We start from the raw sequence: 57,671 nt of genomic DNA, 5'->3' as shown, positions 1-57,671 counted from the left end.
AGATTTCTATTAGAAAATAATTTGAAATTATCTATATTTTATAATTGTGATTGATTGACTAATTAACAAAATAGTCATATGATAGTATGTGTGGTTGCACACTATTTATTTTACTTAATTTTAACACTAAAATGAATACTTTAAAATTACATAGATCAGGAGGTGACTCATATGGACTTTATGTCAATCGCCTTCGCGATCGTTGCTTTAATAGTTGGAATTATAATCGGCTTTTTAATCAAAAAAGTGTCAGACAATAAACGTATTGAGGGTGCGAAAGCAAATGCTGAAGTCATTGTTGACGATGCAATTAAACAAGCTCAAAATCTTAAACGAGAAGCGCTATTCGAAGCGAAGGAAGAAAATCTAAAGTACCGTAATGAGATTGAGGCGGAATTAAAAGAGCGTCGCAATGAAGTCAGTAGATCCGAGAATCGTTTAATTCAAAAAGAAGAAAATTTAGATCAAAAAGGTAATAATTTAGACAAAAGAGAATTAAATATTGAATCTAAAGAAGATGATTTGAACAAACGACTACAAAGTGTTACTGATAAAGAAGCAAGAGTGAATGAAATAATTCAACAACAAAAAGATGAATTAGAACGTGTCGCAGCATTGTCTCGAGACGATGCAAGAGAGTTAATTATTGACGAAACAAAAGATGGTTTAGCTCAAGACATAGCAATAATGGTTCGTGATGCAGAGCAACAAGCTAAAGACGAAGCAGACCGTAATGCGAAAAATATTATACTACAAGCAATTCAAAGAACATCCACCGATATTGTCACTGACAATTCAGTGAGTGTTGTTCAATTACCTAACGACGATATGAAAGGTCGTATTATAGGTAGAGAAGGTAGAAATATTCGAACATTCGAAAGCTTAACTGGTATCGATTTAATTATTGATGATACACCAGATACTGTCGTATTAAGTGGATTTGATCCAATTCGACGCCAAATTGCAAAAATTGCTTTAGAAAAATTAATCCAAGATGGACGAATTCATCCTGCTCGAATTGAAGAAATGGTTGAAAGAGCTAGAAAAGAAGTCGATGAAAAAATTCGAGAAGTCGGTGAAGAAGCTACATTTGAATTAGGCATTCATTCACTGCATCCAGACTTGATTAAAATCATTGGTCGATTAGCTTATCGAACTAGTTATGGTCAAAACGTCCTAAAACATTCCATCGAAGTAGCTAAATTAACGAGCTATATGGCGGGTGAGTTAGGTGAAGACGTTGTCGTAGCTAAACGAGCTGGTTTATTACATGATTTAGGTAAAGCATTAGATAATGAAATCGAAGGTACACACGTTGAGATTGGGACAGAGATTGCAAAACGTTATAAAGAATCAGACGTTATTATTAACGCAATTGCTTCCCATCATGGAGATACTCAACCAACTTCAATGATATCAGTGTTAGTTGCTTTAGCAGATGCATTTTCTGCAGCAAGACCTGGTGCTAGAAGTGAATCACTTGAGAATTATATACGTCGACTTGAACAATTGGAAGAAATTTCAACAAGTTTTGATGGAGTCTCTCAAGCTTATGCAATTCAAGCTGGACGAGAAGTCAGAGTAGCAGTTAGACCAGACAAAATCAATGACGCACAAGCGGCTAAAGTGGCTCATGACATTCGAAAACGTGTTGAGTCTGAAATGAATTATCCAGGAAACATTAAAGTAACGGTAATTCGCGAAACAAGATCTGTCGAATATGCCAAATAATTGAGTTAAAACTACGAGCGTTAATGCTCGTGGTTTATTTTTTTGGGTATTAAAGTAATTTTAAAAAGCTAAATAAGATAAATATAATGCAACAATCAGATGAAGTCGGATCATTCTGTCGACTTTATTTTACATGAAAATATTGATATGATACTAGGTAAGATTAACTGGAAAGAGGACTTGCATGAAAATATTATTTATAGGCGACATTGTTGGAGTAAGTGGGCAAGAGGCAATAAAAAAATATTTAACTCAACTGAAACAAGAACACAAACCACAAGTTACGATAGCAAATGGTGAAAACATTGCAGACGGGCATGGAATTACAGAAACACTCTATAAATGGCTAATGTCATCAGGAGTAGATGCGATTACACTAGGAAATCACGCTTTTGATAACCGAAATATTTACGAATTTATTTCAGACGCAAAGTGTTTAGTGCGCCCAGTCAATATGCCAGAAGGAACTCCAGGTAAAGGTGTTCACTATGTTAGAGTGAATGATATGGAATTGGCTATTATTAATGTCATAGGGAATGTATTTATGAAGCCTTCACTTGATGCATTTAATTACTTGAAGCCGTTAATTGAATCGGTTAAGAAAAGAACAAACCATATTTTTATTGATTTTCATGGTGAAACAACGAGTGAAAAACAAGCGATGGGCTTTTTATTTGATGGGCAAATCTCTGCACTTGTAGGAACGCATACACATGTTCAAACAAATGATGGCAGAGTCCTGCCACAGGGAACCGCTTATATATCAGATGTCGGCATGACAGGTGCTTTAAATAGTGTGATTGGTTTCCGTAAAGAGGATTCCATTCGGCGTTTTACAAGCCAATTGCCAACGCGCTTAGAACAAGAAATTTCGAATGAAGCTGTTATTAGTGCAGTTGTCATCGATATCAATTCGTCAACAGGATTAGCAAAATCAATTAAAACAATATATCAGCAAATTAGATAGGAAGATATAAATGGCAAAAAAGACGAAACAAACGCCAATGATGGAACAATATTTAAAGATTAAAGAAAGTTATCCGGATGCGTTTTTATTTTATCGGTTAGGTGATTTTTATGAGTTATTTCATGAGGACGCAATCCAAGCATCGAAAATATTAGAAATCACTTTAACATCCAGAAATAAAAATGCTGATAATCCGATACCTATGTGTGGGGTTCCGTATCATTCTTCAACAGAGTATATAAAACGCTTAATTGAAGCCGGTTATAAAGTTGCGATTTGTGAACAAATGGAAGACCCTAAGCAAGCAAAAGGTATGGTCAAAAGAGAAGTCGTCAGAGTGGTGACACCCGGGACAATTCTTGAAGATGATGCGATACCAACAAAAGAGAACAATTATCTTGCATGTATCCATATCGGTGATAATGGCTATTATTTAAGCTACATTGATATCTCAACGGGGGAATTATATTTGACCAAAACGACTATTTGGAATCAATTAGTCAATGAAGTCAAAGGGATTAATCCTTCAGAGGTGATCATTGATTCCAAGATTGATAGCGAATTATTAGAGAAATTAAAACAACATTTAGGTAGTTTCTTTACTTTATTCGAAAGTAACCATGAAATAACACATTCATGGAAGATAGCTGAACCAACAAAGGATGAATTAATAAACTTAAATATGCTTTATGGCTATTTGGAAAGTATTTATATTACTAATTTAGAACATATAAAGGAAGTTGAACGTTACGAACTCAGTTCTTATATGCAAATGAACTATTATGCGAAGTCACAATTAGAATTGACTCGCTCATTGCGTTCACAAAAGAAAAAAGGTTCCTTACTCGACTTAATTGATAAAACTAAAACAGCCATGGGCGGCCGAAAATTACATCAATGGTTAGACAAACCCTTGCTAGATATGAATGATTTAACTGATCGACATCAAAAGGTTGAAAACTTAATGGGTTTTTATTTTGAGCGTGTAGACTTAATGGACAGTTTGAGCCAAATCTATGATTTAGAACGACTTATAACAAAGATTAGTTTAGGGAATGCAACTGCACGTGATTTAAATCAATTACGTAATTCATTGCAAGGCATTCCTAGAATCAATAAAATATTAGAAGTCATTAACAATCATTTAGCTCATGATGTCAATACTACGCCATTTAAATTATTAGATGAATATAAATCATTATTAGAATACGTCGATTCAGTATTAGTGGATGATCCTCCCATTTCAATCACTGAAGGAAATATTATAAAAGATAAGGTCAATGAACAATTAGATACATATAGAGATGCCTTGGAAAACGGACAAAAATGGCTCTCAGAGCTACAAAAAAGAGAGCGCGAACAGACAGGTCTTAAAACGTTAAAAGTGGGTTACAATAAAGTATTTGGCTATTATATTGAAATTAGCCGACTCCAAGCAGCAAACTTTAATGATGACCGCTATATTCGTAAACAAACGTTGACGAATGCTGAGCGATATATTACTGAAGAATTGAAAGAAATTGAAGCGACTATTCTCGGTGCCCAAGAGAAATCAACGTCTTTAGAGTATGATTTATTTATTGCACTGAGAGAACACGTAGCAAAATATGTGAGCGACTTACAAGAGCTAGCTCATGAAGTAGCTACATTAGACGTACTAGTCAACTTCGCTAATATTAGTGAGTCTGAAGACTATGTTCGTGCGGAATTAACCCATGAAGCTAAAAGAATTGAATTAGAAGATTCACGACACCCAGTTGTCGAAAGTTTAATTGGAAAAGCCAATTTTGTGCCTAATTCTTTATCCGCTGATGATGATCGATCTTTATTTTTACTAACTGGGCCAAACATGTCAGGCAAAAGTACATTTATGCGTCAAATTGCATTTTGTGTTATTTTAAATCAAATCGGCTGTTTTGTTCCGGCTAAACGTGCAAAACTACCAATCGTAGATAAAATCTTTACACGTATTGGAAGTTCAGATGACACGACAAGTGGTCAAAGTACATTCATGGTTGAGATGATGGAGACGAATGTGGCCTTGGAAGAAGCGACAGAGAATAGTTTACTTTTATTTGATGAGATAGGACGAGGAACAGCGACCTTCGATGGGATGGCCTTGGCTGAAGCAATTATTAAATACATTGCTAAAAACGTCAAAGCGTTGACTATCTTCTCAACTCACTATCATGAACTGACTGAATTGGATAAAACCATTGATGAAGTGAAAAATATTCATGTCGGTGCCCAAGAATACGATGGAAACTTGATATTCTTACATAAAGTTCTTGATGGACCGGCAGATAAAAGTTATGGGATTCATGTGGCTAAGTTAGCAGGTTTACCTGAAAGAGTCTTAGAGGAGAGTCAAGAAATTCTATTCGAACTCGAAACCAATGCGAAAAACTTACGTGAATCTGGAGCAGTTCAATTAGATTTATTTGCTGAACGAGAAGCTGAAGTCATTCAAGAAGTGGTACCAGATAATATTCAATCAATTGTGGATGATTTACGTTCACTTAATATTAATCAAATGACTCCCATCGAAGCAATGCAAAAACTTTACGAATGGAATCAAGAACTATAGTATATTGTTGGAGGTGATATAGTGGGAATTATTAAGCAAATGCCTGACTTTTTGGCGAATCAAATTGCTGCAGGGGAAGTCGTTGAACGACCAGCCTCGGTAGTAAAAGAATTAGTGGAGAATGCCATAGATGCTGAAAGTACACAAATTATTGTTGAATTAATCGAAGCAGGTATTCAAAAAATTAAAGTGACCGATAACGGTAAAGGGATTATTGCCGAAGACTTGCCAATGGCGTTTATGGCACATGCAACAAGTAAGATATATGAATCAACAGATTTATTCAATATCAATTCCTTAGGTTTCCGTGGAGAAGCTCTAGCAAGTATTGGTTCTGTAAGTAAGGTTCGTGTCGAGTCAATGACAGAAGATGACGATAGTAGACATTTTATTGAGATAGAAGGGTCTAAAATCATTGAAGAAGGATTGACTCAAGCAAAAATTGGTACAACGGTTGAAGTGAATAGTTTATTCTACAATACACCAGCCCGTCTTAAGCATTTAAAGACAATCAAGACAGAATTAAGTCATTCCTTGAAATTCATACAAAATATTGCTTTAGCCTATCCTGCTATTCGGTTTAAACTGACCCACAATGGTCAAGAGATTTTCGCCAGTCATGGAAACGGTAATCTCCAACAAGTGATTGCGAGTGTGTATCAACCTGCATTTGCAAGAGATTTAATTTCAATCCAAAGCGAATCGGATGATTTTTCAATCAATGGATTTATATCTAAACCGACCTTAACTCGTACGAGCAAACAATATATCCATTGGATTATTAATGGTCGTTCAGTGAAGAGTTATATGTTAGATGAAGTGTTAATTAAAGCGTATGGTAGACAATTGATGATTGGGCGTTATCCCATCGCTATTATTCGAATTCAACTCGACCCAAGACTGGTGGATGTGAATGTGCATCCAACGAAACAAACGTTACGTTTAAGTAAGGAAGATGAATTAAGTGAGTTAATTACACAAGCGGTGCACCAAACGTTAGATGTAGTCAATCCAATTCCTTCTTTAGAAGAAAGTGATTTGCCCAATGTTAATAGAAACAATACAAATTATAATCCAGTTCAGTTTAACTTTTCGCAAAAAGCACCGCCAACAAATATCGAACCGGACTGGGTTCAAAACACAGAATCCGAAGCGAAACCGATGGATTATAAAGAACAATTGCAACATGCGCTCAATAATAATGGCACAAATCGAAGTGGTTCCATTGGAGAACCAACTGATGTAATCTATCAGCGAAGTGAACCAACGAACGAAACAATTCAAACAAATGACTTCGATTCTTCAACAACAAACAAGCAACCTGTAGAAGAAAGCAAACGATATTCCTTAGACTTTTACAGTTTAAGATATGTCGGTCAAATTCATGGGACCTATTTAATCGCAGAAAATGAGACTGGATTTTATTTAATTGACCAACATGCGGCTCAAGAACGCATCCGTTATGAAGACTTAATGAACGAAGAGGTCGATGTTACTATCCAACAACAGCTACTTATGCCAATTATCATCAATTTTACGACAAGTGAAATGGAGATCATTAGCGAATTAGAAAATCAATTCGAGAAATTAGGTCTTTATTTGGAATTGATGGGGCCTACAAGCTATAAGTTGGAAAGTTATCCGGATTGGTTGTATTATGAAGAGGTCGAAGGATTAGTAACGGATTTAGTAGAACTTTTGAATAAGCAACCGAATCTGACAGTTCAAGAATTAAAAGAACGGTCAATTATTATGCAAAGTTGTCGGGGCGCGATTAAAGCGAATCATTATTTAGATGATAAACAAGCAATTGCTTTAATTCATGGACTAGATGGATTAGAAGATCCATACCATTGTCCACATGGCCGTCCTGTATTTGTCGAATTTGATCACAACACATTAGAAAAACTATTCAAACGAATCCAAGATACACACGAGAGAGGGGTATTTAGATGAGTAAAGCAGAAAAATCCAATGAAAATATTAAAAAATTAAATGAATTACAGTATAATGTGACACAAGAAAGTGCGACGGAGCGTCCGTTCACTGGAGAATACGATGATTTCTATGAAAAAGGTATATATGTCGATATTGTCAGTGGAAAACCGTTATTCTCAAGTTCAGATAAGTATGATGCGGGTTGTGGTTGGCCATCATTTTCACAGCCAATTGAAGAATCATTTGTTACTGAACATGATGATTTCAGCTTGAACCGTAAACGTACTGAAATCCGCAGTTCCGATGCCGATTCACACTTAGGTCATGTATTTCCAGATGGGATAGAGGAATTGGGTGGCCTGCGCTATTGCATTAACTCAGCGGCATTAAGATTTATTCCTGAAGAAGAGATGGCAGAAAAAGGATATAGCGAATATCTTAAATATGTAAAATAGGAGTGAGTATAATGGCTAAATTAGATTATCAAGAACAAATTAAAAATTTAAATGAAACTCAATATCAAGTAACACAAAACGAAGGAACAGAAAGACCTTTCACGGGAGAGTATGATGACTTTTATGAAAAAGGCATTTACGTAGATATCGTAAGTGGTGAACCTTTATTCTTAAGTAGTACTAAGTATGATGCGGGTTGCGGATGGCCATCTTTCTCACAACCAATCACGAAGACAAATATTGTCGAAAATACCGATTTAAGTCATGGGATGGTTAGAACTGAAGTGAGAAGTACCGATGCTGATTCACATCTAGGACATGTATTTAACGATGGACCACAAGATCAAGGTGGCTTACGTTATTGTATTAACTCAGCTTCATTAAAATTCATTCCTTTTGAGGAAATGGATGAAGCGGGCTACAGTGAATATAAAAGCCAAGTGGAGTAATTAGACTATGTATGAATTTATAGAAGGAATATTACACTCTGTTACGCCACAATATATTGTTATTAATGTGAATGGGATTGGCTATAAAATTATTACAGCCAATCCTTTTCGTTGGCAAGACTACTTAAGTCAAACCGTTCAATGTCAAGTTGAGTTAGTCACTCGAGAAGATTCGATGACTTTATACGGTTTTTACGATGCCAACGAAAAACAATTATTCCATAAATTAAATAAAGTATCCGGGATTGGACCTAAAAGTGCTTTATCTATCTTAGCTTTAGATGATCATGATGGGTTAATTCAAGCGATTGAATCGGGAGATAGCCAGTATTTAACGAAATTTCCAGGTGTGGGTAAAAAGACTGCCCAACAAATGGTACTAGACCTAAGAGGGCAATTAGACTTTGCCTCTGAAGTAGCTAAGAGTGACACATCACAAAGCACAAGTGCATCAGATGAGATTAATGAGAAAGTCATCGAAGCACTCGAAGGTCTTGGTTACTCGCAACGTGAAATTAAACGTGTTGAGAAAGCAATAAAGGCTGAGCAATTTAACTCAACCCAAGACGGCTTGAGTTATGCCTTCAAATTATTAATTAAAAACTAACAAGGAGGGCAGAGTATGAGTCATGAAGACCGTATTTTACAAAACGAACCGTTAAATGAAGCAGAAGAAATGCAAGAACAATTACTGCTTCGACCTAAATTACTTAAAGATTATATTGGTCAAGACAAATTAAAAAAAGAATTGTCAGTCTATTTACAAGCAGCTAAAATGCGTGAAGAAGCATTAGACCATATTTTAGTTTATGGCCCTCCAGGCTTAGGTAAAACAACATTAGCAATGATTATTGCAAATGAGTTAGAAGTTGGAATACAAACAACGAGTGGTCCAGCCATAGAAAGACCTGGGGATTTATTAGCGATATTGAATGAACTAAATCCAGGCGACGTTCTCTTTATCGACGAGATTCATCGTCTTCCTCGTATAATTGAAGAAGTATTGTATTCTGCGATGGAAGATTATTTTGTTGATATCGTCATTGGGCAAGGATCAGCAAGTCAGCCTATCCACTTTGAATTGCCACCGTTCACACTGATAGGGGCAACAACGAGAGCAGGAATGCTTTCACAACCTTTAAGAGACCGATTTGGGATTGTGTCTCATTTGGAATACTATAATACAGAGGATTTAAAAGCAATTGTTAATCGAACAGCAAATGTTTTCCAAATTGAGATTGATGACCATGGCGCGCAAGAAATTGCTTTAAGGAGCCGAGGAACTCCCCGAATTGCGAATCGATTGCTAAGACGTGTGCGAGATTTTGCACAAGTTAAAAGTAATGGAAGAATAACTCAATCAGTAACAGACGAATCTCTGCAAATTCTTGATATTGATGAGTGCGGTTTAGATGGCGTAGACCGAAAATTACTATCAACAATGATTGAATTGTATGATGGTGGTCCGGTTGGGCTAAGTACGATTGCGATAAACATCAGTGAAGATACAGAGACAGTCATTGATATGTATGAGCCTTACTTATTACAGAATGGCTTTATCCAAAGAACACCCAGAGGCCGAGTAGCAACTAAAAAGACATATGAACACTTAGGCTACCCATGGATGGAAACGAAAGAGGAATAAAATGTTAACGACAAAAGATTTTGATTATGAATTACCAGAGCATTTAATCGCTCAAACACCCCTAGAAGACCGAAGCGCTTCGCGTCTCTTAGTTCTTAATAGAGAAGACGATACCTTGGAAGACACAGATTTTAAACATATCCTAGATTATGTAAATCCTGGAGATGCTTTAGTAGTCAATGAAACGCGAGTAATTCCAGCACGCATCTTTGGTGTAAAACCAGATACCGGTGGACATCTAGAAGTATTACTATTAAATAATACTCAAGGTAATGAGTGGGAAGTGTTAGTTAAACACGCGCGTCGAGCCAAAGTAGGAACGGTCATCGAATTTGGTAAAGAAGCTCAACTTCGCGCAGTAGTTAAAGAAGAATTAGAGCATGGTGGGCGAATCATTGAATTTGAATACGAAGGTGTCTTTTTAGAAATATTGGAGACATTAGGTCAAATGCCGCTCCCACCATATATTAAAGAAAGACTCGAAGATCCAGAGCGTTATCAAACGGTTTATGCAAAAGAAAATGGTTCGGCAGCTGCACCAACAGCCGGTTTACATTTTACAAATGAGTTGTTTCAACAAGCAAAAGAAAAAGGAATTGAAATTATTCCACTAACACTGCATGTAGGTTTAGGAACATTTAGACCAGTGTCTGTTGAAAATCTAGAAGAACATGAAATGCATTCTGAGTTTTATAACTTAAGTGCTCAAAGTGCTGAGCGCATTAACAAAATTAAAGATAATGGCGGAAAAATTGTAGCAGTTGGAACAACTTCTGTTAGAACCCTAGAAACAATTGCAAATGATAATAACGGAGAAATTAAAGCAGGTTCAGGTTGGACATCAATCTTTATTACACCTGGTTATGAATTTAAAGCAGTGGATCATTTAATAACGAACTTCCACTTACCTCAATCAACGTTAGTGATGTTAGTTAGTGCATTCTATAACCGAGAAAGAATACTGCAAGCTTATAGACATGCTGTAGACAATGAGTATCGATTCTTTAGTTTTGGAGATGCAATGTTAATTTTGTAAGTAAATTTGAGCGCTTTGTTGGTCAAACCAACAAGGTGTTTTTTTCTCTCTCAAAGTTTGAAGATAGAGGGAATAGAAGCGATATGGTATGATATTAACGAGAATGATTAGGAGGTGAACCGATGTTATTAAATGTTCAAAGTGAGTATTCACTTTTGAGTAGTACGTTAAGAATCAATGATTATATTAAAGAAGCCAAACGATTAGGTTATGATGCGATTGGCTTAGCAGATAATCAAGTGCTTCACGGAGCGTTACAATTTTACACACAAGCGAGAAAGATGGGTTTGAAGCCTTTAATTGGTTTAAACATTACGCTAATTGGTGGAATCAGACAAGATGAGCGTTACCCATTTATGCTGTATACAAAGAGTGAAACAGGTTATCATCATCTAATAAAAATTTCAAGAATGGTCGAAAATAATCACATTGATGATTTAGAAGTTTGGGCTTATTTAGAACAACAAGCAACTGATTTAGTATATATATCATCGGGAAGATTGAGTGAGATGGAACAAGCCATTATTCATGAGGATGGCGAACATGGAAAGAAGATAGTAACTTATCTTAATCAAGTATTCGGAAATAATCATGTATTTATGGGAATGACAATCTATCCCTACAACAAATTCGAAATTGAGATGTTATCACATTTTGCGCAGGAAAATCATATCCAACAAGTGATAGCTCAATTAGTAAATTCATTAAAAGAAGACGAAGCTTTCAGTTTACAAATCCTCAAATCCATTAAAGACAATGAAACGATTGATCATTCATTACGTTATTCAAAAGGATCAAACTTTTTATTTCCAAAAGAAACACTTCGTTCAATGTATGTTAATAACGGATTAGAAGAAGTTTGGAATAATACAGAAAAACTTGTTGAAAAATTGAATGTGGCCATTGATTCAAGCCAATCCTATTTACCAAAGTATCAAGCGCCTGATGATTTAACGGCCTCAGAATATGTCAAAGAATTGACGTTCAATCAACTAGAGAAAATAGGCAAAAGTCAAGATGAAACATACATCCAGCAATTAAATCATGAATTGCAAGTCATTGATCGAATGGGCTTCAGTGACTACTTCTTAATTGTATGGGATATTATCAAATATTGTCATGAGAAAAATATTCGAATCGGACCGGGTAGGGGTTCGGCAGCGGGTTCACTGGTCAGTTATTTATTACAAATTACATTAGTTGATCCTATCGAATTTGATTTATTATTCGAACGTTTTTTAAACCCAGAACGCTACAATATGCCCGATATTGATATCGATATTCCAGATAATAAAAGAGAAGCAGTATTAAAATACATTCAAAAAAGATACGGACATGAACAAGTCGCTCAAATTGTAACTATGGGAACCTTTGGTGCGAAAGCTTCAATTCGAGATACTTTGCGTGTCGTTGGTGCGGAAAGTGATCAACTAAAACGTTGGTCGCAAGCAATACCATCTGATCAAAACCAATTAATGACTTTAGAGAGAGCAGTCAAACAATCCAAATTATTACAAGCAATTGTGTCAGAGAGCGAATTTAATCGAGACATTTTTAATGCGGCACAAACTATAGAAGGATTACCTCGTCATAATTCGACCCATGCGGCAGCAGTAGTAATTAATGATTTTCCGCTTGATTCGATTATTCCCGTCAAAGATCGTGAGAATGATTTGTTAATCACACAGTTTACAATGAACGATGTCGAACAAATGGGCTTATTAAAGATGGATTTTTTAGGATTAAGAAACTTAACAATTCTTGATAATATTATCCGAAATATTAAAGTAAATAAAAATATCGATCTCTTAGCACAAGATATACCAATGAATGATTATGAAACGATTAAACTGTTTCAGGAAGCCGATACAAATGGGGTATTTCAATTTGAATCAGACGGAATTAAAGATGTACTAAAACGATTGAAGCCAGAAAACTTTGAAGATATAGTCGCCGTTAATGCACTGTATCGACCAGGACCAATGAAACAAATTGATTCCTTTATTCGAAGAAAGCACGGCAAGGAAAAAATCGAGTACGTCAACGAAGTCTTAGAACCAATATTGAATACGACTTATGGAATTATTGTTTATCAAGAGCAGGTCATGCGAATTGTCGTTGATATGGCTGGATTTTCTCTGGGTGAAGCGGATATTTTACGGCGTGCGATGGGGAAAAAACAAGTAGACGTCATGGAAAAGGAAAGAGAGCATTTTGTGAATGGAGCCATCAATAAAGGTCATACAGAACAGGCTGCTAAAGTTGTCTACAATTATATATATGAATTTAGTAATTATGGGTTTAATCGAGCTCATGCCGTTGTTTACTCAACCCTGGCCTATCAATTAGCTTATTTGAAAGCTAATTATACAGAAGAATTTTATCAAGCGATATTAAACAATGGGCGCTCGCAATCGACTTCTTTTAATCATTATATCCAAGAGGCTAAACATAGATTACAGAAATTATTACCGTTGGATATTAATAAAAGTGGGGCAGGATTTAATGTTGATGAAGGTTTGCGCATTGGTTTCAACTCAGTCAATGGTGTTAGGGGAGAACTTATTGACCATATCCTGGAAGACCGGAGTCAAATGGGAGCATATAAAAATCTATTGAACTTTCTTCAGCGATTACCACTCAAGTTATTAAAAGTAGATATGATATCGCCATTAATTTATGCTGGCGCTTTTGATGGATTTGGTGCAAATCGGGCAACATTGGTACATAATTTACCTGCTATGATCCAATCCGTTGAATTCAGTGGCCAAAATATTAATTTATTTCAAGAAATGGAACCTAAAATTGAATGGAAAGAAGATTTTTCACTGATCGAACGGTTGAATCATGAGAAAGAAGCACTCGGATTTACAGTTTCAGGGCATCCGCTAGATGCGTATAAAGATATTATTAATAATGATCCTGATTTTATTAATATTTCTGATGCTGTAAACGCTCCATTAAAGAAAAAAGTAAAACTAATCGCACTGGTTCAGACTGTAAAAGTAATCCGAACAAAGAAAAATGAATTAATGGCTTTCTCAACAGTTGGAGATGAATTTTACACCATCGACCTTGTTGTTTTTCCAATGATTTTTCAAAAAAGTATGCAATTACTGAGAGAGGATAATATATTAATTATCGAAGGTACGGTAGGTGTTGACCGGCGCGACAACTTACAAATCGTCGTTGACGGATTAAAACCCGTCAGTAAATATAAAAATAATCAAAAAATGCCACCACCAACAAATACCATTCGTCGTTGTTTTATACAAATAGAAGATTTCACCCAAGATCATGCAAAAATTGAGAATGTGAAGCAATTGGCCTTGGACAACTTTGGACCAGCTGATATCATTTTAGTCGACCGAAATCGACAAACAATTCAATTGGATTCGCCTTATACAATTAGTTATAGTTATCGAGTTCAACAACAACTTAAAGAAATCTTTGGTCAGGAACGAGTAGTTTTTAAATAAATCATTTAATTACCGATATTAAAGCAAGAAAATGAAAATGAAAACGTTCCTTTCATAAAAAAGAATTGAAATTATATGACTTTATATATGAATAATGATAAAATAACGGCAGTGGTAAAAATCTTACCAATCTGTATTATTGAATTAGAGGTGGAAAATGGAAATCAAACGTATTGCCGTTTTAACTAGTGGTGGTGATGCTCCTGGTATGAACGCAGCTGTTCGTGCAGTCGTTGAGCAGGGGATTCATCATGGTTTAGAAGTTTATGGAGTATACTATGGTTATCGTGGTTTAGTAGAAGGAGATTTCCGACTACTAACACTCTCAGATGTGCATCATAACATTCGACGTGGTGGAACAATGTTATATTCAGCACGTTATCCTGAATTTAAAAACAAAGAGTATCAAGAAAAAGCAATTAGCCAATTAGAAAAATTTGGTATTGATGCTTTAGTTGTTATTGGTGGTGACGGATCATTTGCCGGAGCTTTAAGTTTATCTAAATTAGGTTTCCCAGCCGTAGGAATACCTGGAACAATTGATAATGATATCCCTGGAACAGAATACACTATCGGATTTGATTCAGCTGTCAGTGTCGCCTTAGACGCGATTGATAAAATTTCAGATACTGCTGCATCACATAATCGGACATTTGTTGTAGAAGTGATGGGAAGACACGCTGGAGATATCGCAATTTGGGCAGGGGTAGCTGCGGGTGCAGATGCAATTATTATCCCTGAAGAAGAATTTTTAATTGAAGATGTTGTTCGCCGTACAGAAGCAGGACGCTCAGCAGGTAAAGATTATTCTCTAGTTGTTCTAGCTGAAGGGGCGATGGATGTTGATAATTTCGTTGAACAATTCCAAGTATTAGCACCGGATCAAAGTGTTCGCGGTGTTACGTTATCACATATTCAACGTGGTGGAACACCTACTGCACGTGACCGTGTCTTTGCAACTTTAATGGGAGCTCGATCTGTTGACTTAATAATTGAAGGACAAAAAGCTATCTACTTAGGTGTTCGTGAAGAGCAATTAACTGTATTTGATATTGTAGAAACTTTAGAAAAAACTGAACACCATGTTAGACAAGATCTATTCCAATTAAATCAAGAATTAACTGATCGTGGAAATTAAATCTAATTAAAAGGAGAATATTATCAATGAATATTAAAAAAACTAAAATTGTTTGTACTTTAGGACCAGCAAGTGACGCTCAAGAAACAATGGAGCAATTAATTGAATCTGGAATGAACGTTGCTCGTTTTAACTTCTCACATGGTGATCATGAAGAGCAATTAGTTCGTTTCAACACTTTAAAAGCTGCTCGTGAAGCAACTAAACAAAACGTAGGTATCTTATTAGATACTAAAGGACCAGAAATCAGAACTCATTTAATGGCAACAGATATTGTTAAATTAGATAAAGGTAAAACTGTTCGAATTTCTATGGAAGAAGTTGCTGGTACCGAAGAAAGATTCTCTGTTACTTACGATCAATTAATTAACGACGTTAAAGTCGGCGGGCACATCTTATTAGATGATGGTTTAGTTGATTTATTAGTCACTGAAATCGATCACGAAAATGGTGATATCGTAACAGAAATCCAAAACAACGGTATTCTTAAATCTCGTAAAGGTGTGAACGTACCAAACGTATCACTTAATCTACCAGGTATCACTGAAAAAGATGAAAATGATATTCGTTTCGGAGTACGTGAAGGAGCTGACTTTATTGCAGCAAGTTTCGTACGTCGTGCATCAGACGTTATGGAAATTCGTCAAGTACTTGAAGAAGAAGGACGTCCTAATGTTAAAATTATTTCTAAGATTGAAAACCAAGAAGGTGTAGATAACTTAGATGAAATTTTAGAAATTTCTGATGGTATCATGGTTGCCCGTGGTGACTTAGGGGTGGAAATCCCAACGCCAGAAGTTCCAATTGTGCAAAAACACATTATCAAAAAATGTAATGAAGCTGGTAAAGTTGTAATTACTGCAACTCAAATGCTGGATTCAATGCAAAGTAATCCTCGTCCAACACGCGCCGAAGCCGGTGACGTTGCGAACGCAATCTTTGATGGTACAGACGCAGTTATGTTATCAGGTGAAACTGCCGCAGGTGATTACCCAGTTGAAGCTGTTAAAACAATGTCAAGTATTGCATTACGTACGGAAGAAGCATTAGTTGGTCAAGATGCGGTTACTCTTAAAGAATATGACAAACGTGACTTAACTGAAGCGATTGGTCAAGCTGTAGGACATACTGCTAGAAACTTAGCTATTAATACAATTGTAGCAGCGACAAGTTCTGGACATACTGCTCAAATGATTTCTAAATACCGTCCTCAAGCTAATATTATTGCAGCGACATTTGATAACGAAATTAGTCGTTCATTAACATTATCATGGGGAGTACAAGCTTTCGAAATCGAAGCACCAGGATCAACAGATGAGATGTTAGACTCAGCAACTCAATTGGTTCAAGAAACAGGTTTTGCAAGTGAAGGTGACTTAATTATCATCACTGCAGGTGTCCCAGTAACTGAATCTGGTACAACTAACTTAATGAAGATCCAATTAATCGGAACATTGTTAGCGCAAGGTGAAGGTGTTGGTAGCGGAAACTACATCGGTAAAGCTGTTATTGCAAACTCTGCTGAAGAAGCAAATATTAAAACAGTTGTTGGTTCAGTATTAGTTGCTAAAAACACAGATGCTGATTATTCTGAAGCAATTAATAAAGCTGGAGCACTTATTGTTGAAGAAGGTGGAATTACTTCTCATGCTGCAGTTGTTGGACTTGAACGTGGAATTCCAGTTATTGTTGCAGTTGAAGGAGCATTATCTTCAATTAAAGCTGACGAATTAGTTACAGTAGATGCTCGTCGTGGACGCATTTACCGTGGGGCAACAGTAAGTATCTAATCTTATATTTTAATTAAGAGCACCATCAAATCTACGTATTCTAACTTCGATTTGATGGCGCTCATTTTTTTATGAATTTTCGTATAAAATACAGGTAACAATGATTATACAAGGTTTATAATGGATGTTTATGAAGAAATCCATGTCGACTTTATGTTAAAATAGAAATTAAAGAGCAGTAAAAATTATAAGAAGGAGGGCTTAAATGGTTCAATTTGGAGACATAATTGAAGCAAAAATTATAGATGAAAATGATCTAAGCTATTTTGCCCAAAAAGACGGTATTACATTTAATATTCCAAAGGATTCTACTGATGAAACTTATAAAAATGGTGAAATAGTAGAGGGATTAATCTATCAAGATAAAGACGAGACGAACATCTTACAAGTAGAATTACCAAATATACGCCCTGGTTATTATGGTTGGGGAAGAGTTATTCAATCAATATATAGTCTTGGAATTTTCGTTGATGTTGGTTTAATTAATAAAGACATCGTAGTATCTCTGGATGATTTACCAGAAGATAATAAAAAATGGCCTCGTCACGGAGATAAGTTATACTTAACATATCAAGTTGATAATAAAGACCGTTTTTGGGGTGTTCTAGCACAAGAAGAGGATTTTAATAAATTAAAACGCAAAGCACCAGCCCGTATGATGAATCAGGAAGTTAGTGCAACAGTAATAAGCAATAAAGGTGTGGGTGTTCAAGCGATATCTGTCGAAGGTTTCGAGATATTTGTTCATGAAAGTGAAATGGAACACCGACTTCGTGTAGGTGAGTCAGTACAATTAAGAATTATTCATGTTCATAAAGATGGTACTTTAAATGGATCTGCGAAACCACGTGCTTTTGAAGCATTAGATGATGATTCAGAAATGATTTATGCGGTCTTAAGTAAGACACCTGATAAATTCTTACCTCTACACGATAAATCAGATCCTGAAGAAATCAAAAATTATTTAGGGTTGAGTAAATCACAATTCAAACGTGCCGTTGGAAGATTGATGAAGAACGGCCGTGTTACACAAGAGAAGGAAAAAGGAATTTTTCTGAAGGATTAGTATAGGAGTGATTGAATGGATGAATTAATAGATGATTACGAACGTTATTTATTGATTGACCAAGGAAAATCACAAAACACCATCCAAAGTTACATGAGAGATTTGAAGAAGTTTGTTACATTTATTAACAAACTGGAACTTGACGAAATTAACAATATTAATAAAGACACAATACAATTGTATATTATAAGCCTAAACAAAGCGGGATTTGCAGCGAGTACAACGAATCGAATGATTTCGACCTTAAAAAACTTTTTCCACTATTTAATTAGAGAACAAAAGATGGATCACAACCCAATGGATTTAATCCAAGGGGCAAAGAATCGCAAACATTTACCAAAAACATTGAGTTCAAAAGAAATTAATCATTTACTTGAAGCACCGGATACGGAAACTAATAATGGTATCCGTGACCGAGCGATATTAGAAGTGATGTATGCGACGGGGTTACGGGTCAGCGAGTTAACTCAATTAAAGATGAATGAACTTCATCTCGAATTAGGCTTTATACAAACAGTCGGTAAAGGAGATAAAGAACGAATTATCCCCATCGGTGAAGAAGCTCTTTTTTGGATTAAAAAGTATCTTGAAGAAGTTTATCCAATTTACGCTAAAAAATCGACCGATTCTACCATTCTATTCTTAACCCAACGTGGTAAACACTTTACCCGGCAAGGAATTTGGAAAAATTTAAAAAAATATGTTAACTTGGCTGGGATTGATCACGAAGTGTCACCTCATATTCTGCGACATTCCTTTGCGACACATTTGTTAGAGAATGGGGCTGATTTAAGAATGGTACAAGAATTACTTGGGCATTCAGACATTTCCACCACACAAATTTATACTCATGTATCCAAACAGCGACTACAAGAAATATATCGTAACTCATTTCCAAGAGCGATAGATTAAAGGAGTAAAAATATGACATTTGATAGAATACATTTACTAGTTATGGACTCAGTAGGTATTGGAGAAGCAGCAGACGCTAAAAAATTTGGCGATGTTGGATCAAATACTTTAGGTAATATTGCAAACACGGTTGGTTTAAAATTACCAAACTTAACAAAGATGGGTTTAGCTAATATAGCGCCAATTAAAGGCATCGAACCAGTTGAAAATGCTACTGCATATTTTACTAAGTTAGAAGAAGTATCTGCAGGAAAAGATACAATGACTGGACATTGGGAAATCATGGGTCTACGTATTGACCAACCATTCCGAGTTTTCCCAGAAGGCTTCCCAGATGAATTAATTGAAAAAATTGAAACATTTTCTGGTCGCAAAATTATAGGGAATAAACCAGCTTCAGGAACTGAAATTTTAGATGAATTAGGCCAACACCAAATTGAAACAGGTGATTTAATTGTCTACACATCAGCGGACTCTGTTCTTCAAATTGCAGCTCATGAAAAAGGAATACCATTAGAAGAATTATATAAAATCTGTGAGTATGCAAGAGAAATAACTTTAGAAGATCCTTATATGATTGGTCGAATTATTGCTCGGCCTTATCTAGGTGAAGAAGGTAATTTTGAAAGAACAAGTAATAGACATGATTACGCATTAAGTCCTTTTGGAAAAACAACTTTAGATTACTTGAAAGACGAATCATTTGATGTTATTTCTATTGGTAAAATCGAAGATATCTTTAACGGTCAAGGAATTACCGAAGGCCACCGAACTGAAAGTAATATGGATGGTGTCGATAAATTAATCAAAGTGATGGATAGAGACTTTAAAGGCATAAGCTTTACAAACCTAGTTGATTTTGATGCTAAATTCGGTCACCGTCGTAACACACAAGGATATGCAGATGCATTAGAAGAATTTGATGCCCGTATTCCAGAAATGATAGACCACTTAGCTGATAATGACTTATTAATTATTACGGCTGATCACGGGAATGATCCAACTTTCACTGGAACTGATCATACACGTGAATATGTGCCAGTATTAGTTTATAGCAAAGCAATCAACGAACCAAAAGAATTAGATGCAACTTACTTCAGTGATATTGCTGCGACAATCTCTGATAACTTCTCAGTGAAACAAACTAAAGAAGGGCAATCTTTCCTAGACCAAATAAAATAAAAGGGGTATAAACTATGTTTACAGAAGCTATTGATTATATTAAAAGTAAAGGAATCACAGAACCAAAAGTAGGATTGATTTTAGGATCTGGTTTAGGTGATTTAGCTGACGAAATTCAAGAGTCTATTCAACTTGATTATTCTGATATTCCTAGTTTCCCAGTGTCGACAGTTGAAGGTCATGACGGAAAATTAGTATATGGAACACTTGCTGGGAAAAAAGTTATCGCTTTAAAAGGACGTTTTCATTATTATGAAGGCTATGACTTAGACAAAGTAACCTTCCCTGTGCGTATATTTAATGAATTAGGTGTTGAATCAGTTGTTATTACAAATGCTGCAGGTGGCGTAAATGAATCGTTTAATCCTGGTGACTTAATGATTATCACTGACCACTTGAACTTTACGGGTTCCAACCCACTCATTGGTCAAAATATTAGCGAACATGGACCACGTTTCGTAGACATGACTGAAACATATAGTTTACGCGGTCAACAATTATTAAAAGATATTGCTAAAGATAATGACTTCCCAATTAAAGAAGGTGTTTATACTTGGTTTACAGGACCAACTTATGAAACACCTGCTGAAATTAGAGCGACACGTGTGATGGGCGGAGATGCAGTTGGAATGTCAACTGTACCAGAAGCCATTGTTGCAAAACATTGTGGTTTAGAAGTATTTGGTATTTCTTGTATTACTAATCTAGCTGCAGGTATGCAAGCTGAATTGAATCATGAAGAGGTTGTTGAAGTTTCTACTAAAGTAAAACCAAGATTTAAATTACTTATTACAGAATTAATTAATCAAATTTAGCCAATGCATTTGGAAAAAGACAGGATAAGTTTATAATGATAAATTGTGTTTTCTTAGTAGTCGATTATATTTCTTTGTCTACTAAAAAACAGTTTGAATTATAAAGAAGTATCATGTCTTTTTTCAATGTGTTTGTTTATATATAGAATCAACTTAATGTACAATTTCTTGAAATAATTATCATAACATGGTAATATCACTCAAGTGATTAAGGGACGAGGAGGTTTCCATGTTAATTAGTTCAAAAAACAAAAACGGAAAAATTATATTAGGGTTACTTTCTTACACTTATGACGATGAGAAAGCGAATTTGAGTGAAATGAGCAGTCTATTAGAGTCATACCGAGAAGATCCTAATTTTGATATTTTGTTATATAAAAATGATGAAAGTGAAAATTTTATTGGATTAATATGTATTGAAAAAAATACGTTAGAGTCTCAAAATGAAGATACACCCTCATCGACAACAATTATCGTACATCGAATTGCGGTTGTGCCTTCTTTTAGAGATGAAGGTATCGGGTATAAAATGTATGAACTACTGCGTAAGCAACACCCTAATGCCACTGTTATCGGTGCGATGAATACGGTAGATATCTTAGCAAAATGGAGCACAAAATATAATCAATCTTTATAGAATTTTCGAATGTAATGGGGAGATTGTTTGCAAAACACAGAATTAAGAATTGAATTAGAATCATTTCAAGGTCCATTTGATTTGCTTCTTCATTTGATCAAACAGATGGAAGTTGATATCAATGATATTCCCATGACTGAGATTACTAATCAATATATTAAATATATTGAGGCAATGAATAAGCTAGAATTAGATATTATTGGAGAATATTTAGTTATGGCTGCAACGTTATTAGAGATTAAAAGTAATATCTTACTACCAATTGAACCAAGTCCAGATTATGAAGAAGATTACGATGAGGGTGATCCGCGTGATATTCTTGTTCAACAATTGCTTTTATACCAGCAATTCCAAACCGTTGCGACTCAATTACAAATCAAACAAGATGAGAGGGCGCGACTATTCTCACGTCCGATGGCTGATTTAAGTTCGTATCAAGAATTTGTACCTTTAGATGAAGATACACTTTCACTGACTGATTTAGCTGAGGCGATGGCCAGTGTTGTTGAAAAAGCAGCGAGTCGAGAACCACTTGAAAGACAAATTCAACATGAATCATTAACGGTTTCAGATCAGATGGATAAGATTATGGCTGCATTTCAGTTTGATACAGATAATGATTCAGTGACTCTTGATCAATTTTTCCAATACGGAACACGTAATGAAATTATAACGACTTTTTTAGCGATGTTGGAATTAGTAAGAAAGCAACATCTAATCTTTCTTCAAAAAGGTAAAGATGATCCAATTCAAATGAAGAAATTAGAGGAGTAAGATTTGTGAATGAGTTAATAAAGAGAGTATTTGGTATATTATTTGTAGCAGGTGATGATGGGGTGAGTCGGCAAGAGTTGACTCAGAGTTTAGAAGAGCCAATTAGTAGCATTGACGACTGTCTTGAACAGTTGAAACTTAATTTTCAAACGGATGATTCATCAGCGCTTGAAGTTGTGAATTTCAATCAACGATACCGATTAATTACCAAAAAAGAATTGGCAAAAGATGTAGAAAAATATGCTCAAGCTCCATTTTCACAAAACTTAACCAGAGCATCCATTGAAACATTATCAATTGTAGCCTATCGCCAACCAATTACGCGTATGGCTATTGATGAGATTAGAGGTGTTTCTTCGAGTAGTTTAATAAAAAAACTAATATCTCGAGATTTGATCAAAGAAATTGGAAGGATTGAAGCACCGGGACGACCAGTATTATACGGGGTCACCGATTACTTTATGGATTATTTTGGTTTAAAAACATTAGAAGATTTACCAGAAATTGAACCCATTGCATTAAATGCAGAACTTTCCTCCGAAGAATTGTTTGACTTGAAAGAATGGCCAATTGAATTATATGACGAAGAAAATAATCAGAATGAGGATGAGTAACTAAATGGAAAGATTACAAAAAGCAATGGCGAATGCGGGTGTCGCAAGTCGTCGTAAAAGTGAAGATTTAATCGTAGATGGACATGTTAAAGTAAATGGTAAATTAGTAACGGAATTAGGTACAAAAGTATCTAAGACGGATGTTATTGAAGTAGATGGGGTTCCTATTTATAAAGAAGAACCAAAATATATTATGTTATATAAACCAAAAAACGTTATCAGTGCTGTGAGTGATCCCACTGACCGTAAAGTAGTTGTTGATTTTATTCAGGGAGTAGAAGAACGTATTTATCCTATCGGTCGCTTAGATTTCGATACAACCGGTTTAATTTTATTAACAAATGATGGTGATTTTGCGAATTTGTTAACTCACCCACGCTATAATATAGATAAAGTATATATTGCAACGGTGAACGGTATTGTTGACACAAAAGCACTGACTAAATTAGAGCAAGGTGTCATGATAGATGGTAAGAAAACTTCTAAAGCCCGAGCGAAAGTTATTTCAACTAATAAAGAAAAGAAAACTTCCGTTGTACAGTTAACAATACATGAAGGTTGGAATCACCAAGTGAAAAATATGTTCGAGGCTGTAGGACATGAAGTCTACCGCTTGAAACGCGAACGATTCTCTTTCTTGGATTTAGGTACATTACAGCCAGGTGAGTGGCGTGATTTAACAGCTTTTGAAGTAGGTAAGTTAAAGAAGATTGCTTTAGATGAATAAAATTTAAAGTAATAAATTGAGTGCATGAAATGATGATAGTTATAATTTCGTGTGTTTTTTCACAAACGACTTGCCTTATTCAATTGAATATGCTAAGGTATAATTAAATAAAATACAATACGTCTTCAGGGCAGGGTGTAATTCCCGACCGGTGGTAAAGTCCACGAACTCGAGTCATCGAGCTGATCTGGTTAGATTCCAGTACCGACAGTAAAGTCTGGATGGAAGAAGATTAAATGATATACACTTTTTTGAGTATATTCTTTTAAAGTACGTCTTTTTACCCTGGGAAAAGTAGGGTGAGAAGGCGTATTTTTTTAGTCTTGGGACGAAAAAGGAGAAGAAAAATGCAAAAAAGATCACAGGTTAGAACTATGATGTTATTGGCTATATTAGGTGCTTGGGGAGTTATTCTGAGATTCTTTGATTTCCCGATTTTACCAGCTGCACCGTTTCTAAAGATTGATTTTAGTGATTTAGCTGTTTTGGTTGGAATGTTAATTCATGGACCGGTTGGTATTGTTGTAGTCGCGTTTATCAGAGATACTATTAACTATATCTTACAAGGCGGGCAAGCAGGATTTCCAATTGGAGCTGTCATGAGTTTTACTGCATCAGTTGTTATGTTTATTCCGACACACTTCATTCTAAATTCTCTTAAGAAAGTTAGTTGGAAATTCAAAGCTGTATTAATGAGTATTACTCTGACAGTCGGTTTAGTGGTTTCAATGTCGATAATAAATTACTATATCGCTTTGCCAATTTATACAACCGTGTTGAATTTCCCAATTGATGATTACTTCGGTTATATTCTAGCTGTTGTAGCACCATTTAATTTAATAAAAGGTATCTTTTTAAGTGTAGGTCAAATTTTGGTCATCAAAATCGTTCCAAATTTATTAAGAAAAAGAAATGCTATTTATCCTGGATATAATTTATTGAAAACAAATTAAAACAAATAATATATATACAAGCGAGTTGTTCACATAAATTGTGAATTGCTCGCTTTTTATTTGTTTGTAGTTAAAGATTGTACTAAAATTATTGTATGGAGATATCAATTTAAAACATAAAAAACAAAACTAATGACGAATATATTCATATAGTAGTGGAATAAGCAGAAAAATAATGTATAATGTAGAATGATAAAGCAAACCTGTTTGTTCTATTACCATTGCTTTACAGATTCTTTTCAGTATGATGTTATTGATAATAGAAATCTATTTTATTGGCAAAAAAAAGATTAAGTTATGGTAATATAATAGGGAAAGTTAACTATGTATTAAAATGAATCATCATTAACTATGCATATTTAGGAGGGATTCTTATGTCTAAGGAACAAGATAAAGATCAAGACGTTTTTGAATCTGAGGTTGAAGAAACTATTGAAGAGACACCTTCAAAAAAAGAAAGCAAACCTTGGAATCGAAAATTTGGAGAAGATGAAAGTTTAAAAAACCGTCAATATTCAAGAACTGCACGCAACCAACCAGCAAAAGAAGCAACAACACTTTCTAAAGTGTTGTTAGTAATTATTGTAATTACGGTTATTGCGCCTTTCTTATTGTTTATTTTTGTGAATACACAATTAGATAATGACGAAATACCAAATCGTAGTGCTGAACAGATTAATTTTTCTAGAAATTCTGAGTTATCACAAGTGTCAAGTGCTGATGAAAGTGAATCAAGCACAGACGAAAGTGAAAGTGAAGAAGAGTCCAGTTCAGAAATTAGTAGAGAACCAATAGAATCAATTGAAGAAGTTGAGCCTGAACCGGAATTACCACCTACACCAACTGAACCAGTTGTACCTGAAACACCTGTAGAGACACCACCTACAACGGGCGGAACATATACAGTTCAAGCAGGGGATTCATGGTATGCTATTTCTAGAAATACCGGCGTAGATCTTTATGCATTATTAAGTGCGAATGGGGCAACAACTGATACAGCTATTTTCCCAGGAGACACAGTCGTATTACCATAGTATAGAGTATAAGTTTATAGAATAGAGATCTGTTAAAGGTCTCTATTTATTTTGATTAAAAGGAGAATTTTTAATGTCGAATTTTCAAATTGCCATAGATGGACCCTCTTCATCAGGGAAAAGTACTGTCGCACAAGCCATTGCTAAAAAACTTGATATTGTCTACATTGATACAGGGGCAATGTATAGAGCGGTCACTTTAGCTGTTTTACAAGATAGTATAAACGTAAGTGATGTTGAAAGAGTGGAAAAAATATTACCAACACTTCATATAAGTTTTAAAAGATCAGATAAAGGTATTCAAGAAATGTATTTGAATAATCAAAATGTTAGTCGTGAAATCCGATCGGATGTGGTCACAGCAAATGTATCAGAAATTTCAGCTTATCCATTTGTTCGAGAAAAACTAGTGGAAGACCAACGGAATATGGCAAGTACACATTCAGTAGTCATGGATGGTCGGGATATTGGGACCGTGGTCCTACCACATGCGGAGTATAAATTCTTCTTGAATGCTTCAGCGAAAGTGCGAGCGAAAAGACGTTTCGATGAAAATATTGAAAAGGGCTTATCTAATCAAACACTTGAGGAAATAGAAGAAAGTATTGTCGCAAGAGACCATTATGATTCAAATCGCGAGCACAGTCCGTTGAAAAAAGCAGACGATGCAATCGAGTTAGAAACGGATCATTTATCAGTGGAACAAGTTGTAAATACAATAATTAATCATATTAAGAAATAAGTATTGTTAAATCGCTATTATATTGTCATTTTACTAGACTGATGACTGAATATTTGATATGATATGCTTATATACGGTTCTTAAATTATAAGAAGAACCACTATTTTTTAGGTAACGCTTAGGAGGAATTGGGTAAATGTCAGAGTTTGTAGAAAATCAAGAATTAAATGAAAATGAAGAAGTGGTTGAAGAGACAGAAACTACAGAAGTAGAAGAGTCTATGGAAACTATGGAAGACGCTTTAGGGAGTGTTAAAGAAATTAAAGTTGGCGATACTGTTCAAGGTGATGTATTAGCCTTTGATGACAATCAAGTACGTGTTTCTATTCAAGAAAGTGGCGGACTTGAAGGAGTTATTCCACGCAATGAATTATCAGCTACACCTGTTGAAGAATTAACGGATGTTGTTAATATTGGTGATGAAATCGAATTAGTGGTATTAAAACCAATTAAAGATAAAGAAAATGGAAACTTTTTATTATCTAAAAAACGTGTAGATGCTAAAAAAGTTTGGGAAGAATTACAAGTTAAATTTGAAAACGAAGAAACTATCGAAGCACCAGTTAAAAACGTTGTAAAAGGCGGATTAGTTGTAGATGCAGGCGTACGTGGATTCGTTCCAGCTTCAATGGTTGAAGATCACTTCGTAGAAGACTTCACACCATACGTTGGACAAACTTTAAAATTCGTTATTGTTGAAATTGAACCAAGTGAAAACCGTTTAATTTTATCACATAAAGAAATTGCACGTAAAGAAAGCGAAGCAAAACACGCTGAACGTTTAGCTGAATTAGAAGAAGGTTCAGTTGTTGAAGGTACTGTAGCTCGCTTAGTAAACTTTGGTGCATTTATCGACTTAGGTGGAGTGGACGGATTAGTTCATATTAGTCGTATTGCACATGAGCATGTTGATAAACCAAGTGATTACTTAACACCAGGCGAAACAGTTAACGTTAAAGTTCTTTCAGTTGATGAAGAAGATGGCCGCGTATCTTTATCTATTAAAGATACATTAGCAGGCCCATGGGATAACATCGAAGAAAAAGCTCCAGAAGGTTCTGAATTAAAAGGAACGGTTAAACGCTTAACTAGCTTTGGTGCATTTGTTGAAGTATTCCCAGGAGTTGAAGGGTTAGTACATATTTCACAAATCGCTCACGAACACATTGCGACACCTCACGAACGCCTTGAGGAAGGTCAAGAAATTGATGTTAAAGTATTAAGTGTAGATCCAGAACAAAACCGCTTATCACTTTCTGTGAAAGCATTATTGGATCAACCAGAAGGTATGGAAGAATCTCCAGCTCCTGCAGCTAGCTCTAACAAACCACGTCGTGAAAACAACAAACGTAATACAGGAAACAAAAAACAAAACCGTCAAAGAAACTTCCAAGACTCATCTGATGACAGCGATTCAAGATTTACTTTAGCTGACATGTTAGGTGATCAATTAGACCAATTCAAAGGTGAATAGGAATAATATTTGACTTAAAGAACGAGGCTGACTTTTCATTAGTCAGTCTTTTCTTAATTTATGGAGGTGAAATGAATGAGTAAAGTACCAGTAGTTGCTTTAGTAGGTCGACCAAATGTTGGTAAATCAACCATATTCAATCGACTTATTGGAGAGAGGGTATCGATTGTAGAAGACCATCCAGGAGTAACTCGTGATCGTATTTATGCAACAGGTAGATGGATTGGTAAAGAATACCGTTTGATTGATACCGGTGGGATTGATATGAGTAATGAGCCATTAATGAATCAAGTACGTTACCAAGCAGATTTAGCTATGGATGAAGCGGATGTTATTGTAATGGTGACGAGTGTTAGAGAAGGTGTCACTCTTGAGGATGAAGAAGTAGCCCAAAGACTGCATCGAACAAATAAACCAGTTGTCCTAGCGATTAATAAAGCAGATAATCCTGAACAACGACAAATGATTTATGATTTCTATACTTTAGGCTTAGGTGATCCTATTCCAATATCTGGTTCACATGGGACCGGAATTGGTGATTTATTAGATAAGATAGTGGAATTGTTCCCATCAGATTCTAGTGATACAGATGATGATGATTCAATTAAATTCAGTTTTATTGGTCGTCCTAATGTAGGTAAATCTAGTTTAGTGAATTCAATATTGAAGGAAGAACGCGTCATTGTATCAAATATTGAAGGAACCACGCGTGAGGCAGTTGATACTAAGTTCAAAACAGCTGATGGTAAAGAATATACAATGATCGATACCGCAGGAATTCGTAAAAAAGGTAAAGTTTGGGAAAACACTGAAAAGTATAGTGTTATGCGTGCTTTATCTGCAATTGAACGTAGTGATATTGTTTGTATGGTATTAGATGCTGAAACTGGAATTATCGAACAAGATAAACGCGTCGCTGGATATGCTTATGAAGCTGGTAAAGGTATTATTATTATTGTTAACAAATGGGATGCCGTTGACAAAAGTAATAATAAATTCGACGAGTTTACTAAAGAAATTCGTAAAGAATTTCAATATTTACGTTTTGCGCCTATCTTATTTGTGAGTGCAAAAACAGGACAAAGATTAAATAAACTACCTGAACTAATTAATATGATTCACGAGAACCGCGCAAGACGTGTTCAATCTTCTGTATTGAATAACGTAGTAATGGATGCTGTTGCGATGAATCCAACACCAACGGATAAAGGTAGACGCTTAAAAATCTACTATATGACACAAGTTGCGATCAACCCACCAACTTTTGTTGTGTTTGTGAACGATATTGAGTTAATGCACTTCAGTTATGAACGCTTTTTAGAGAACCAGTTACGTGAAAGTTTCTATTTTGAAGGTACTCCGGTACATATAATTACACGTGCGCGTTCATAATGCTTAAATTTTAGTTTAGATTTATTCAAGAATAGTGTAAAACGTTGTATTATAAGCTTTTATGTGTTATTCTTATAAATGAAATATCCGTTAAAGAGATGTCGTATATTTCAAATATCTCAAATATGAGGATTTATATAAGGAGGAATACTAATGGCAAATAAAGCACAATTAGTAGAAAAAGTAGCAGAAAAAACTAACTTAACTAAGAAAGACGTAACAGCAGCGGTTGAAGCCTTATTCGAAACAATCGAAGAAACTTTAGCTTCTGGCGATAAAGTTCAAGTTATCGGATTCGGTACATTTGAAGTTCGTGATAGAGCTGCTCGTAAAGGTCGTAACCCACAAACTGGAGAAGAAATTCAAATTCCAGCAAGTAAAGTACCAGGATTCAAAGCTGGTAAAGCATTAAAAGAAGCTGTAAAATAATTTAAGCTTTTAACCCCTAGAGCCACAAGGCTTTAGGGGTTTTATTTTTGGGTTTAGGACGTTCTGCGGACCAATTGCGGACTAAATATTTTAATATTACATATTTTGTTTATTCCTTCCAATTTAAATATACGACACATAATATTCAATTATTCGCCGATTAATTTTGGCAACAATACATGTCGGTGGTATAATAAATAAGAATGAGTAAAGGAGGGTTTGATAATGACAATCCTAGATGAGATTTTAGAAGAATTAGGCAATGTAGATACCATTGAAGAACAACGGTTAGTTATTATTGATTATATAGAAAGAGCGAGTGAAGATAGTAGTTATATACCCGCACTTGAAAGCTTAGCTGATATACTATTTAAAACGGGATCAGTCGATCAAGGATTGACTGTATTAATTGAATTATTTGAATTAAAAAAATATAAAAAATATGCTAAGCAAATTGTGAACAAATTGTACCAATATGAAGCCTATGACAAGGCGTACTTTTATTGGTTAGATTTAGCGAAATCTGACAATGAAGATCCTGAACTCAAATTATTGGAAGCAAGATTACTTAAAAATTTAAATCGTCATACTGAAGCGATTGATATGTATCGCCAGATTATTAAAAGCTATCCGACACTAGGAGAAGCCTATGAAGATTTAGGAGATATTTACTTAGAACAGCGAAATATTAGGCAAGCAGAAAGTTATTATAGAGCGGTGTATGAGTATTTAGATGATTATGAAAATATCCGTGATGTTCGACTGAAATTAGTTGAAGTTGAGTCTTTAAAAGAAATTATTGATTTAGCAGCTGTTGAAAAACTCGAAAAAGACGAGCGAATTCCACTAGAAACAGAAGATGAGTTCTTTGTATTTGCTAATGTGTATAAGTCATTATTTCAATTCGATAAAGCAATTGATTACGCTAAAAAAGCACTACAAAAAGATTCAGATAATATAAATTATTCAATCCTTTTAATTGATTTATACAAAACAACTGGACAGAAATCTAATTTATATAAAGAATTAACATGGTCAGCCAAAACATTACCACCCTTAGATCCAATGATATTAAACATAGCAACAGTAGCCGATGATTTGGATCATTTAAATGATGACATCATTGAAAAGCTCATCGATTATACAAACTTAATTGATAATAGCGAAGATTTTTATTTGGCAATTAACATTATCGTAAATTATTACTTAGGTAAAAGTGATGCGGCACAAGCCTTACATTATTTACGAGTATTTGAAGGGCAACAAATTGATCATGAATATATGAGTTATCACTTTGCGATTGTTTATGAAGCTTTAGGTCTTAAAGATAAAGCAGAAGAAGATTATTTAAGTGCGCTTGATTATTTACTACCTCACGAGGAATTAGCTTTCCGTCTAGCTAACTTTTATTTTACGAATAAAGAAGTAGAGAAGGCATTAGAAGTCATCAATCAATATAATAATACGCTTTATGATATACCAAAATTGAAAGCTTTGAGTAAAGAAATACAGTCTAAGAATGACTTTTCTGATTTAGCTGAATATAAAGAATGGGAGTAAGAAAATGGAGAGAAATGAAAGGAAAAGACAATTTTTAAAATGGTTAATTTCAAATTACCAACATTCTAATCCATCTGTGAATTATTTATTGCAATTTCTATCAACAAATTCTGAGCTAATGAATAATATACTATTTTCTGAAGGGGCAAAGTACGCTCCGCGTGGAATTTACATTTCCTTTAATTCGAATACAAAACTGCCTTTTATTTATTATAAAGATCAGTTAAGTTATACTTTAAGCGACCAAGCCTTTCATGATATTCGCTTGAATCATCGTTTTTCAAAGCAAGATTTTTATGTTGAATTGGATATTCCCCACCTTTATCAACAGCTATACAGATTTGATGTTTTTGAAGATAATCCGTATATCCCAGGAAATCTACAATTTTTGGTGGACTTAGAAGACAGTCTATATCAAATTTCATTGGAAACGAAACTATCTTTATTAAATAAAGGTTTAAATACCGCATTAGAGAAATACGACTTTGATAAAGTGAGTTATTATTTAACACAAATTGAAAAATTGAAAGGTGAATAATATGTTTGTATCACTGACAGATCCATTATTTCAAGAAGCAATTCCTGTATTAGGACAAATTGAGTCTCATGGGCATGAGGCTTATTTTGTTGGGGGTTGTGTAAGAGATACATTATTAAATAAAAAAATTAACGACATTGATATTGCAAGCAGTGCAAGACCAGAAGAAGTTGAAGCCATGTTTCCAATTACATTTGATGTCGGGAAAGAACACGGTACGATTGTAGTCGTTGTTGATAAAGCACCTTATGAGATAACAACCTTTAGAACGGAAGGCGACTATACTGATTTTAGACGGCCAGATGAAGTAAATTTTGTTCGAAATTTAAGAGAAGACACATTAAGACGTGATTTTACAATTAATGCGATGGCATTTGACCGTCAAGGCGAATTATATGACTACCACGGTGGTTTGAAGGATTTAAATGACCATCTAATCAGATGTGTTGGTAATGCACAAGAGCGCTTCTTAGAAGATGCTTTAAGAATGATGAGAGCGATTCGATTCGCCTCTCAACTAGGTTTTGAGATAGAAGAAGAGTCATTTAAAGCGATTCAAACTTTAAAAGCAAATTTACAACATATTTCAATTGAACGAATCAGAATTGAATTTAGTAAATTTTTACTAGGGAATTCATTTGCAGATAAAGCTCAGTTACTCGTCAACACAGGCTTAGCCGATTATTTGCCTGGGTTTACGCAAGCGTTAGCAAAAATAGTCATGACTGAATTAAGTAAAGATTTTGAAAACATCTCCAATAATTTACGAGATGAGCGTTTAGTTTGGGCTAGAATGCTAAAGCACATGGGAATCATTCAGCCAGAAACAATCAGAAGTTTCTTAAAAGAATGGACACACAGTAATGCATTTATTAAAGATGTGATCCAAATGATTCAATTGTTTGACTACTTTAAAGAAGAACTAGTCACAAGTTGGGAAGTTTACAATTATGACTACTTGAATGTTCAACTTGTTGAAGACTTTTTATTTGAAACTCAATTTTTAGACCATAAATTTGTCGCTGATATCTACAACGCATTACCTATTAAAAGCAAAAAAGATATAGCCGTTAATGGAAAAGATGTTATGACAATCCTTAATCTTAAAAAAGGCGGTCCAGAAATTGGGGCATGGTTAGATAAGATAGAACGATTAATTATTGAAATGGAACTAGAAAATACTTATAGTATGATTGAAACTTATATAAAAAATAGAGGCAGTATAGATTAGGAGTGTTTGTATGCCTAGGTTAAAGAATAAAATTGCAATCGTTGATATTGAAACGACAGGTCCAAATATTGACGAGGGTGACCGAATCATCCAAATAGGAGCAATTATTATATCTGAAGGCAATATTGTTAATACATATTCGATGTTAATAAATCCTAATCGCGAGATTCCAGATCACATTGCTAAGTTAACAGGCATCAAAGAAGAAGATGTGGTGAATGCACCACAATTTAATAGTGTAGCAACTTTATGGCATGAGAGACTCAAAGATTGTGTCTTTATTGCTCATAATTTAGGCTTTGACTTACGTATACTTAAAGAAAGTTTTGAAAGATTTGATCTGGATTTTAATCCTGTCGCTTTAGATTCAGTAGTTCTTGCGAAAATTATCGTTCCAACTGCAATCGGGTTTAATTTAACTGATTTAAGTCGTCATTTTAATTTAGAATACAGTGAAGCTCATGATGCCTATTCAGATGCATTAATCACTGTTGATATTGTGAGTGAGTTAGCTAAAATTGCGAAAAAGATTCCGATTGAGACTCTTAGTCGAATGGAACCTTTCTTAAGGAACCTGAGATATAATGAAATAGAATTTTTTACTAATCCAGATAAGTTTATTTTAAACGAGATAGTTAGTGTCAAAAGGACAAAAGTAAATTTAGAAGGGGAAAACTTACCTAAACAGAACCTAACCCTTTCTGAATTTATAAATGAAAAATGGCAAACCCATCCTTTTGCTGTGTTAGAAGATACGCATCGTCCCATTCCATATGATGTGATATTTAATGAAACGATTTTAAAAGAGGGGCGTCATTTATTATCTTTTCCAACGTTAGATGAATCGAATTATTGGAATGACTTGATTGTAAATCACACATCATTAGAAAAGATAGCTTTATTAAAGTCACAAGGAAATTATTTACATGAAAAAGCTTTCGAAAATTATATTCTTCAATATAATTTTAAACGTAATAATCAACAGGAATTACTCGTAATAGCGGCATCTATACATTGGCAATCATTTTCAAAATTTGGCGATTTTAGCGAAATAAATAAAGAATTGTCTATTAAAAATTTATTAAGCAAACATCAGACAAAGGACTTATTAGTCAAGAATCATTCGAATTTTCATCAAGTAATTGAGTATGCTAAAAAAGCAAATATTATTATAACTTATGACGCTAATTTGCACAGTATGATGCTAAAAAACAGAGATCAAATAGAGTATTTATTCAGTCGAAAATTAATTATAGGTAATGTTAATTCTTTTATTGATTCTGCTCGCTTTATTCAACAAAGGAATATTGAATTGAGTGATTTAAATAATCAATTACTTAATTTATTCGATGATATACAACAAGTTTACAGTGATAATCAGTATATTGTTCATTTAAGCAAAGAGATTCAATCGATGAGAGACTTAAGTAATAATTTGATTTCGATAATCAGCAATATATTAAAAGAAGAATCATTTGATAATAAAATTCAACAAGAAAAAGTTCAAACTTTCGTGAATATTGAATCCGATGACGCGAATAAGATCATGGACTTTGCCAATAGGATTAGAGATAAATTAGCTAGTTTTTATAAGCAATTAGATGCTGAGTCTGAAAAGGTGAAGAAAATTAATCAACCAGTGCTACTTTTACATCGATTCATAAACCAACTAGAACAAATGAATTTGATGAATGACGAAAACAATTATATGACAATCAGTGCAACACGAGTCAATAATAAATTTTATAATATTTCTATTCAAGTGAAGCCTATTCTTATTAAGAAAGAAAGTCTTACTTGGCTACTTGAAATGCAAAGTGCATTATTAGTTAGTTCAGGAAACTATTATAATTCTAGAATGACTGGAGATTCCAATTGGATTCAATTGGATGCAGCCTTCGATTATTTAAAACTCCCAACATTGTTTAAAGAAAATAAACACATCATAAATCATCCTGTTGAATTTATTCAAGGTGAAGATAATGCCACACGAATTTCTGATTTATCTGACTTTATAAATAGTGATCGAAAGATGTTAGGTGACAAAATAATAATTATTATGCCGAATCAGTTTTTAGTTTCGGATTTGTTCCATAAGTTAATTCTTAATGATGAAATTTCTAAAGATTATCATATCTTAGCTGAGTCCATAACAGGTAGTTTAAATCGAATTAGAAGGCGGATTCATGAAACTGAAAAAGTTATTGTTATTCTTAGAGAAAGAAGTTTCACAGATCTTCTTTGGGGAGATAAGCAAACTGAAATTTCAGTTCTGTTATATAATTTACCTTTTCAATCTCCAGGTGAAACTAAAATTCAAGCGAAGTATCATTATCTAAAGAAAACAAAAGATCAAACTGAATTATTTGATGATATATTACTACCACAAATGATTCAAAGAATTAAAAACCTCATCAATTTTATTAGTAATAATTATGCGAATGAAAAACTTTATATTATGGATAAGCGTTTATATACAAAGTACTATACAAAAGAAATATTAGATCAATTAGAGTCAATGGTTGAAATTAATATATTGAACTAACGACATTAAGTGTTTATTCAATTTACGTCAAAAATATGTTATTATATAACGGTCATGAAATTAGAAAGTAATCTTGAAAGGAGGCCAAACGTTGAACCGTAAAGTAGTATCAGGATTAACAATTATATTGTTAATTGTACTTATTGCATTATTATTTATCTATTCCCAAAGTATGGGTTCGATGGTGCAAGCTCAAGAGGAAACTGTTGATTTAGTTTCTTTAGATCATACTGTCGAAGAAGTTAACGATTTCTATTGGGTAACTATTGATGAATCTTACTTCACACTAGATTTTACAGATGAAAATGGAAATCAAATATATGCAATTATTACGCAAGACGGAGGAGATATTCAGTATTATACTTCTCAAGATATCATATCTCATCAAGATGCCTTATCAATTACACTCAGTGAAAATGAACCAACGAAACTATTACGACCACGTCTTGGGATGATGGGCAAGCAACCCGTTTGGGAGATTTCATTTAAAGCTGATAATAATACACTATCGTATTATTATATTAATGCGTCAAATGGCGAATGGATTCAAACTATCGCTAATATTTAAGATTATAGGGGGAATATTGTGGATACAATTACAATGCGCCAAGCAGGCGACTATATAGATAAACAAGTAAAAATTCATGCGTGGGTTACAAACAAAAGAAGTAGTGGGAAAATTGCATTCCTACAATTACGCGATGGACACGAGTACTTCCAAGGTGTCGTGTTAAAAAACCAAGTAGGCGAAGAGACTTTTGAGTTAGTTAAACACTTAGGACAAGAAACTAGTGTCGAATTAACAGGTGTTATCCAAACAGATGACCGTTCAAGTTTAGGTTATGAACTGTTAGTTGAATCGATTAAAGTGATTGGTGAAAGTCATGAATACCCAATTACACCTAAAGATCATGGAACAGACTTCTTAATGGATCACCGTCATTTATGGTTACGTTCATCAAAACAACATGCTATAATGCAAATTCGTAATGAAATTATTCGAGCAACTTATGAATTCTATAATGATCGTGGTTTTATTAAAGTGGATCCTCCTATCTTAACAGGAAGCTCTCCTGAAGGTACAACTGAGTTATTCCATACTAAATACTTTGATGAAGATGCATTCTTATCACAGAGTGGTCAATTATACTTAGAAGCTGCAGCAATGGCTTTTGGTAAAGTATTCTCATTTGGACCAACGTTTAGAGCAGAAAAATCAAAAACACGTCGTCATTTAATTGAATTTTGGATGATGGAAGCTGAAATGGCAAACTACAATCATGAGGAAAGCTTAAAAGTACAAGAAGAGTATGTTGCTTTTATTGTACGTAATGTGATTGATCATTGTGGTTCAGCTTTATCTACTTTAGAACGTGATGTTGCTACGTTAGAAAAATATACGAAATTACCTTACCCACGTGTATCTTATACTGATGCCATTGCATTATTAACGGAGAATGGCTTCGATGATATTGAATGGGGAGACGACTTTGGTTCACCTCATGAAACATTTATCGCTAGTAAATACGATCGTCCAATCTTTATTGTTAATTATCCAAAAGCAATTAAACCATTCTACATGAAGATTAATCCAGAAGATCCTCGTACAGTCTTATGTGCCGACATGATTGCTCCAGAAGGATATGGTGAAATCATTGGTGGTTCAGAACGTGAGAATGATTACGAAATCATGAAAGAAAACATTACTAAATTTGGTTTAGATTTAGATGCTTACCAATGGTACCTAGATATATCACGTTATGGTAGCGTACCACATAGTGGGTTTGGAATGGGTCTTGAACGTGTAGTGGCTTGGTTATCTGGAATTGAGCATATAAGAGAAACAGCCCCATTCCCAAGATTATTAAACCGTTTATATCCATAAGACAAATTATTTATTGTGTAAAAGCCATTTTCAGATGGCTTTTATGCGTTTATAGGGAAAATTTTAATAGAAGGGAGTTAAAGATGATATGAGAAGCACGGCTTATGATTGGATTAAAGACGGTTTTACGTCGGTACCTAATATTCTTTTTGATCAATACCATCAGCTTGAATTAACCGGGGATCAAATGGTTTTATTATTATATATTTTTTCTCAAATCAATCGAGGAAGATTATCTGAAGATATGAACCGTATATCCATTAATCTTGGTTGGAGTAGTCATAAAGTGAGCGATACATTAAGTCAACTTATGAATAAAGATTTCCTAGAAATCGAATTGGTGCCGAATAATGAAGGCAAACAAACTGATCATTATACTTTGAGACCATTATTCGACAAGTTAGATGAGATAAACTTCCAACAAAGTGCTCAGAGCGCACAATATACGAAAAAGAACCATTCTACTCCCAAAAATGAAGGATTAAATATTGTAACATCATTTGAACAAGAATTTGGAAGACAGTTGACACAGATTGAGTTAGAAACCTTAAATGACTGGGTAAATATATCTAAATACGATGAAAAATTAGTTCAATTAGCTTTAAAACAAGCAGTTTTAAACCAAGCATTGAGTTTAAAATACATTGATCGTATTTTACTCAATTGGGAAAAGAAAAATATTCGAACGGCAGAAGAAGCTCAAAGGGACATTGAGCGATTTGAGAAGCGAAATAATCAGAATAATTCACAAATGGTGGATGATTCACAATATGAGCATATCGAAATACCACTTAATTACTGGGACAACAATTAATAGGAGAGACATATGACATTAAATTCAGAAGAAGTACTTGATATTATCCACCGTATGGATCGATTAATTCCAGATGCAAAATCTGAATTAGATTATGATGATCCCTTCCACATGCTAGTTGCTGTAATGTTAAGTGCACAATCAACAGATAAACAAGTGAATAAGATAGCACCTGCCTTATTTGAAGCTTTTCCAAATCCAGAATCAATGAGTCAAGTCACAGCTCAGGAAGTTGAACCCTACATTAAAACACTTGGACTTTACCGTAATAAAGCGAAGTATTTAGTAAGTGCTGCTAAAGATATTGTTGATAAATTTGATGGGAAGATCCCTGATAACCGTAAAGATTTGATGTCACTTTCTGGAGTAGGACGAAAAACTGCAAATGTTGTACTTTCAGTTGTTTTTGATACACCAGCGATTGCAGTAGATACTCATGTTGAAAGAGTATGCAAGAGATTAAACATCGTTCCTGAAGATGCTACACCCGTACAAGTAGAGAAGATATTAATGGAAAAATTACCTGAAAAATATTGGAGCCATGCACATCAGTTGTTAGTTCTATTCGGAAGATATTACTGTACTGCTAGAAGTAAGAAATGCTATGAATATTTAGAAGACGTATAAAAAAACAGCTTCGAAGTGAAATCACTTTGAAGCTGTTTTTTAACGTCTTGAGCGATTAACCCCTATGAAGATAATGGGTGTAATAATTGTTGCTAAAATCGCTTCTGGAATACCATTGGCCGTAACAATTCCCCATAAAATCGGCCATAATTGACTGACATTTGCGCCATCTATGGCGCCAATATATTCTGTAGGTTTGAAGATTCCAATAGCGCCAAGAACTAGAATCGTATTTAAGATGCTACCAATGAAGCCTGCAACAGCACCTTTAGTAGAATCAGAAAAACGATCAAGAATATATTTAATACATAAACCTAAAAGAAGTGGCATAAGAATTCGTGGTAAAACACTAACTAAAGGCGACGTGAAGATCATTCTTTCTACCGGATTACCAATAAGCCATGCACGAACAAGTGAGTTTAAACCAAAAACTAGGCCTAGAATCATACCATCTCTAGTACTGAGCCACAATGTACTTAATATTACCGTAATGGGAATAATAGTCATTGCAATTGGCCCAATGGTAATAAAGCCAAGGAAGGGTACCCAACTTTGAATGATGATTAATGCAATAAATAGACCTAGAATAACTAGTCTTCTTGCGTTATTATTAGTATAACTACTTTTCATTATTTAACTCCTTATAACTATTATGTGAATTATTATATCATATAGTTATAAAATTATACTAGATAAATTAAATGACTTTAGAATGGGGACGTCAAAATGTTTGAACAATGGCTTGCAATGGAACAGTTTTATTTTAATGATATGTGGATTTTTGTCACAATCAGTTGCGTATTAGGTATAATATTTTTTGCTTCAATTGCTTATATTAAAAAAAGAATCGTACAAGTTATCGCTTTAGTAACGATTATTTTCTGGTTTATAACAGGTGTGTTTGTCTACCGAGGGTACGAAGAACATCATGTAATGATTTCTTTGAATAGTTATATTAATGCTGCTAATCGCAAATATGAGAAGAAAATATTTTTTGACTTTCCTTATTCCTATTCGGAACTGTCACTTTATAAGCAAGGATATATGAAGAAATATTTTGAGGCACTCCCATTTTACGATGCAGAACAATTAACTGAAGAGGTTGAATACAAGGGGAGTGATGGTACATATTATTATATAGAAGCTAAAGGAAATATATACTATACTTCTCAACGTCTATTAAGTTTCTCTGATCAAGTCAATGAACCACATAGAGTAGGAGTTCAATATCATTTAAATGATCAACAGTTTGAAACTATTGGATTTATTAATCCATCCTCAATATTTTTAGAATCATATTTGGTTCCGGAAAGTTTAAGTGACCTTGAAGTAAGTGAAGAAGATAAAGATAAGGCTGTTTATCATTCCGACCAACAAATTGGTCGATGGTTGTCACCATAAACGCAAAAAAAGAGTGAATGAGATTTTTATTCTCATTCACTCTTTTTGTTACAATGGATTATTTTCTGATTCAGATTCTGTACTGAAAACACTTGAATTTTCTTCAGGTAATTCATTCCCATTTGGTCCAGATTCAGTCTCTGTTCCTTCTGGTGTAGATTCTTCTGATTCATCGTCGGAAGAAGTTGTCTCATCTTCACTTTCAGATTCATCCCCGGAAGAATCTTCCTGAGTTGTTAGCGTTAGTGTAATAACCATCACGTCAGAACTACTATTACCATCAACGATTCGTAATCTTAAGACATATTCTCCATCACTTTCTGCAGGAATTTGGAATGCAGTATTCGTTCCGGTGTAAACAACTTGTCCGTTTACAGATAATTCGAACTGTCCAGATTCAGTCAATGGCCCCCATTGAGCATTAATTACTTTATTCTCTTGATCATATTCTGCGTAAAATCCAGTTGGTGGATTAATATAACGACCATAAGCGAGTGATTGTTCTGTAGGTTCCTGACCTCTAATAAATAATTCGTTCGATTTAGCTTCTGCAGGAGTATATGGTCCCGGTAATAAAATTGGATCAGTATATTTTTCAATTTCTACTTCAACTATACTTTCTGGTTTCTCCCAATCTGTTACTGGTACATCAGTCATTAGATAAGTCATCATTTCACGATAGATATGCTGAGGAATGGCAGTTTCTTCAAGCGTTAAGTAATTACCAGGTTCATTTGGATTATCATAACCTACCCAAGAACTAATTGAATACTGAGGACTCATTCCGACATACCAACCATCAGGAGCAGCATATGTTCCTTGGTCTAAACCAAGAGCTGCTAACTGATCTTCTGTATAATTCGTTGTTCCAGTTTTACCAGCATGGTAAATACCTTCAATATCAGAACTACTAGCAAATACACCAGGCACACCTTTGAGAATGTCTGTTAGCATATAAGCAGTAGTATCTTTCATTGCTTGACGCGTTTCAGTTTCGAATATTTCTTCAGTACCAGCAGAAGTAATAACACGATTCACCGTATATGGCTTATTGTATTCACCATAATTTGCGATGGCAGCATAGGCTGCTGATAATTGAATAGGTGTAATACCTCCACCTAGGGCATTCGCTTCGACTAATTCACGTTTGTTGTCATTGAGGATATTGATATCCATCTTTTGTAAAAAGGCATAGGCATTATCTAATCCAACAGCTTGAAGTACTTTTAAAGCTGGAATGTTACGTGAGCCGGCTAAAGCTTCACGAAGTGTCATATTACCTTCATATTCAAAGTCATAGTTATAAAATTCTTGACCGCTTGAATAGGTATACGGCTCATCAACAACCAATGTACCTGTAGAGAAGTTTAAGTATTCTAGGGCTGGTCCATAGGCTGATAAAGGTTTCATAGTTGAACCAATTGAGCGATTCAATGTATTTGCACGGTTTAAGCCCATCGCAACTTCTTGTTTACGACCACCGATCAGGGCCACTAATTGACCATTATCCACATCTACAATAGAAGCAGCCGTTTGCATTTGATCATCAGGGAAGACAACCGCTTCATTATTATTCACTGTATCGTAAAGTTTTTCTTGAGCTTGATAGTCCATATTCGTATAGACTTCAACGCCATCAGTATAGATATTGATGTTCATCTTATCTTGCACTTCTTGTGCGACAACATCTAAGTAAGCATCAATGACTAAATCAACTTTATTTGTTGAGCTGTTAGATAAGGGAACTAACATTGATTCAATCGCCGTATTAACAGCTTCATCATATTGTTGTTGGGAAATCATTTCTCGATCTAACATAACTGCTAATACTAAATCTCGACGTTCTTTAGCTTCAGCAGGATTTGTATAAGGATCATAATTAGAAGGTGCTTGAGGAAGACCAGCCAAAAGGGCAGCTTCAGCTAAATTAATTTCTTGAATATCTTTTCCGAAGAATTCTTTAGCAGCTGTTTTGGCACCATAGACATTATTTGAATAGAATAGTTTATTTAAATATAAAGTTAATATCTCCTCTTTATTATATTCTTGTTCAATCTGCATTGCGAGCCAAGCTTCTTGAGATTTACGTTCTAATGTTTGGTCTTGGAAATCAGTTGAGAATACAGATAGTTTTACTAATTGTTGAGTAATAGTACTACCACCTTGAACAATTCCTCCAGCTCGAAGGTTTGCAATTAGTGAACCAACAATTCTTATCGGGTCAACGCCATTATGATTATAAAAACGAGTATCTTCAATAGCGATAACCGCATCTTCTAATACTTGTGGGATTTCCGATGCTTCCATGACATCTTTATTTAGACCTCCAAGTTCTTTAACTAAGTCACCAGACTTATCATAAATCTTACTCGAAACTTGACCTTGCAAATCACTGAAGCTAATTTCAGGAGAATTCATTGCGTAATAGCCGAAAACCCCCGCTCCTCCAATGACAGCAATGAAAAATAGCATAATGAGTAAAATGAAAATTCGTTTGACGATTTTTTTCGGTTTTCGATTGCGTTTATTTTTGTTTCCTTTATTATTTTTTTTATTTCTATATTTTTTGCGTTCTACACGACTTCCAGTTGCCATTTACGACATCCTTTCTACAAAGTAACTTTAATTATTTTCTAACAAGTATTCATCAAGAGCCTTTAAGTAATCAATCATCGGAAAAATACCAGTAGGGCATTCATACCCATTCTCCTTGATAAAATCATAAGTTAGACTTTGTTTGTCATTATTATTTATATATTGATGTATGTATTGATAAGGTAGTAAATAAATTTCATCTAATTCACTAAAAGATACAATTAAAAAGGCGATACCGCCTTGATCTAAACAAGAAAGCATGTGTTCTCGTTGATGTTCTGGTAAATTAGATAAAGGAAAGCTTGTTTTGTTTTTAGTTTCCTTCGCTTCAAAATCAATGTACTTGCCTTGATATACGCCATTATAATCCGTCGTTGAAGCATGACGGTAATATGCTTCTGTGATCCGAGCAGCACTTCGTCTTGGATAATCCACTCGAACAACTTGAATCGGAGTGGGTTTTTTATGAATGACTGCTAAGTTATGAGTCAGGTAATACTCATTACTTTTATTCAAGCGTTCTTCTAGAGACATACCTCGACTTCCATAGTTTATTCTCTTGTTTCGTTTTAATTTGATTTGTTTTTTAGGACCATGTCCCATTGGATATTTCACCATGATGTCACTCCTTATCACTATTTTTCATTATAACTAATAATTAAACTGTTAGATAGGTAAAATAGAGATAAAACATAAAATTAATCCAATTGACAAAAATAATAAACAATTATTCAAACATAGATAGTATATTATCATAAGTTACATGTTGAAACATGAATAATATGTGATATTATATGGAAAAAAGATTTGCATAGGCTATATCTGTACGAATTATTGAGTAAAACAGTTTACAAAAGGGCAATTTTCGGTTAGAATACAAAGGTATGTAAAACAAGAAGTGTTGGAGGGTTAACTTAATGACTACAAATTTTGAAAAAACAACAGGCAATGAAGGTACATTAACTTTTGAAATTCCTCAAGAGGAAGTAAAAAAAGGATTAGACCAAGCCTTTAAAAAAGTACAAAAAACTGTATCAGTTCCAGGTTTCCGTAAAGGGAAAGTTCCACGTCAGATTTTTAAAAACGTATATGGTGAAGAAGCATTATATGATGAAGCTTTAAACGCTGTATTACCAGATGCATATGAAGCTGCAGTTAAAGAAGCAGGTTTAGATGTGGTTGGACAACCAAAACTTGATATCGAAACAATCGGTAAAAAAGAACCTTGGGTAATGAAAGCAGAGGTTACATTAAAACCAGATGTTCAACTTGGTGAATATAAAGGATTATCAGTAGAAAAACAAGATACTGAAGTAACTGATGAAGATGTTCAAAACGCAATCAAATCTCGCCAAGAGAAATTAGCTGAATTAGTTGTTAAAGATTCAGAAGCGGTTGAAGGAGATACTGTAGTTATCGATTACGAAGGTTTCGTAGATACTGAAGCATTCGATGGTGGTAAAGCAGAAAATCATTCATTAGAATTAGGATCAAATTCATTTATTCCTGGTTTCGAAGAGCAATTAGTTGGAACTAAAGCTGGCGATAACTTAGATGTTAATGTTACTTTCCCAGAAGAATACCAAGCTGAAGAATTAGCTGGTAAAGAAGCTGTGTTCAAAGTAACAGTACACGAAGTTAAAGCTACTGAATTACCTGAATTAGATGATGAATTCGCTAAAGACGTTGATGACGAAGTTGAAACTTTAGCAGAATTAGAGAACAAAATTCGTGTTCAATTAGAAGAAGAAAAACAACAAGCAGCTAAAGACATCTTTGAAGACTTAGCTTTACGCCAAGCTGTTGACAATGCAGAAGTTGAAGGTGGCGTTCCATGGGCAATGGTTCATGAAGAAATTCACCGTCAAATGGATTACTTCTTAAATAACTTAAGCCGTCAAGGTATTCAACCTGAAATGTACTACCAAATTACTGGTACAACATCTCAAGACTTACATGATCAATTCGAAGAAGAAGCTGAATTACGTACTAAGACAAACTTAGTATTAGAAGCTATCGTTAAAGCTGAAAACCTTGAAGTAAGCGACGAAGAAAAAGAAGGAGAAGTAGAATCTCTTGCTGAACAATATGGTATGGAAGTTGACCAAGTTCGTGGATTTGTATCTGACGACATGTTAGATTCAGATATCAAGATGAAAAAAGCAATGAGCATCATTGTTGACTCTGCAGAAGAAAAGTAAGATAATAAGGATTAAAGATTAATATTATAGAGGGATTGCAAGAGTCACTAGTGTTTAATTTGGGGCTTCTTTGCATCCCTCTCTTTTGATGTTATTTATATTTTTAAAGAAAATTAAGGAGGATAATAAATGGCAAAAAAAACATCGGATATGACTAATTTCTATTGTTCATTTTGTGGAAAATCACAAGATGAGGTTAATAAAATTGTTGCAGGACCAGATGTATATATTTGTGATGAGTGTGTCGAATTATGTAAAAACATTATCGATGAAGAACTGAAAAGTGAAAGAACTCATGAACCTGTAAAAATGCTAATTCCTAGCGAAATTAAAGACGTTTTAGATGATTATGTTATCGGACAAGATGCAGCTAAAAAATCACTTTCTGTTGCTGTTTATAATCATTATAAAAGAGTGAACCAGAATATGATGGTTGATGATGAAGTGGAGTTACAAAAAAGTAACATCGCTTTAATTGGGCCGACAGGATCAGGTAAGACTTTCTTAGCACAAACAATGGCAAAAACATTAAATGTTCCATTTGCGATTGCTGATGCAACCACACTAACTGAAGCAGGTTATGTAGGGGAAGATGTTGAGAACGTTCTATTAAAATTAGTTCAAGCCGCAGATTATGATATTGAACGTGCAGAAAAAGGTATTATCTACATTGATGAAATTGATAAAATATCTAGAAAAAGTGAAAATGTTTCAATTACACGGGATGTCAGTGGTGAAGGTGTCCAACAAGCCTTATTAAAAATATTAGAAGGTACAGAAGCAAATATACCTCCTAAAGGTGGACGCAAACATCCAAATCAAGAATTCTTAAAATTAGATACTAAGAACATCTTATTCATCGTTGGGGGTGCCTTTGATGGGATCGAAACGATTGTAAAAGAAAGATTAGGCAGTAAAGTCATTGGTTTTGGTAAAACAACTGGAAAAATTGATGAAACGAAAAGTTTAATGCAACAAGTAACTTCTGAAGATTTACTTAAGTTCGGATTAATCCCAGAATTCATTGGACGTATCCCTATCACAGCAGCTTTAGAGAAGTTAACAGAAGAAGATTTAATTTCAATTCTAACAAAACCAAAAAATGCACTTGTTAAACAATATAAAAAACAATTATCAATGGATAATGTAGTACTTGAATTTGAAGAAGAGGCATTAAAAGCAATTGCTCAACAAGCGCTTGAACGCGGAACTGGTGCACGTGGTTTAAGATCAATCATCGAGAATGTGATGTTAGAAATTATGTACGAAGTGCCGAGTCGTGAAGATATCGCTAAGATAATTATTACGAAGGAAAATGTCGAAGGTGCGCATAAACCTGAATATTATAGTAATGACAATCGAAAAATTTCATAAAAGCGAGGCAGCATAATATGAAAGTACAAAATCCAAAACTCGAAATAACTGCAGTAAAGCTTGAACAGTATCCATCTATGGATAAACCAGAAATCGCTTTAGCAGGAAGATCCAATGTAGGTAAATCTTCATTTATTAATACATTAATTGAGAGAAAAGGCTTAGCTAGAACATCTGGGCAACCAGGGAAAACTCAAACGTTAAATTTCTATAATATGGATGATAAGTTCAGATTTGTAGATGTTCCTGGTTACGGGTATGCGAAAGTATCCAAAACTGATCGTGCTAGTTGGGCTAAAATGATAACTGAATACTTAACAAACCGAGACAACTTAGTAACTCTCTTGTTATTAATGGACTTTCGTCATGAACCGACAGAATTAGACATTCAAATGAAAGAATTTGCTGATGAATTAGACATTCCATATGCGATTGTTTTAACAAAAGTTGATAAAATTAAAAGAAGCCAACGAAATAAACATATTTCGATGTACACTAAAAAGTTAGAATTACCAACGAGTGATGCATTGTTTTTATTCTCTTCTGAAACAGCCGAAGGGAAAGAAGATATTTGGGAAGTAATTGAAAGTCAAATCAACTAACAAGAGAACAGGAGAATACAATGTTTAAACAACTTAAAGGTCAGTTTAATAAAGCAGAGTGGAGTTGGATGTTTCAAGATTGGGCAAACTCAGCCTATTCCTTAATGATAACAACAGCTATATTCCCAATTTTTTATAAGTCTGTTGCGGATGCAGGAGGTATAAGTGGGGCAGACTCAACAGCTTACCTTGGATATACCAATGCGATTGCAACAGTTCTAACAGCTGTTTTAGCCCCTTTTCTTGGGACGAGTGCTGATTATAAAGGGTATCGAAAACCTTTATTCACTATTTCAACACTCTTAGGTATAATTGCTGTATTTTCAATGATGTTTATTGGAAATGGTAACTGGTTTTTATTATTAGTTGTTTATACGATTTCTTCAATTGGTTTTCACGTAGCTAATATATTCTATGATAGTTCGATTATGGATGTAACAACACCGGAACGACTAGATCAAGTCAGTTCAACTGGCTTTGGTTTAGGTTATATCGGTAGCGTATTTCCCTTTTTAATATTTATGGTGTTCCAATTAACAGGGATATTTCCTGCGAATGTCACTGTTAATATTGGATTCTTCCTTACAGCTGCATGGTGGTTTATCTTTACAATTCCATATTGGAAGAATGTAAATCAAGTGAATTACTTAGAAAAAACTGAAGGTATTATTCAAACGACGGTGAAATCATTAACTGCTACTGTAAAAGAATTAAAGAAATATCCACATATCTATTTGTTTTTACTTGGTTATTTCTTTTATATAGATGGTGTCGGAACAATCATTGCGATGGCCACTTCAGTAGGTACAGATTTAGGCTTATCAGCAAATGAACTTATCATCATGTTGCTAGTCGTTCAAATCGTAGCATTCCCATGTTCTATTATGTACGGGTATTTAGCTAGACGTTTTGGCACTAGAACAATGTTATTTGTTGGTATTGCTACTTATATAGTTATTTGTATTTTCGGATTAAGTTTAGATTCATTTACCGATTTTATGATTTTAGCTGTGCTAGTCGGAACGGCTCAAGGTGGAATTCAAGGTTTGAGTCGCTCTTACTTTGGTCAGATTATTCCTAGAGAGAAAAGTAATCAGTTTTATGGTTTCTATAATATTTTCGGGAAGTTCTCTTCCGTATTAGGAACGACTATTTTAGGAGTTGTAGCGCAGATAACAGGCGATTCTTTAAAAGGATTGTTTGCTCTAATTGTGCAATTTATTATCGGTGCGATTCTGTTATACATGGCAAAACCAAGCAAAAGTTACACTAATTAACTCGAAATAATAGAGGTGATTTCAATTGAGTTATATTCCAGAGGAAGTTATCAACGAGGTTAAAAGTAATGTTGATATCGTCGAACTTATTGGACAATATGTTCAATTGAATAAGCGTGGGACAAACTACATGGCCTCATGTCCTTTTCATGAGGATAACAATCCTTCTTTTTCAGTTTCACAGCCGAAGCAAATTTATAAGTGTTTTAGTTGTGGGAGAGGGGGGAATATCTTTGGTTTTCTACAAGAAATTGAAGGTATTTCTTTTACTGAATCTGTAGCAAAAGCAGCTGAGTTTGCGAATATTACGGTTGATGAAAAATATATTCAAGCTCAACCTTCAAAGCAGCAAGAATTTAGTTATTTATATGATATACACGAAAAAGCAAATGATTTTTACCACTACTACTTAATGAGCACAAATAATGGTGCAGAAGCTTTTGATTATTTAATTCAAAGACAGCTAACAAAAGAAGTGTTAGAAGTGTTTCAATTTGGCTTAGCGCCAAATAACTCACAATTATTAGTCCAATATTTACAAAAGGCAGGTTTTACATCCGAACAGCTAGTAGATTCAGGTATTTTTTATATGGCTGACTCTGGTGAATTAATTGATCGTTTTCGTAATCGAATTATGATTCCTCTTCGTAATAGTAGAGGAGATGTTGTAGCGTTTTCTGGACGTGTGTTTCAAGAGAATAGTGAAAAGTCGGCCAAGTATTTAAACTCACCTGAGACAAATATCTTTAAAAAAGGTAAGTTAATTTATAATTTAGACAACGCTAGATTACCCATTCGCAATCAGAATAAAGTGTTAATTGCAGAAGGTTACATGGACGTCATTAGTTTATATCAAGCAGGATATGAGAATGTGGTTGCTTCGATGGGGACAAGTTTGTCGGAGGATCACTTAAAACAATTAAGTAAAATGACGAACACTTTAATTTTTGCCTTTGATGGCGATGATGCTGGACAAAAAGCAACGAGTCGAGCTTTTCAGACAGCTCAAGGTATAACGAATGCAGAAATCAAAGCAATTCAGATACCTAATAAACTTGATCCTGATGAATGGATTAAGGAACACGGGAAAGATAGTTTCCAACAATTAATTAATCAAAGCATTTCACAATTTGAGTTTAATCGAGATTTTTTTAAGAAAGATTACAATTTAAACGATGAATATGAACTTGCACAATATATTGAAAAAGTTATCGAATTAATTAGCCAAATCAAATCACCTATTGAACAACAATTAAGAATTAATGATTTAGTGAATGAGTATCATCTTTCGGAGGCAATCATTACCGAACAGGTCAATCGTGCTCGTGATATTCGACCGAATAATTACAAGCAACCCACTGAGCAATATAATAGTGTGGAACCACCTCAAGCTAGTTTTTCAAATGAACAATTTATAACACAAGAATCTGCTTTGCAAATTAAATCAAAACGAGCATTTAATAGTGAAAAGCAAATTATATTCTATTTGATTTATTTCGAAGAGGCATGGGATTATATGGAAGAATTAAGTAATCCTCCAGTATTTTTTCATGATTTTACAAGTAAAGCATTTTTTGAGCTAGATCGATATTATTACGAAGGAAATCATTTGCCACTCACTGGTATCATTGATAGAATAAACGATACCCAAGTAAGTCATTTTTTAACTTCGTTAATGTGGGAACAAGAATTATTCGATTTTACTCGACAACTGTTAGATGATTGCTTCAAAGTTTTACAGCAAGAATTTATTCAACAAGAGATCAATGAATTAAGAAAGAAAGTTGTTCAATATCAAAAACAACAAGATTATTCAGAAATGAATCATACTTTAACAAGAATCATGAATTTAACGCGTCAGATTAAAGAAATTTAGGGGGCTTACTTATATGACTGAAAAAGATCAAGTTCAAGAAGAACAGCAACAACAGCAAGATGGAAAAACAATCGAGCAAAAAGATCCTCAACAAGAGCATGTAAAAGAAGAAAGAAGTAACGAGTTATCACTTACGTTAGAACAAGCAACGAAACAATTAATTGCTGAAAAGAGAACGTTAGGTCAAATTCATTATGATGAATTAACAAAATCAATTGCTAGTCCATACGAATTGGATGCAAATGCTATTGATAAATTAATTCAACAAGTTGAAGATAGTGGTATTGCGGTCGTTGGTGACGATGGTGGACCAACTAAACAACAAATGGTACGAGCAGAAGAAGGGGACAAGTCAACAACAGCGTCTTCAGCAGCTGTATCTAAAATCAAAGTAAGCGATCCAGTTCGTATGTACTTAAAAGAAATTGGACGCGTTGATTTACTTACAGCAGATGAAGAAGTTTCCATTGCAAAACGAATTGAAGATGGCGATGACTTAGCTAAACAAGAATTAGCAGAAGCAAACTTACGTTTAGTTGTATCGATTGCAAAGCGTTATGTTGGGCGTGGTATGTCTTTCTTAGATTTAATTCAAGAAGGTAATATGGGATTAATGAAAGCTGTTGATAAATTTGACTACCATAAAGGATTTAAATTCTCTACCTATGCTACGTGGTGGATTCGTCAAGCAATCACAAGAGCGATTGCTGACCAAGCAAGAACAATTCGTATTCCTGTACATATGGTAGAAACTATTAATAAATTAGTACGTGTACAAAGAACATTATTACAAGATTTAGGTAGAGAACCGACTCCAGAAGAAATTGGTGCCGAAATGGATTTACCGACTGAAAAAGTCCGTGAAATTCTCAAGATTGCTCAAGAACCTGTTTCCCTTGAGACACCGATTGGTGAAGAAGATGACTCTCATTTAGGTGATTTCATTGAAGATGAAGGGGCTATGAGTCCAGAAGCATTTACTTCAAGTTCTTTATTAAGAGAACAATTGGAAGATGTCCTAGATACATTAACCGATCGTGAAGAGAATGTATTACGTCTTCGTTTTGGTTTAGATGACGGGAATATTCGCACTTTAGAACAAGTAGGTAAAGTTTTTGGCGTGACACGTGAACGTATTCGGCAAATTGAAGCAAAAGCATTGCGTAAATTACGCCACCCAAGCCGTTCTAAGCAATTAAAAGATTTCTTAGAGTAGAATACATAATTTAAGATAAAGAGGCTGTATCGTTGGATATAGCCTCTTTTTACTATGTTTTATACTGTTTATTGTTCTAAAATCAAATCAATGATATTTTCGGCTGTAATCTTACCAAAATACTCATTAAGTTCAATTGGTGTAAGAGCTTCTAATAATTCTTTACGTTCAACACGTGTTCCGATTAAAGTATTTTCGATATCTTTTATATCAGCTTTTCCAAAAAAGTCCCCATAAATACGGATTTTTTGAATTCTCCCTTTATCTACACTAAGCGTTAATGATACCGTTCCGCCTTCAAATCGGCCATCAGCATTATAATCGTAACGGGGCGATTTACCATAATTCCAATCCCAATTAGCGAATTTTTCTTCAGCAATCTTATCAATGGCAGCCCATTCTTCCTCAGATAGTCGGTAATACTTAATGTCGTCGGGATGATTAACACCACACAAATGCATTAACATAGTTTTTTCGAAATCTTCCACTGTGATATCTTGATATTCCTTGGCTAGATGTGAACGAATTGGTGTAACACGACGTCGCACTGACTTAATCCCTTTAGATTCTATTTTTTTGCGATTTGGCCGCAATGCATTTTCAACAGCATCAAAATCTATATCTAGTAGAAGAGAGTAGCCCGCATATAATCGACCTTTTTGAATAGTGACAGCTGCACCGGAAACCTTTTGACCATCAATTTCAAGGTCATTTCGACCTTTACGGCCGACATTTTTAGCGCCTAACTGTTTTAATCCATCTATTGTTGGTTGATAAATACGATCGAAATTTTCATCAAAATTTGTAGAAGGATCGTCTATTATAAAAACAAAATTCGCATGGTTTCTATCCATATAGATGGCACCACCACCTGTTTCTCGTCTAACAATATCAATATTGTTTCTTGATATATATTCTTGGTTTACTTCTTCAACGGTATTTTGGTACTTTCCAATTTGGACGGAAGCACTTGGTCGGTATGGGAAAACTAAGGATTCATCCAACTTAATGTTTTCTAAAGCATAAATATGCATAGCTAATTGAGTAGCATGATCTAACACCTCAACACCGTTTCGAATATGTTCAATTACGTACATGATACGACCCCTTCATAAGTTTAATAAGGTCATTATATCATAGTGCATATTATATGCTATAACAGACAAAATCATGATGTAGACTACTTTAAAGGTAATCACTATTAGAAAGATAATAATTATGATACCGTAATAATAATAAATTATAACAGTTATTTGAGAGGAGAAAATCATTGGTTAAATTAAGTGTATTAGATTATGCTCAAATTGATGAACTAAAAGATGCACAAACTGCGGTAAAAGAATCCACTGACTTAGCGAAAGTTGCAGAAAAATTAGGTTTTCATCGTTATTGGGTGGCTGAACATCATAATGTTCCAGCTTTTGCAAGTAGTTCCCCTGAAATGTTAATGATGCATATTGCTGATTCGACAAAGAGAATCCGAATTGGATCAGGAGGCGTGATGATACCTCATTACAGCCCATATAAAGTGGCGGAAAACTTTAGAATGTTAGAAGCATTTCATCCAAACCGTATTGATTTAGGTATCGGTAATTCTTTAGGAACTAATTTAGTTAACAAAGCATTAAATGAAACGAAAGAGCGAAAATTACCTTATAATCAAAGTATTCAAGATTTATATAAATACGTGACAGATACAAATGACATTGATCATCGTTTAAATGATATTACGGCCAATCCTAAAGTCGATACAGTGCCCCAGATGTTCCAGTTAACAACTAGTACTAGAGGTGCAAAAAACGCTGCTAAAAATGGACTTGGATTGACTTTTGGTTTATTTCCAAATGCAAGCAGTGATAAATTGAATGTTGGGAAAGAAGCGGCTGAAATATATAGAAGTGAATTTAAAGCATCAAAAGCAGTAGAGCAACCAATCGTCATGTTCTCGCCATTTGTCGTTGTAGCTGATACAGATGCAGAAGCAAAAGAACTTCAAAAAGCGTTAGATGTTTGGTTACTAGGTAAAAACCACTTTGATGAATTTAAGCAATTTCCATCAGTTGAAACGGCAAAGAATTATCAATTTACTCAAGAGGATTTAAAGAATGTACAAGCTAATCGTACAAGAATGGTTGTCGGAGATATTGATTCAGTTAAGGAACAATTGGATCATTTAGTAAATCAATTTCAAGCGGATGAAGTATTAATCATTCCATTATTGCCAAAAATCGAAAATCGAATCAAAGCTTTAGAGTTATTAGCAGATCGTTTTTCAATAAAATAAAATTAAAAATAAATAAGTAATTAAAAATTTCCATATTAAATATATGGAAATTTTTTTATTTTTTTTTAAAAAAAGAAGCTTACATATTATTGTAATAAATCATAAAATTATTAGGAAATATAACAATTCAGAAAAATAAGAGCAAGTATAAATTTTTTACTATGATTTAAATAAAGAATGAAATAGCTTTCGAATCAGTATTTAACGCAATTAAATAAAGAATTTTGAAACTTTTTATTATTGCAAGCCATGTTACATAATATGACATGACACGTATATTAAAACAGAAGAAAAACAGTTGAAAACTTGTGATAAATTAAAAATAACATTAAATAAAAGTAAAAATAATACTAGTTTTAATAAATCTTTTATGATAATCTTCTAATTAAGCTTTAATAGCTTTGAGAAAGGATGTGAAAAAATGATACATATGAAAGACGTCAATAAGTATTTCGGAGATAATCACGTACTAAAAAATATCAATCTGGATATTGAAGAGGGTGAGAAAGTAGTAATTATTGGGCCTTCTGGATCTGGAAAGAGTACATTAATACGTTGTATGAATCGTTTAGAAGAGGTCACTGATGGCGTCGCTGAAGTTTACAATGTTAATTTAACAAAGAAAAACGCACCGATTCAGAAAGTGCGACAAAAAGTTGCGATGGTGTTCCAAAACTTTAATTTATATTCTCATAAAACAATATTAGAGAATATAACTTTAGCACCCATCAAAGTTCAAAAGGTGGATAAAAAGCAGGCGGAAGAATCCGGAATGAAGTATTTAAGACGGGTTGGCCTAGAAGATAAAGCCCATGCTTATCCTGCTCAACTTTCTGGAGGTCAACAACAACGTGTCGCGATAGCGAGAGCATTAAATATGCATCCAGAGGTTATCTTATTTGACGAACCAACTTCAGCATTAGACCCAGAAATGATTCAAGAAGTGTTAGACGTAATGATCGATTTGTCACATTTAAATATTACTATGGTGGTTGTGACACATGAGATGGGCTTTGCCAGATCAGTTGCTGATCGTATTATTTTTATGGATAAAGGTTCAATAGTTGAAACGGGTACACCCGATGAATTCTTTTCTCAAACACAAAATCACCGTGCAAAAGAATTTTTAAGTAAAATTATTAAACATGCTTAATCAAAAAGGAGAATAAACAATGAAAAACTGGAAAAATAAATTAGTTGCATTATCACTTTTAGGAACAACCTTACTTGGAGGATTCGCTCCTAATACAGCTTTTGCTCAAGAAGAACTGCCAGCTCAAGTTCAAGCAATTAAAGATGCCGGTGTGTTTAGAGTAGGAATTAAAGAAGATGTACCTCATTTCGGCTTCTTAAACCCTGATACTACAGAACATGAAGGATTTGAAATTGATTTAGCAAAACTTATCGCAGAAGAGATTACAGGCAGTGCAGATAATATTGAATTTACTGGTGTAACACCTAAAACACGTGGACCTTTATTAGATAACGGTGAAGTAGACGCAGTGATTGCGACATTTACAATTACACCGGAACGTAAGGAAACTTATAACTTCACTGAACCATATTTTGTTGATGAAGTTGGCTTTTTAGTTCGTACTGAGGATGGCATTACTGATTTTGCTGGTTTAGAAGGAAAAACAATTGGTGTTCCTCAAAGTGCAACAACGAAAGATTTAGTTCAAGCGGAAGCTGATGCTCAAGGTGTCACAGTTAAATTTAGTGAATTAGCTACTTATCCAGAATTAAAAACAGCCCTAACTTCTAAACGGATTGACGCTATGTCCGTTGATAAATCAATTTTAGCTGGATATGTTGATGATAATAACCAAATTTTAGATATTGGTTTTTCTCCACAAGAATATGGAATCGCAACGAAATTAAGTAATGATGAATTACACAATTATTTAAATGATTTACTTAACGGTTGGTTAGAAGACGGTACGTTAGCTGAATTACTTGAAACGAATGGCGTTGAAGCAACTAGTTCTGAAAGCGAATAATATATTTTAAAATCATAACCTAAAGTGTGTGACGTATTTTAATGCATATGTCACACATCTTTACGGTTAATAAGAGGAGGGAAAGCATGTCAGTGTTATCAGGTATCTCGTGGTTACAAGAAGGACCCTTTGCGTTGTATCGTTGGGGTGATCTATTTGAAGACATTCCCCTTTTCATGGAAGCCTTTATTTATACTATTGGGATTTCGATTTGTGCTTTAATATTCGCATTTCTATTAGGAACGATTTTAGGAATTAGTTCTTCATCAAGAAGTAAAGTACTTTCAATATTCACACGTATTTATGTAGAATTATTTCAAAATACACCTTTATTAATTCAAATATTCTTTGTTTATTATGGCTTGCCAATGGTAGGGATTGTTTTAGACACGTATATTATTGGTATTATTTGTGTAGGTCTTTATCATGCAGCATATATTGCGGAAGTTATAAGATCAGGTATTGGTTCGGTGGCAAAAGGACAAATGGAAGCAGCACTATCCCAAGGTTTTTCTTTTTGGGAAAGTATGTGGTTAATAGTTTTACCACAGGCTTTCAGGATTATGTTACCAGCGCTAACAAATCAAGTTGTAAACTTAATCAAAAACACTTCTGCTATTGCCATTATTTCTGGAGCAGATATTATGTTTACTGCCAATAGTTGGTCGTCGATGAATTTACATTACGTACCAGCCTTTGCATTTGCTGCCTTTTTATACTTCCTACTATGTTTCCCACTTACGCAATTATCTATTCGTTTAGAAGAGAAGAATAAGAAAGCTTACACTAGGTAGAGGAGGATCAGAATGAGTTTCATGGAACAAATGCAAGAATTATTTACAGTGAACAATATGGTTTTCCTTTTGGAGGGTTTATATCTTACGCTTTATATTTCTGTTATCGCTATATTTTTAAGTTCAATATTTGGAACGATACTCGCCATAATGCGTAATCAGGAAAGAGGATTATTAAAATGGATCGCAACGATCTATATTGAAATTGTTCGTAATGTACCGAATATCTTATGGATATTTGTAATATTTTTAATTTTCCGATTAAAATCTGTAGATGCAGGTATTGCAAGTTTTACTATCTTTACGACAGCTGCCTTAGCTGAGATTATTCGAGGTGGATTAAATAGTGTCGCTAAAGGTGAGATTGAAGCAGCTGAATCACAAGGATTAGCAAGTTCGCAAATCATGTGGCATATTATACTTCCACAAGCGATTAGAAATATGTTACCCGCGATTATGTCACAATTCGTAACAGTGATAAAAGATACGAGTTTCCTATGGTCCGTACTCGCCTTACAAGAAATATTAGGTAAAGCGAATATACTGATGGGAAGATATACCGCAACTTCGCAAGTGTTTGTATTATATGGGTTGTTAGCTTTAATTTACTTTGTAGTAAATTTCACGATTTCACAAATTGCACAAAAAATAGCAAAGAATACTAGTAACAGATAAAACTAAGAGAATTACATATAATCAGAAGCGATTAGTCTCAGATACTAATCGCTTTTTTGATCTAAAAATTTTATGAATAAATAGGTTCTTGAATTTTTGGTGTTGGTGAGAGAAATCTCACTGACACCTTTTTTTGTATGTACACAAAAGCCAGTGAATTCCTATATAATAAAGTTACCATACATTACTAAAAGGAGAATTCACTTGGCT

At 34.3% G+C, this 57,671-nt stretch carries 50 protein-coding genes and 1 riboswitch; of the genes, 46 read left to right on the top strand and 4 right to left on the bottom strand.

Features of this window, described 5'->3' with window-relative positions; all coding sequences use genetic code 11:
- Positions 1-171: 171 nt before the first annotated feature.
- The 34 genes from rny to nth all read left to right on the top strand — a co-directional run bounded on the left by rny (position 172) and on the right by nth (position 39,166).
- Positions 172-1,731: a ribonuclease Y gene (gene rny / locus ACEN4N_RS03810; RefSeq protein ID WP_407090095.1), complete on the top strand. Its 1,560-nt coding sequence runs from the start codon at positions 172-174 to the stop codon at positions 1,729-1,731.
- A 184-nt stretch (positions 1,732-1,915) separates the two neighbouring features.
- Positions 1,916-2,698, top strand: coding sequence for a TIGR00282 family metallophosphoesterase (locus ACEN4N_RS03805; protein ID WP_407090096.1), 783 nt, complete (start codon positions 1,916-1,918; stop codon positions 2,696-2,698).
- A 10-nt stretch (positions 2,699-2,708) separates the two neighbouring features.
- Positions 2,709-5,285, top strand: coding sequence for a DNA mismatch repair protein MutS (gene mutS, locus ACEN4N_RS03800; protein WP_407090097.1), 2,577 nt, complete (start codon positions 2,709-2,711; stop codon positions 5,283-5,285).
- A 21-nt stretch (positions 5,286-5,306) separates the two neighbouring features.
- Complete coding sequence (gene mutL / locus ACEN4N_RS03795; RefSeq protein ID WP_407090098.1) at positions 5,307-7,241, top strand: DNA mismatch repair endonuclease MutL; 1,935 nt, start codon at positions 5,307-5,309, stop codon at positions 7,239-7,241.
- On the top strand, positions 7,238-7,678 hold the full coding sequence (gene msrB / locus ACEN4N_RS03790; protein ID WP_407090099.1) for a peptide-methionine (R)-S-oxide reductase MsrB: 441 nt from the start codon (positions 7,238-7,240) through the stop codon (positions 7,676-7,678). Before mutL ends, msrB (ACEN4N_RS03790) begins: the two co-directional genes overlap by 4 nt.
- 11 nt (positions 7,679-7,689) lie before the next feature.
- Positions 7,690-8,127, top strand: coding sequence for a peptide-methionine (R)-S-oxide reductase MsrB (msrB, locus tag ACEN4N_RS03785; protein WP_407090100.1), 438 nt, complete (start codon positions 7,690-7,692; stop codon positions 8,125-8,127).
- Between the two features lie 7 nt (positions 8,128-8,134).
- Positions 8,135-8,734, top strand: coding sequence for a Holliday junction branch migration protein RuvA (gene ruvA, locus ACEN4N_RS03780; RefSeq protein ID WP_407090101.1), 600 nt, complete (start codon positions 8,135-8,137; stop codon positions 8,732-8,734).
- Between the two features lie 15 nt (positions 8,735-8,749).
- Positions 8,750-9,772 (top strand): Holliday junction branch migration DNA helicase RuvB, encoded by a 1,023-nt coding sequence (gene ruvB, locus ACEN4N_RS03775; protein ID WP_407093735.1) that lies wholly within the window; start codon positions 8,750-8,752, stop codon positions 9,770-9,772.
- A 1-nt stretch (position 9,773) separates the two neighbouring features.
- Positions 9,774-10,808 carry a tRNA preQ1(34) S-adenosylmethionine ribosyltransferase-isomerase QueA gene (gene queA, locus ACEN4N_RS03770; protein ID WP_407090104.1) on the top strand — a complete coding sequence of 345 codons (1,035 nt, stop codon included), beginning with the start codon at positions 9,774-9,776 and terminating at the stop codon, positions 10,806-10,808.
- Between the two features lie 122 nt (positions 10,809-10,930).
- Positions 10,931-14,287: a DNA polymerase III subunit alpha gene (locus tag ACEN4N_RS03765; RefSeq protein ID WP_407093734.1), complete on the top strand. Its 3,357-nt coding sequence runs from the start codon at positions 10,931-10,933 to the stop codon at positions 14,285-14,287.
- Positions 14,288-14,450: 163 nt separating this feature from the next.
- The gene (locus tag ACEN4N_RS03760; protein WP_407090143.1) at positions 14,451-15,425 is read left to right on the top strand and encodes an ATP-dependent 6-phosphofructokinase; all 975 of its coding nucleotides are present in this window, start codon (positions 14,451-14,453) and stop codon (positions 15,423-15,425) included.
- A gap of 32 nt (positions 15,426-15,457) precedes the next feature.
- Positions 15,458-17,215, top strand: coding sequence for a pyruvate kinase (pyk, locus tag ACEN4N_RS03755; protein ID WP_407090145.1), 1,758 nt, complete (start codon positions 15,458-15,460; stop codon positions 17,213-17,215).
- A gap of 205 nt (positions 17,216-17,420) precedes the next feature.
- Positions 17,421-18,281: a S1 RNA-binding domain-containing protein gene (locus ACEN4N_RS03750; protein WP_407090108.1), complete on the top strand. Its 861-nt coding sequence runs from the start codon at positions 17,421-17,423 to the stop codon at positions 18,279-18,281.
- Positions 18,282-18,296: 15 nt separating this feature from the next.
- Entirely contained in the window at positions 18,297-19,193 is an 897-nt protein-coding gene (gene xerD / locus ACEN4N_RS03745; protein WP_407090109.1) for a site-specific tyrosine recombinase XerD, read from the top strand.
- Positions 19,194-19,205: 12 nt separating this feature from the next.
- Positions 19,206-20,375, top strand: a complete 1,170-nt coding sequence (gene deoB, locus ACEN4N_RS03740; protein ID WP_407093733.1) for a phosphopentomutase — start codon at positions 19,206-19,208, stop codon at positions 20,373-20,375.
- Between the two features lie 14 nt (positions 20,376-20,389).
- Positions 20,390-21,190, top strand: coding sequence for a purine-nucleoside phosphorylase (locus ACEN4N_RS03735; RefSeq protein ID WP_407090112.1), 801 nt, complete (start codon positions 20,390-20,392; stop codon positions 21,188-21,190).
- Between the two features lie 229 nt (positions 21,191-21,419).
- A complete protein-coding gene (locus ACEN4N_RS03730) occupies positions 21,420-21,827 on the top strand; it encodes a GNAT family N-acetyltransferase (RefSeq protein WP_407093732.1) in 408 nt (135 codons plus the stop codon).
- 27 nt (positions 21,828-21,854) lie between these two features.
- Complete coding sequence (locus tag ACEN4N_RS03725; protein ID WP_407093731.1) at positions 21,855-22,601, top strand: segregation and condensation protein A; 747 nt, start codon at positions 21,855-21,857, stop codon at positions 22,599-22,601.
- A 5-nt stretch (positions 22,602-22,606) separates the two neighbouring features.
- Positions 22,607-23,215, top strand: a complete 609-nt coding sequence (gene scpB, locus ACEN4N_RS03720) for an SMC-Scp complex subunit ScpB (RefSeq protein WP_407093730.1) — start codon at positions 22,607-22,609, stop codon at positions 23,213-23,215.
- Between the two features lie 4 nt (positions 23,216-23,219).
- On the top strand, positions 23,220-23,942 hold the full coding sequence (locus ACEN4N_RS03715) for a pseudouridine synthase (RefSeq protein WP_407090118.1): 723 nt from the start codon (positions 23,220-23,222) through the stop codon (positions 23,940-23,942).
- A gap of 117 nt (positions 23,943-24,059) precedes the next feature.
- Positions 24,060-24,179, top strand: a riboswitch (FMN riboswitch).
- Positions 24,180-24,289: 110 nt separating this feature from the next.
- Positions 24,290-24,895 carry an ECF transporter S component gene (locus tag ACEN4N_RS03710; RefSeq protein ID WP_407093729.1) on the top strand — a complete coding sequence of 202 codons (606 nt, stop codon included), beginning with the start codon at positions 24,290-24,292 and terminating at the stop codon, positions 24,893-24,895.
- 374 nt (positions 24,896-25,269) lie between these two features.
- Positions 25,270-25,929, top strand: a complete 660-nt coding sequence (locus tag ACEN4N_RS03705) for a LysM peptidoglycan-binding domain-containing protein (protein WP_407093728.1) — start codon at positions 25,270-25,272, stop codon at positions 25,927-25,929.
- Positions 25,930-26,002: 73 nt separating this feature from the next.
- Entirely contained in the window at positions 26,003-26,671 is a 669-nt protein-coding gene (gene cmk, locus ACEN4N_RS03700) for a (d)CMP kinase (protein WP_407093727.1), read from the top strand.
- A gap of 136 nt (positions 26,672-26,807) precedes the next feature.
- Positions 26,808-28,145 carry a 30S ribosomal protein S1 gene (rpsA, locus tag ACEN4N_RS03695; protein ID WP_407093726.1) on the top strand — a complete coding sequence of 446 codons (1,338 nt, stop codon included), beginning with the start codon at positions 26,808-26,810 and terminating at the stop codon, positions 28,143-28,145.
- A 75-nt stretch (positions 28,146-28,220) separates the two neighbouring features.
- Positions 28,221-29,537 (top strand): ribosome biogenesis GTPase Der, encoded by a 1,317-nt coding sequence (gene der, locus ACEN4N_RS03690; protein WP_407093725.1) that lies wholly within the window; start codon positions 28,221-28,223, stop codon positions 29,535-29,537.
- 153 nt (positions 29,538-29,690) lie between these two features.
- Positions 29,691-29,966 (top strand): HU family DNA-binding protein, encoded by a 276-nt coding sequence (locus ACEN4N_RS03685; protein WP_138403718.1) that lies wholly within the window; start codon positions 29,691-29,693, stop codon positions 29,964-29,966.
- Positions 29,967-30,191: 225 nt separating this feature from the next.
- Complete coding sequence (locus ACEN4N_RS03680; protein WP_407093724.1) at positions 30,192-31,526, top strand: tetratricopeptide repeat protein; 1,335 nt, start codon at positions 30,192-30,194, stop codon at positions 31,524-31,526.
- A 4-nt stretch (positions 31,527-31,530) separates the two neighbouring features.
- Positions 31,531-32,064 carry a YpiB family protein gene (locus tag ACEN4N_RS03675; protein WP_407090130.1) on the top strand — a complete coding sequence of 178 codons (534 nt, stop codon included), beginning with the start codon at positions 31,531-31,533 and terminating at the stop codon, positions 32,062-32,064.
- Position 32,065: 1 nt separating this feature from the next.
- Positions 32,066-33,295, top strand: a complete 1,230-nt coding sequence (locus tag ACEN4N_RS03670; RefSeq protein WP_407093723.1) for a CCA tRNA nucleotidyltransferase — start codon at positions 32,066-32,068, stop codon at positions 33,293-33,295.
- A 10-nt stretch (positions 33,296-33,305) separates the two neighbouring features.
- On the top strand, positions 33,306-35,840 hold the full coding sequence (locus ACEN4N_RS03665; protein WP_407093722.1) for an exonuclease domain-containing protein: 2,535 nt from the start codon (positions 33,306-33,308) through the stop codon (positions 35,838-35,840).
- A 91-nt stretch (positions 35,841-35,931) separates the two neighbouring features.
- A complete protein-coding gene (locus ACEN4N_RS03660; RefSeq protein ID WP_407093721.1) occupies positions 35,932-36,408 on the top strand; it encodes a PepSY domain-containing protein in 477 nt (158 codons plus the stop codon).
- A 33-nt stretch (positions 36,409-36,441) separates the two neighbouring features.
- Positions 36,442-37,725, top strand: coding sequence for an asparagine--tRNA ligase (gene asnS, locus ACEN4N_RS03655; protein ID WP_407090147.1), 1,284 nt, complete (start codon positions 36,442-36,444; stop codon positions 37,723-37,725).
- An 88-nt stretch (positions 37,726-37,813) separates the two neighbouring features.
- Positions 37,814-38,539, top strand: a complete 726-nt coding sequence (locus ACEN4N_RS03650) for a DnaD domain-containing protein (protein ID WP_407090137.1) — start codon at positions 37,814-37,816, stop codon at positions 38,537-38,539.
- A gap of 12 nt (positions 38,540-38,551) precedes the next feature.
- On the top strand, positions 38,552-39,166 hold the full coding sequence (gene nth / locus ACEN4N_RS03645) for an endonuclease III (RefSeq protein WP_407093720.1): 615 nt from the start codon (positions 38,552-38,554) through the stop codon (positions 39,164-39,166).
- A 39-nt stretch (positions 39,167-39,205) separates the two neighbouring features.
- Here the strand turns inward: nth and ACEN4N_RS03640 are convergent, their stop codons facing one another.
- The gene (locus tag ACEN4N_RS03640; RefSeq protein ID WP_407090141.1) at positions 39,206-39,796 is read right to left on the bottom strand and encodes an ECF transporter S component; all 591 of its coding nucleotides are present in this window, start codon (positions 39,794-39,796) and stop codon (positions 39,206-39,208) included.
- Positions 39,797-39,892: 96 nt separating this feature from the next.
- On the opposite strand from ACEN4N_RS03640, the gene ACEN4N_RS03635 reads away from it, so the two are divergent.
- Positions 39,893-40,567 carry a hypothetical protein gene (locus ACEN4N_RS03635; RefSeq protein WP_407090630.1) on the top strand — a complete coding sequence of 225 codons (675 nt, stop codon included), beginning with the start codon at positions 39,893-39,895 and terminating at the stop codon, positions 40,565-40,567.
- Positions 40,568-40,615: 48 nt separating this feature from the next.
- On the opposite strand, the gene ACEN4N_RS03630 is transcribed toward ACEN4N_RS03635, so the two are convergent.
- Positions 40,616-43,162: a PBP1A family penicillin-binding protein gene (locus ACEN4N_RS03630; protein WP_407090631.1), complete on the bottom strand. Its 2,547-nt coding sequence runs from the start codon at positions 43,160-43,162 to the stop codon at positions 40,616-40,618.
- Positions 43,163-43,189: 27 nt separating this feature from the next.
- Complete coding sequence (gene recU, locus ACEN4N_RS03625) at positions 43,190-43,783, bottom strand: Holliday junction resolvase RecU (RefSeq protein ID WP_407090643.1); 594 nt, start codon at positions 43,781-43,783, stop codon at positions 43,190-43,192.
- 296 nt (positions 43,784-44,079) lie between these two features.
- Between recU and tig the strand changes: the two genes are divergently transcribed.
- The 6 genes from tig (at position 44,080) to rpoD (ending at position 51,708) form a co-directional block, all read left to right on the top strand.
- Positions 44,080-45,363, top strand: coding sequence for a trigger factor (tig, locus tag ACEN4N_RS03620; protein ID WP_407090632.1), 1,284 nt, complete (start codon positions 44,080-44,082; stop codon positions 45,361-45,363).
- A 129-nt stretch (positions 45,364-45,492) separates the two neighbouring features.
- Positions 45,493-46,737: an ATP-dependent Clp protease ATP-binding subunit ClpX gene (gene clpX / locus ACEN4N_RS03615; protein ID WP_407090633.1), complete on the top strand. Its 1,245-nt coding sequence runs from the start codon at positions 45,493-45,495 to the stop codon at positions 46,735-46,737.
- A gap of 17 nt (positions 46,738-46,754) precedes the next feature.
- Positions 46,755-47,339, top strand: a complete 585-nt coding sequence (gene yihA / locus ACEN4N_RS03610) for a ribosome biogenesis GTP-binding protein YihA/YsxC (RefSeq protein ID WP_407090634.1) — start codon at positions 46,755-46,757, stop codon at positions 47,337-47,339.
- Positions 47,340-47,359: 20 nt separating this feature from the next.
- On the top strand, positions 47,360-48,616 hold the full coding sequence (locus tag ACEN4N_RS03605) for an MFS transporter (RefSeq protein WP_407093719.1): 1,257 nt from the start codon (positions 47,360-47,362) through the stop codon (positions 48,614-48,616).
- Positions 48,617-48,641: 25 nt separating this feature from the next.
- Positions 48,642-50,492, top strand: a complete 1,851-nt coding sequence (gene dnaG, locus ACEN4N_RS03600) for a DNA primase (RefSeq protein WP_407090636.1) — start codon at positions 48,642-48,644, stop codon at positions 50,490-50,492.
- Positions 50,493-50,505: 13 nt separating this feature from the next.
- Positions 50,506-51,708 (top strand): RNA polymerase sigma factor RpoD, encoded by a 1,203-nt coding sequence (gene rpoD, locus ACEN4N_RS03595; protein ID WP_407090637.1) that lies wholly within the window; start codon positions 50,506-50,508, stop codon positions 51,706-51,708.
- A gap of 68 nt (positions 51,709-51,776) precedes the next feature.
- Here rpoD and ACEN4N_RS03590 read toward each other — a convergent pair whose 3' ends face one another.
- Complete coding sequence (locus ACEN4N_RS03590) at positions 51,777-52,805, bottom strand: lipoate--protein ligase (RefSeq protein ID WP_407090638.1); 1,029 nt, start codon at positions 52,803-52,805, stop codon at positions 51,777-51,779.
- 173 nt (positions 52,806-52,978) lie between these two features.
- On the opposite strand from ACEN4N_RS03590, the gene ACEN4N_RS03585 reads away from it, so the two are divergent.
- From ACEN4N_RS03585 to ACEN4N_RS03565, 5 genes are all read left to right on the top strand, one after another.
- Positions 52,979-53,992, top strand: coding sequence for an LLM class flavin-dependent oxidoreductase (locus tag ACEN4N_RS03585; protein ID WP_407090639.1), 1,014 nt, complete (start codon positions 52,979-52,981; stop codon positions 53,990-53,992).
- 421 nt (positions 53,993-54,413) lie between these two features.
- Positions 54,414-55,145 (top strand): amino acid ABC transporter ATP-binding protein, encoded by a 732-nt coding sequence (locus ACEN4N_RS03580; protein ID WP_407090640.1) that lies wholly within the window; start codon positions 54,414-54,416, stop codon positions 55,143-55,145.
- Between the two features lie 19 nt (positions 55,146-55,164).
- On the top strand, positions 55,165-55,992 hold the full coding sequence (locus tag ACEN4N_RS03575) for a transporter substrate-binding domain-containing protein (protein WP_407090641.1): 828 nt from the start codon (positions 55,165-55,167) through the stop codon (positions 55,990-55,992).
- A gap of 86 nt (positions 55,993-56,078) precedes the next feature.
- Positions 56,079-56,786, top strand: a complete 708-nt coding sequence (locus ACEN4N_RS03570; RefSeq protein WP_407090642.1) for an amino acid ABC transporter permease — start codon at positions 56,079-56,081, stop codon at positions 56,784-56,786.
- Between the two features lie 30 nt (positions 56,787-56,816).
- Positions 56,817-57,461 (top strand): amino acid ABC transporter permease, encoded by a 645-nt coding sequence (locus ACEN4N_RS03565; protein WP_407090644.1) that lies wholly within the window; start codon positions 56,817-56,819, stop codon positions 57,459-57,461.
- Positions 57,462-57,671 lie beyond the last annotated feature (210 nt).

It is taken from the genome of Ruoffia sp. FAM 20857, assembly GCF_045528645.1.
Classification (GTDB): domain Bacteria; phylum Bacillota; class Bacilli; order Lactobacillales; family Aerococcaceae; genus Ruoffia; species Ruoffia halotolerans.
Note: the sequence above shows the minus strand (reverse complement) of the source record. Positions and strands in the feature narration are given on the sequence as shown.

Coding starts and splice junctions, on each gene's coding strand:
- ACEN4N_RS03575 (WP_407090641.1), top strand. CDS start 55,165: ATGAAAAACTGGAAAAATAAATTAGTTGCATTATCACTTTTAGGAACA.
- rny (WP_407090095.1), top strand. CDS start 172: ATGGACTTTATGTCAATCGCCTTCGCGATCGTTGCTTTAATAGTTGGA.
- ACEN4N_RS03805 (WP_407090096.1), top strand. CDS start 1,916: ATGAAAATATTATTTATAGGCGACATTGTTGGAGTAAGTGGGCAAGAG.
- deoB (WP_407093733.1), top strand. CDS start 19,206: ATGACATTTGATAGAATACATTTACTAGTTATGGACTCAGTAGGTATT.
- queA (WP_407090104.1), top strand. CDS start 9,774: ATGTTAACGACAAAAGATTTTGATTATGAATTACCAGAGCATTTAATC.
- ACEN4N_RS03670 (WP_407093723.1), top strand. CDS start 32,066: ATGTTTGTATCACTGACAGATCCATTATTTCAAGAAGCAATTCCTGTA.
- msrB (WP_407090100.1), top strand. CDS start 7,690: ATGGCTAAATTAGATTATCAAGAACAAATTAAAAATTTAAATGAAACT.
- cmk (WP_407093727.1), top strand. CDS start 26,003: ATGTCGAATTTTCAAATTGCCATAGATGGACCCTCTTCATCAGGGAAA.
- ACEN4N_RS03765 (WP_407093734.1), top strand. CDS start 10,931: ATGTTATTAAATGTTCAAAGTGAGTATTCACTTTTGAGTAGTACGTTA.
- tig (WP_407090632.1), top strand. CDS start 44,080: ATGACTACAAATTTTGAAAAAACAACAGGCAATGAAGGTACATTAACT.
- ACEN4N_RS03650 (WP_407090137.1), top strand. CDS start 37,814: ATGAGAAGCACGGCTTATGATTGGATTAAAGACGGTTTTACGTCGGTA.
- ACEN4N_RS03730 (WP_407093732.1), top strand. CDS start 21,420: ATGTTAATTAGTTCAAAAAACAAAAACGGAAAAATTATATTAGGGTTA.
- ACEN4N_RS03630 (WP_407090631.1), bottom strand. CDS start 43,162: ATGGCAACTGGAAGTCGTGTAGAACGCAAAAAATATAGAAATAAAAAA.
- asnS (WP_407090147.1), top strand. CDS start 36,442: ATGCGCCAAGCAGGCGACTATATAGATAAACAAGTAAAAATTCATGCG.
- ACEN4N_RS03605 (WP_407093719.1), top strand. CDS start 47,360: ATGTTTAAACAACTTAAAGGTCAGTTTAATAAAGCAGAGTGGAGTTGG.
- der (WP_407093725.1), top strand. CDS start 28,221: ATGAGTAAAGTACCAGTAGTTGCTTTAGTAGGTCGACCAAATGTTGGT.
- msrB (WP_407090099.1), top strand. CDS start 7,238: ATGAGTAAAGCAGAAAAATCCAATGAAAATATTAAAAAATTAAATGAA.
- ACEN4N_RS03635 (WP_407090630.1), top strand. CDS start 39,893: ATGTTTGAACAATGGCTTGCAATGGAACAGTTTTATTTTAATGATATG.
- ACEN4N_RS03675 (WP_407090130.1), top strand. CDS start 31,531: ATGGAGAGAAATGAAAGGAAAAGACAATTTTTAAAATGGTTAATTTCA.
- ACEN4N_RS03750 (WP_407090108.1), top strand. CDS start 17,421: ATGGTTCAATTTGGAGACATAATTGAAGCAAAAATTATAGATGAAAAT.
- clpX (WP_407090633.1), top strand. CDS start 45,493: ATGGCAAAAAAAACATCGGATATGACTAATTTCTATTGTTCATTTTGT.
- ACEN4N_RS03705 (WP_407093728.1), top strand. CDS start 25,270: ATGTCTAAGGAACAAGATAAAGATCAAGACGTTTTTGAATCTGAGGTT.
- ACEN4N_RS03710 (WP_407093729.1), top strand. CDS start 24,290: ATGCAAAAAAGATCACAGGTTAGAACTATGATGTTATTGGCTATATTA.
- ACEN4N_RS03640 (WP_407090141.1), bottom strand. CDS start 39,796: ATGAAAAGTAGTTATACTAATAATAACGCAAGAAGACTAGTTATTCTA.
- mutS (WP_407090097.1), top strand. CDS start 2,709: ATGGCAAAAAAGACGAAACAAACGCCAATGATGGAACAATATTTAAAG.
- rpsA (WP_407093726.1), top strand. CDS start 26,808: ATGTCAGAGTTTGTAGAAAATCAAGAATTAAATGAAAATGAAGAAGTG.
- yihA (WP_407090634.1), top strand. CDS start 46,755: ATGAAAGTACAAAATCCAAAACTCGAAATAACTGCAGTAAAGCTTGAA.
- ACEN4N_RS03735 (WP_407090112.1), top strand. CDS start 20,390: ATGTTTACAGAAGCTATTGATTATATTAAAAGTAAAGGAATCACAGAA.
- nth (WP_407093720.1), top strand. CDS start 38,552: ATGACATTAAATTCAGAAGAAGTACTTGATATTATCCACCGTATGGAT.
- ruvB (WP_407093735.1), top strand. CDS start 8,750: ATGAGTCATGAAGACCGTATTTTACAAAACGAACCGTTAAATGAAGCA.
- ruvA (WP_407090101.1), top strand. CDS start 8,135: ATGTATGAATTTATAGAAGGAATATTACACTCTGTTACGCCACAATAT.
- ACEN4N_RS03590 (WP_407090638.1), bottom strand. CDS start 52,805: ATGTACGTAATTGAACATATTCGAAACGGTGTTGAGGTGTTAGATCAT.
- rpoD (WP_407090637.1), top strand. CDS start 50,506: ATGACTGAAAAAGATCAAGTTCAAGAAGAACAGCAACAACAGCAAGAT.
- ACEN4N_RS03580 (WP_407090640.1), top strand. CDS start 54,414: ATGATACATATGAAAGACGTCAATAAGTATTTCGGAGATAATCACGTA.
- ACEN4N_RS03715 (WP_407090118.1), top strand. CDS start 23,220: ATGGAAAGATTACAAAAAGCAATGGCGAATGCGGGTGTCGCAAGTCGT.
- ACEN4N_RS03570 (WP_407090642.1), top strand. CDS start 56,079: ATGTCAGTGTTATCAGGTATCTCGTGGTTACAAGAAGGACCCTTTGCG.
- ACEN4N_RS03565 (WP_407090644.1), top strand. CDS start 56,817: ATGCAAGAATTATTTACAGTGAACAATATGGTTTTCCTTTTGGAGGGT.
- ACEN4N_RS03685 (WP_138403718.1), top strand. CDS start 29,691: ATGGCAAATAAAGCACAATTAGTAGAAAAAGTAGCAGAAAAAACTAAC.
- ACEN4N_RS03680 (WP_407093724.1), top strand. CDS start 30,192: ATGACAATCCTAGATGAGATTTTAGAAGAATTAGGCAATGTAGATACC.
- xerD (WP_407090109.1), top strand. CDS start 18,297: ATGGATGAATTAATAGATGATTACGAACGTTATTTATTGATTGACCAA.
- ACEN4N_RS03665 (WP_407093722.1), top strand. CDS start 33,306: ATGCCTAGGTTAAAGAATAAAATTGCAATCGTTGATATTGAAACGACA.